The 55,341-nt window shown below is 69.5% G+C and carries 54 protein-coding genes and 3 pseudogenes (1 of these 57 only partly in view); 23 read left to right on the top strand and 34 right to left on the bottom strand.

Annotation, left to right across the window (positions count from 1 at the left end; genetic code table 11):
• On the bottom strand, positions 1-1,156 hold the 5' portion of the coding sequence (locus tag ACZ6CZ_RS33405) for a subtype B tannase (protein ID WP_469028858.1). Its footprint begins 524 nt before the window's first position; the window shows 1,156 of its 1,680 coding nt (coding positions 1-1,156); the start codon lies at positions 1,154-1,156; the stop codon falls past the left edge of the window.
• 414 nt (positions 1,157-1,570) lie between these two features.
• Here ACZ6CZ_RS33405 and ACZ6CZ_RS33400 point away from each other — a divergent pair, with 414 nt between their 5' ends.
• The 7 genes from ACZ6CZ_RS33400 to ACZ6CZ_RS33370 all read left to right on the top strand — a co-directional run bounded on the left by ACZ6CZ_RS33400 (position 1,571) and on the right by ACZ6CZ_RS33370 (position 8,452).
• Positions 1,571-2,224 (top strand): GntR family transcriptional regulator, encoded by a 654-nt coding sequence (locus ACZ6CZ_RS33400; RefSeq protein WP_469028856.1) that lies wholly within the window; start codon positions 1,571-1,573, stop codon positions 2,222-2,224.
• A 48-nt stretch (positions 2,225-2,272) separates the two neighbouring features.
• Positions 2,273-3,031, top strand: coding sequence for a PIG-L deacetylase family protein (locus ACZ6CZ_RS33395; RefSeq protein WP_469028854.1), 759 nt, complete (start codon positions 2,273-2,275; stop codon positions 3,029-3,031).
• Positions 3,031-3,726 carry a 4-carboxy-4-hydroxy-2-oxoadipate aldolase/oxaloacetate decarboxylase gene (locus tag ACZ6CZ_RS33390; protein WP_469028852.1) on the top strand — a complete coding sequence of 232 codons (696 nt, stop codon included), beginning with the start codon at positions 3,031-3,033 and terminating at the stop codon, positions 3,724-3,726. Before ACZ6CZ_RS33395 ends, ACZ6CZ_RS33390 begins: the two co-directional genes overlap by 1 nt.
• Positions 3,723-4,805, top strand: a complete 1,083-nt coding sequence (locus ACZ6CZ_RS33385) for a 4-oxalomesaconate tautomerase (RefSeq protein ID WP_469028850.1) — start codon at positions 3,723-3,725, stop codon at positions 4,803-4,805. Before ACZ6CZ_RS33390 ends, ACZ6CZ_RS33385 begins: the two co-directional genes overlap by 4 nt.
• On the top strand, positions 4,802-5,755 hold the full coding sequence (locus tag ACZ6CZ_RS33380; RefSeq protein WP_469028847.1) for a VOC family protein: 954 nt from the start codon (positions 4,802-4,804) through the stop codon (positions 5,753-5,755). The genes ACZ6CZ_RS33385 and ACZ6CZ_RS33380 overlap by 4 nt, the downstream gene beginning before the upstream one ends.
• Positions 5,756-6,028: 273 nt before the next feature.
• Positions 6,029-7,339, top strand: a complete 1,311-nt coding sequence (locus ACZ6CZ_RS33375; protein ID WP_469028844.1) for an MFS transporter — start codon at positions 6,029-6,031, stop codon at positions 7,337-7,339.
• Between the two features lie 222 nt (positions 7,340-7,561).
• Entirely contained in the window at positions 7,562-8,452 is an 891-nt protein-coding gene (locus ACZ6CZ_RS33370) for a hypothetical protein (protein ID WP_469028842.1), read from the top strand.
• Between the two features lie 530 nt (positions 8,453-8,982).
• Here the strand turns inward: ACZ6CZ_RS33370 and ACZ6CZ_RS33365 are convergent.
• The 5 genes from ACZ6CZ_RS33365 to ACZ6CZ_RS33345 are packed head-to-tail and all read right to left on the bottom strand — an operon-like array spanning position 8,983 to position 12,875.
• On the bottom strand, positions 8,983-9,822 hold the full coding sequence (locus tag ACZ6CZ_RS33365; RefSeq protein WP_469028840.1) for a siderophore-interacting protein: 840 nt from the start codon (positions 9,820-9,822) through the stop codon (positions 8,983-8,985).
• A complete protein-coding gene (locus tag ACZ6CZ_RS33360; protein ID WP_469028837.1) occupies positions 9,819-10,625 on the bottom strand; it encodes an HpcH/HpaI aldolase family protein in 807 nt (268 codons plus the stop codon). The genes ACZ6CZ_RS33365 and ACZ6CZ_RS33360 overlap by 4 nt, the downstream gene beginning before the upstream one ends.
• Positions 10,610-11,395, bottom strand: coding sequence for an FAA hydrolase family protein (locus ACZ6CZ_RS33355; RefSeq protein WP_469028835.1), 786 nt, complete (start codon positions 11,393-11,395; stop codon positions 10,610-10,612). The genes ACZ6CZ_RS33360 and ACZ6CZ_RS33355 overlap by 16 nt, the downstream gene beginning before the upstream one ends.
• Before the next feature lie 2 nt (positions 11,396-11,397).
• A complete protein-coding gene (locus ACZ6CZ_RS33350) occupies positions 11,398-12,126 on the bottom strand; it encodes a GntR family transcriptional regulator (protein WP_469028832.1) in 729 nt (242 codons plus the stop codon).
• Positions 12,123-12,875: an RraA family protein gene (locus tag ACZ6CZ_RS33345; RefSeq protein WP_469028830.1), complete on the bottom strand. Its 753-nt coding sequence runs from the start codon at positions 12,873-12,875 to the stop codon at positions 12,123-12,125. Before ACZ6CZ_RS33345 ends, ACZ6CZ_RS33350 begins: the two co-directional genes overlap by 4 nt.
• Positions 12,876-12,913: 38 nt before the next feature.
• Between ACZ6CZ_RS33345 and ACZ6CZ_RS33340 the strand changes: the two genes are divergently transcribed.
• Positions 12,914-13,573, top strand: a complete 660-nt coding sequence (locus ACZ6CZ_RS33340; protein WP_469028827.1) for a GntR family transcriptional regulator — start codon at positions 12,914-12,916, stop codon at positions 13,571-13,573.
• A 12-nt stretch (positions 13,574-13,585) separates the two neighbouring features.
• Here ACZ6CZ_RS33340 and ACZ6CZ_RS33335 read toward each other — a convergent pair whose 3' ends face one another.
• From ACZ6CZ_RS33335 to ACZ6CZ_RS33315, 5 genes are all read right to left on the bottom strand, one after another.
• On the bottom strand, positions 13,586-14,911 hold the full coding sequence (locus tag ACZ6CZ_RS33335; protein ID WP_469028825.1) for a DUF3500 domain-containing protein: 1,326 nt from the start codon (positions 14,909-14,911) through the stop codon (positions 13,586-13,588).
• Between the two features lie 20 nt (positions 14,912-14,931).
• Complete coding sequence (locus ACZ6CZ_RS33330) at positions 14,932-15,978, bottom strand: amidohydrolase family protein (protein ID WP_469028822.1); 1,047 nt, start codon at positions 15,976-15,978, stop codon at positions 14,932-14,934.
• Positions 15,975-17,510, bottom strand: coding sequence for a sugar ABC transporter ATP-binding protein (locus ACZ6CZ_RS33325; protein WP_469028820.1), 1,536 nt, complete (start codon positions 17,508-17,510; stop codon positions 15,975-15,977). Before ACZ6CZ_RS33325 ends, ACZ6CZ_RS33330 begins: the two co-directional genes overlap by 4 nt.
• 77 nt (positions 17,511-17,587) lie before the next feature.
• Positions 17,588-18,745 carry a sugar ABC transporter substrate-binding protein gene (locus tag ACZ6CZ_RS33320; protein ID WP_469028817.1) on the bottom strand — a complete coding sequence of 386 codons (1,158 nt, stop codon included), beginning with the start codon at positions 18,743-18,745 and terminating at the stop codon, positions 17,588-17,590.
• 74 nt (positions 18,746-18,819) lie between these two features.
• Positions 18,820-19,863: an ABC transporter permease gene (locus tag ACZ6CZ_RS33315; RefSeq protein ID WP_469028814.1), complete on the bottom strand. Its 1,044-nt coding sequence runs from the start codon at positions 19,861-19,863 to the stop codon at positions 18,820-18,822.
• 205 nt (positions 19,864-20,068) lie between these two features.
• Between ACZ6CZ_RS33315 and ACZ6CZ_RS33310 the strand changes: the two genes are divergently transcribed.
• The 7 genes from ACZ6CZ_RS33310 (at position 20,069) to ACZ6CZ_RS33280 (ending at position 25,681) form a co-directional block, all read left to right on the top strand.
• Positions 20,069-20,830: a dienelactone hydrolase family protein gene (locus tag ACZ6CZ_RS33310; protein ID WP_469028811.1), complete on the top strand. Its 762-nt coding sequence runs from the start codon at positions 20,069-20,071 to the stop codon at positions 20,828-20,830.
• A 51-nt stretch (positions 20,831-20,881) separates the two neighbouring features.
• Positions 20,882-22,180 carry an FAD-dependent monooxygenase gene (locus ACZ6CZ_RS33305; protein WP_469028808.1) on the top strand — a complete coding sequence of 433 codons (1,299 nt, stop codon included), beginning with the start codon at positions 20,882-20,884 and terminating at the stop codon, positions 22,178-22,180.
• A complete protein-coding gene (locus tag ACZ6CZ_RS33300) occupies positions 22,177-22,647 on the top strand; it encodes a YybH family protein (protein ID WP_469028806.1) in 471 nt (156 codons plus the stop codon). The genes ACZ6CZ_RS33305 and ACZ6CZ_RS33300 overlap by 4 nt, the downstream gene beginning before the upstream one ends.
• Entirely contained in the window at positions 22,644-23,495 is an 852-nt protein-coding gene (locus ACZ6CZ_RS33295) for a fumarylacetoacetate hydrolase family protein (protein ID WP_469028804.1), read from the top strand. The genes ACZ6CZ_RS33300 and ACZ6CZ_RS33295 overlap by 4 nt, the downstream gene beginning before the upstream one ends.
• Positions 23,496-23,501: 6 nt before the next feature.
• Positions 23,502-23,927: a RidA family protein gene (locus tag ACZ6CZ_RS33290; RefSeq protein ID WP_469028801.1), complete on the top strand. Its 426-nt coding sequence runs from the start codon at positions 23,502-23,504 to the stop codon at positions 23,925-23,927.
• Positions 23,924-25,117, top strand: a complete 1,194-nt coding sequence (locus tag ACZ6CZ_RS33285; RefSeq protein WP_469028799.1) for a DUF3500 domain-containing protein — start codon at positions 23,924-23,926, stop codon at positions 25,115-25,117. The genes ACZ6CZ_RS33290 and ACZ6CZ_RS33285 overlap by 4 nt, the downstream gene beginning before the upstream one ends.
• 402 nt (positions 25,118-25,519) lie before the next feature.
• Complete coding sequence (locus ACZ6CZ_RS33280) at positions 25,520-25,681, top strand: hypothetical protein (protein ID WP_469028796.1); 162 nt, start codon at positions 25,520-25,522, stop codon at positions 25,679-25,681.
• Between the two features lie 275 nt (positions 25,682-25,956).
• Here ACZ6CZ_RS33280 and ACZ6CZ_RS33275 read toward each other — a convergent pair whose 3' ends face one another.
• The 14 genes and pseudogenes from ACZ6CZ_RS33275 to ACZ6CZ_RS33210 all read right to left on the bottom strand — a co-directional run bounded on the left by ACZ6CZ_RS33275 (position 25,957) and on the right by ACZ6CZ_RS33210 (position 39,626).
• Positions 25,957-26,823, bottom strand: coding sequence for an ABC transporter permease (locus tag ACZ6CZ_RS33275; protein WP_469028791.1), 867 nt, complete (start codon positions 26,821-26,823; stop codon positions 25,957-25,959).
• Positions 26,824-26,867: 44 nt separating this feature from the next.
• The gene (locus tag ACZ6CZ_RS33270; protein ID WP_469028888.1) at positions 26,868-27,953 is read right to left on the bottom strand and encodes an ABC transporter substrate-binding protein; all 1,086 of its coding nucleotides are present in this window, start codon (positions 27,951-27,953) and stop codon (positions 26,868-26,870) included.
• A 153-nt stretch (positions 27,954-28,106) separates the two neighbouring features.
• Positions 28,107-28,376 (bottom strand): annotated as a pseudogene (locus ACZ6CZ_RS33265) (carboxylesterase family protein); the annotation flags it as partial.
• An 84-nt stretch (positions 28,377-28,460) separates the two neighbouring features.
• On the bottom strand, positions 28,461-29,174 hold the full coding sequence (locus ACZ6CZ_RS33260; protein ID WP_469028789.1) for a GntR family transcriptional regulator: 714 nt from the start codon (positions 29,172-29,174) through the stop codon (positions 28,461-28,463).
• 39 nt (positions 29,175-29,213) lie between these two features.
• Positions 29,214-30,068, bottom strand: coding sequence for an amidohydrolase family protein (locus tag ACZ6CZ_RS33255; RefSeq protein WP_469028786.1), 855 nt, complete (start codon positions 30,066-30,068; stop codon positions 29,214-29,216).
• A 47-nt stretch (positions 30,069-30,115) separates the two neighbouring features.
• Complete coding sequence (locus ACZ6CZ_RS33250; RefSeq protein ID WP_469028784.1) at positions 30,116-31,099, bottom strand: ABC transporter substrate-binding protein; 984 nt, start codon at positions 31,097-31,099, stop codon at positions 30,116-30,118.
• Positions 31,100-31,160: 61 nt separating this feature from the next.
• Positions 31,161-32,039 carry a hypothetical protein gene (locus ACZ6CZ_RS33245; RefSeq protein ID WP_469028781.1) on the bottom strand — a complete coding sequence of 293 codons (879 nt, stop codon included), beginning with the start codon at positions 32,037-32,039 and terminating at the stop codon, positions 31,161-31,163.
• Positions 32,036-33,256, bottom strand: a complete 1,221-nt coding sequence (locus ACZ6CZ_RS33240) for a DUF3500 domain-containing protein (RefSeq protein ID WP_469028779.1) — start codon at positions 33,254-33,256, stop codon at positions 32,036-32,038. Before ACZ6CZ_RS33240 ends, ACZ6CZ_RS33245 begins: the two co-directional genes overlap by 4 nt.
• A gap of 74 nt (positions 33,257-33,330) precedes the next feature.
• The gene (locus ACZ6CZ_RS33235) at positions 33,331-34,260 is read right to left on the bottom strand and encodes a substrate-binding domain-containing protein (protein WP_469028777.1); all 930 of its coding nucleotides are present in this window, start codon (positions 34,258-34,260) and stop codon (positions 33,331-33,333) included.
• Complete coding sequence (locus tag ACZ6CZ_RS33230; protein ID WP_469028774.1) at positions 34,257-35,909, bottom strand: thiamine pyrophosphate-binding protein; 1,653 nt, start codon at positions 35,907-35,909, stop codon at positions 34,257-34,259. The genes ACZ6CZ_RS33235 and ACZ6CZ_RS33230 overlap by 4 nt, the downstream gene beginning before the upstream one ends.
• Positions 35,906-36,976 (bottom strand): amidohydrolase family protein, encoded by a 1,071-nt coding sequence (locus ACZ6CZ_RS33225; protein WP_469028772.1) that lies wholly within the window; start codon positions 36,974-36,976, stop codon positions 35,906-35,908. The genes ACZ6CZ_RS33230 and ACZ6CZ_RS33225 overlap by 4 nt, the downstream gene beginning before the upstream one ends.
• A 64-nt stretch (positions 36,977-37,040) precedes the next feature.
• The gene (locus ACZ6CZ_RS33220) at positions 37,041-37,901 is read right to left on the bottom strand and encodes an HpcH/HpaI aldolase family protein (protein ID WP_469028770.1); all 861 of its coding nucleotides are present in this window, start codon (positions 37,899-37,901) and stop codon (positions 37,041-37,043) included.
• Positions 37,898-38,632 (bottom strand): SRPBCC domain-containing protein, encoded by a 735-nt coding sequence (locus ACZ6CZ_RS33215; RefSeq protein ID WP_469028767.1) that lies wholly within the window; start codon positions 38,630-38,632, stop codon positions 37,898-37,900. The genes ACZ6CZ_RS33220 and ACZ6CZ_RS33215 overlap by 4 nt, the downstream gene beginning before the upstream one ends.
• Positions 38,633-38,831: 199 nt before the next feature.
• Positions 38,832-39,626, bottom strand: a complete 795-nt coding sequence (locus ACZ6CZ_RS33210) for an ABC transporter ATP-binding protein (RefSeq protein WP_469028764.1) — start codon at positions 39,624-39,626, stop codon at positions 38,832-38,834.
• Between the two features lie 623 nt (positions 39,627-40,249).
• Between ACZ6CZ_RS33210 and ACZ6CZ_RS33205 the strand changes: the two genes are divergently transcribed.
• Together ACZ6CZ_RS33205 and ACZ6CZ_RS33200 are read left to right on the top strand one after the other, a co-directional pair.
• Entirely contained in the window at positions 40,250-41,461 is a 1,212-nt protein-coding gene (locus ACZ6CZ_RS33205; protein WP_469028762.1) for a lactonase family protein, read from the top strand.
• A gap of 243 nt (positions 41,462-41,704) precedes the next feature.
• Complete coding sequence (locus ACZ6CZ_RS33200; protein WP_469028760.1) at positions 41,705-42,985, top strand: MFS transporter; 1,281 nt, start codon at positions 41,705-41,707, stop codon at positions 42,983-42,985.
• A gap of 65 nt (positions 42,986-43,050) precedes the next feature.
• On the opposite strand, the gene ACZ6CZ_RS33195 is transcribed toward ACZ6CZ_RS33200, so the two are convergent.
• Entirely contained in the window at positions 43,051-44,934 is a 1,884-nt protein-coding gene (locus tag ACZ6CZ_RS33195) for a TolB family protein (protein WP_469028757.1), read from the bottom strand.
• Positions 44,935-45,277: 343 nt separating this feature from the next.
• Between ACZ6CZ_RS33195 and ACZ6CZ_RS33190 the strand changes: the two genes are divergently transcribed.
• The 4 genes from ACZ6CZ_RS33190 (at position 45,278) to ACZ6CZ_RS33175 (ending at position 48,118) form a co-directional block, all read left to right on the top strand.
• The gene (locus ACZ6CZ_RS33190; protein ID WP_469028754.1) at positions 45,278-45,970 is read left to right on the top strand and encodes a GntR family transcriptional regulator; all 693 of its coding nucleotides are present in this window, start codon (positions 45,278-45,280) and stop codon (positions 45,968-45,970) included.
• Positions 45,971-46,090: 120 nt separating this feature from the next.
• Positions 46,091-46,477, top strand: a complete 387-nt coding sequence (locus ACZ6CZ_RS33185) for a nuclear transport factor 2 family protein (RefSeq protein ID WP_469028752.1) — start codon at positions 46,091-46,093, stop codon at positions 46,475-46,477.
• Between the two features lie 498 nt (positions 46,478-46,975).
• Positions 46,976-47,473: a hypothetical protein gene (locus ACZ6CZ_RS33180; protein WP_469028749.1), complete on the top strand. Its 498-nt coding sequence runs from the start codon at positions 46,976-46,978 to the stop codon at positions 47,471-47,473.
• Between the two features lie 96 nt (positions 47,474-47,569).
• Positions 47,570-48,118, top strand: coding sequence for an RNaseH domain-containing protein (locus ACZ6CZ_RS33175; RefSeq protein ID WP_469028747.1), 549 nt, complete (start codon positions 47,570-47,572; stop codon positions 48,116-48,118).
• 173 nt (positions 48,119-48,291) lie between these two features.
• Here the strand turns inward: ACZ6CZ_RS33175 and ACZ6CZ_RS33170 are convergent.
• The 5 genes and pseudogenes from ACZ6CZ_RS33170 to ACZ6CZ_RS33150 all read right to left on the bottom strand — a co-directional run.
• Positions 48,292-48,839, bottom strand: a pseudogene (locus tag ACZ6CZ_RS33170) (MFS transporter); the annotation flags it as partial.
• 17 nt (positions 48,840-48,856) lie between these two features.
• Positions 48,857-49,270, bottom strand: coding sequence for a hypothetical protein (locus ACZ6CZ_RS33165; RefSeq protein WP_469028744.1), 414 nt, complete (start codon positions 49,268-49,270; stop codon positions 48,857-48,859).
• A pseudogene (locus tag ACZ6CZ_RS33160) lies at positions 49,254-49,662 on the bottom strand (DnaB-like helicase C-terminal domain-containing protein); the annotation flags it as partial. The pseudogene ACZ6CZ_RS33160 and the gene ACZ6CZ_RS33165, both read right to left, overlap by 17 nt.
• A gap of 582 nt (positions 49,663-50,244) precedes the next feature.
• A complete protein-coding gene (locus ACZ6CZ_RS33155) occupies positions 50,245-51,381 on the bottom strand; it encodes a methyltransferase domain-containing protein (RefSeq protein WP_469028742.1) in 1,137 nt (378 codons plus the stop codon).
• A 56-nt stretch (positions 51,382-51,437) separates the two neighbouring features.
• The gene (locus tag ACZ6CZ_RS33150; protein WP_469028739.1) at positions 51,438-52,355 is read right to left on the bottom strand and encodes a radical SAM protein; all 918 of its coding nucleotides are present in this window, start codon (positions 52,353-52,355) and stop codon (positions 51,438-51,440) included.
• A 692-nt stretch (positions 52,356-53,047) separates the two neighbouring features.
• Between ACZ6CZ_RS33150 and ACZ6CZ_RS33145 the strand changes: the two genes are divergently transcribed.
• Complete coding sequence (locus ACZ6CZ_RS33145; protein ID WP_469028737.1) at positions 53,048-53,674, top strand: DUF6000 family protein; 627 nt, start codon at positions 53,048-53,050, stop codon at positions 53,672-53,674.
• Between the two features lie 2 nt (positions 53,675-53,676).
• On the top strand, positions 53,677-54,078 hold the full coding sequence (locus ACZ6CZ_RS33140) for a DUF5958 family protein (RefSeq protein WP_469028735.1): 402 nt from the start codon (positions 53,677-53,679) through the stop codon (positions 54,076-54,078).
• A 69-nt stretch (positions 54,079-54,147) separates the two neighbouring features.
• Here ACZ6CZ_RS33140 and ACZ6CZ_RS33135 read toward each other — a convergent pair whose 3' ends face one another.
• Genes ACZ6CZ_RS33135 through ACZ6CZ_RS33125 form a run of 3 tightly spaced genes read right to left on the bottom strand, consistent with a single transcriptional unit; the run spans position 54,148 to position 55,298 of the window.
• Positions 54,148-54,609, bottom strand: coding sequence for a hypothetical protein (locus ACZ6CZ_RS33135; protein WP_469028733.1), 462 nt, complete (start codon positions 54,607-54,609; stop codon positions 54,148-54,150).
• Complete coding sequence (locus ACZ6CZ_RS33130) at positions 54,596-54,832, bottom strand: hypothetical protein (protein ID WP_469028730.1); 237 nt, start codon at positions 54,830-54,832, stop codon at positions 54,596-54,598. The genes ACZ6CZ_RS33135 and ACZ6CZ_RS33130 overlap by 14 nt, the downstream gene beginning before the upstream one ends.
• Positions 54,833-54,884: 52 nt before the next feature.
• Positions 54,885-55,298, bottom strand: coding sequence for a hypothetical protein (locus ACZ6CZ_RS33125; RefSeq protein ID WP_469028728.1), 414 nt, complete (start codon positions 55,296-55,298; stop codon positions 54,885-54,887).
• Positions 55,299-55,341 lie beyond the last annotated feature (43 nt).

The following is a 55,341-nucleotide window of genomic DNA, read 5'->3' as shown; positions in this document are numbered from 1 at the left end:
TCGCCATGTCGACGGAGCGCACCGTGCGGGTGGCGGTGTCGACATCGATCCAGTCGTTGGCGTACGACTTGGTTGTGCCCCCTGTCGTGACCTGGAACGTGCCGCCCAGCGGCGGGAGGGTGTGGGCGGGGTCGGCCTCCAGGTAGGTCTCGGCGGAGCGGACGACCTCCTGCTCAATGGTGTCGAGCATGGTCGCCGCGGTGAGCCGGGAGCCGTCGGGGCCGCGCAGGCCGAGGCTCTTCTCGTACTCCGCGAACCGGGCCGCCATCTCCGCGGCTCCCTCGGGTGAGGCGTTCTGCCCGGTGGTGTCGCGGGTGTCGAGGAGGTTGTAGAGCCACTCGTAGGCCGAGTCGGCATTGCCGAGGTCGGTGATCGGGCAGTAGGCGTTGACCGCGAAGACGTCGTCGCGCAGGGTGCTGCGCCCCTTGGCGTCGATGCCGGCGGCGCCGATCGCGGCGAGGTACGGGGTGTACTCCCCGCTGTTGCCGGAAGCGCCCAGGATCGACGCCAGCGCTCCACCGCCGCTGGTGCCGTTGACGACGATCCGCTCCGCGCTGCCGGGCATCGCGGTGTCGTTGAGACGCAGGTAGCGCACGGCGGCCTTGGCGTCGGTGACGGCCGCGGGTGCCTTGCCGGGGAACGAGCCGTCGGCACCGACCAGTCCACGGCTGCGGTTGGCCACGTCGACGAAGACGTAACCCGCCTTCAGGGCGGCGCCGACGTTGCTCGTCGCGCTCGCGTAGGAGGCGCCTGCGGTCACGCTCGCCCGTAGGTAACTGGCCATCCAGCCACCGTTGTTCACGGCGAAGTAGATGGGCGCCCGCTGGTCGCCAAAGGCGCTCTCGGGGACGAACACGTTCATGCTCTGGTAGCCGCAGGCGGTGTTGGGGATCGTGGTGCTGCCCCCGCCCGGACCACCGGGCTGCTGCGCCGCCGCGGCGACCGGGTTCGCAACGTAGCAGAGCTCCTTGTACCAGCGCACGTCCATCGGACGGCCGTCGACGGTGACGGTGATCGTCGTATAGCCGGAGGAGTCGAAGGCGAGCGCCGCGTCTTGGGGGTCCGCGGCATTGCTACGGCTTTGCGCGGAGGCGGCCACTGCGCTGGAGGCCGGTACTGCGAGGGACGTGAGGGCGAGGGAACCCGCGAGCGCCATGCCTCTCAGGAGGCGCCTGCGGGTCAGGGGGCGCTCTGCCCGCACGCTCGCTTGTTGGGCGAGTGCGTCTCGTCCGCAGGGCGCAGTCAACCTCTGCATGGGTCTCCCCTCGTCGAGCACCAAGTGCTTCGCGGATGCCTCAGGGCCAAGGCGTGACGCACGCTACAAGTTTGTTAACAATATGGCTAGCACTATCGCGAACAATTATCGGCCAGGCCGTGGGTGGCCCCGAGCGTGGCGTCGGCTGCACCGAGGGCGCCGACGGAGACGACGAGTACGTGCTTGATCGTCGTATGGCGGCAGTGGCCGCGGAGGCGGGCCTCGGGCAGCCGGGGCCACAAAATGAGAACAGAATCGTTGACAATTATGTTCGCCTAGATTTAGCGTCGACAGGCACTCACTCAGGGAGGGCAGATGCCGAAGGAAGCCCGTCCAGGCTCCGGAGAGCAGGCCAAGCAGTACGCGCTGGAGCGGCTCAGGAAGGCGATCCTGCAGGGCGAGATGGCGCCGGCTCAGCGGCTGGTGGAGAACGAGCTCGCCGAGAGCTACGGCGTCACGCGTGCCAGCATGCGCGCCGCACTGCTCGATCTGACCTCCGAGGGGCTGGTCGAGCGGATCCTCAACCGTGGATCGCGGGTGCGAGTCGTGACGGTAGAGGAGGCCGTGGAGATCACGGAGTGCCGGATGGTGCTCGAAGGGCTGTGCGCGACCAAGGCCGCGTCTGAGGCCACCGACGCGCAACTCGACGCGCTGACCGATCTGGGCAAGGCCATGTCCAAGGCGGTCGCAGACGGCGATCCGGTCACCTACTCCGAACTCAACCATGACCTCCACGCCCTGATCCGGGACGCCTCCGGCCAGCACACGGCCGTCGGCCTCCTGGAGCGGCTCAACGCTCAACTGGTGCGTCATCGATTTCAGTTGGCGCTGCGGCCGGGCCGTCCGCAGCAGTCCCTGAGTGAGCACCTGGCCGTGATCGAGGCGATCAAGGCCAGGGATCCGCAAGCGGCCGAGACGGCCGTTCGCGCCCACCTCAGCAGCGTGATCGACGCCCTGCGCGCCGACTGAAACACGCTTACGGGGCGGGAGCGGCACCTGTCACCAAGGAGATACAGCATGACCGACGGCAACGGCGCACCCGCCGCCACCCCGCCCCGTTCGACACTCGTCGTCACCGCACACGCCGGGGACTTCGTATGGCGGGCGGGCGGCGCCATCGCCCTGGCCGCGTCGCGCGGCGAGAAGGTCACCATCGCCTGTCTGACCTTCGGCGAGCGCGGCGAGTCGGCGAAGGCATGGCGGGAGGGGAAGAAGCTCGACGAGATCAAGGCGATCCGCCGTGAGGAGGCCGAGCGCGCTGCCGCGATGCTCGGCGCCGAGATCCGCTTCTTCGACGCCGGGGATTACCCGCTCGTCGCCACGGCCGAGCTGACCGACCAGCTCGTCGCCGTCTACCGTGAGACGCAGCCAGACGTCGTGCTCACGCACCCGGCCGAGGACCCGTACAACGGCGACCACCCGGCCGCCAACCGCATGGCCTTGGAGGCCCGCGTGCTCGCCCAGGCCATCGGCTACCCGGGCGAGGGCGAGATCATCGGCGCGCCGCCGGTGTTCTACTTCGAGCCGCACCAGCCCGAGATGAGCGGCTTCAAGCCCGAGGTCCTCCTCGACATCACCGAGGTGTGGGAGACCAAGCGCAAGGCCATGGAGTGCCTCAGCGCCCAGCAGCACCTGTGGGACTACTACACCGACCTCGCCGTCCGTCGCGGCGTGCAGCTCAAGCGCAACGCCGGCCCCAACCTGGGTCTCGCCCACAAGACCATGGCCGAGGCGTACATGCGGCCCTACCCGCAGATCGCGAAGGAACTCGCCTGATGCCCGGCATGATCGTCACCAACCCGCTCAAGGCCGAGGCGGAGCACGTCGAGGCGCTCGCCGGCTACGGAACGGCCACCGTCGGCGAGGCCATGGGCCGCACCGGCTTCCTCGGCACGCATCTGCGTCCGATCCAGCAAGGTGTACGGGTCGCGGGCACCGCTGTCACGGCGCTGTGCTGGCCCGGCGACAACCTCATGATCCACGCGGCGGTCGAACAGTGCGGCGAGGGCGACATCCTCGTGGTCACTACCAGCTCGCCGTCCGTGGACGGTCTGTTCGGCGAGCTGTTCGCCACCGCCCTCGCCCATCGCGGGGTGCGTGGCGTCGTCCTGAACACCGGTATCCGTGACACCGCCGAACTGCGCGCCATGGGCTTCCCCGCCTGGTCCGCCGCCGTCAGCCCGCAGGGCACGGTCAAGGCGACCGGCGGCAGTGTGAACGTACCGATCGTGATCGGCGGCCAGGTGATTCGCCCCGGTGATGTGATCGTCGCCGACGACGACGGCGTGGTGGTCGTCCCGCGCGAGCGCGCCCGCGACACCGCCGAGGCGTCCGAGGCCCGCGAGGAGAAGGAGGCCGGGGCCCGCGCCGCCTTCCGGGAGGGGCAACTGGGCCTGGACCGCTACGGGCTGCGGGAGACGCTCACCCGGCTCGGGGTGACCTACCGCGCGTACGAGGAGGTCGGGTCGTGAGCGACCCCGCGGAGGTCCGCTGCATGCTGATGCGCGGCGGCACCTCCAAGGGCGCCTACTTCCTGGCCGACGACCTGCCCACCGAGAAGACCGCTCGCGACGAGCTGTTGCTGCGGGTCATGGGCAGCCCGGACCCGCGTCAGATCGACGGCCTCGGCGGCGCCCACCCGCTCACGAGCAAGGTTGCCGTGGTGTCCCCGTCGGCCGACCCCGAGGCCGACGTCGACTACCTCTTCCTGCAGGTCGCCGTGGAGGAAACCGAGGTCTCCGACCGCCAGAACTGCGGCAACCTGCTCGCCGGGGTCGGCCCGTTCGCCGTCGAGCGCGGACTTGTACGAGCAGGGAGCAGCGAGACATCCGTGCGCATCCGCATGGTGAACTCCGGTGACTTCGCCATGGCGACGTTCCCGACCCCTGACGGCCGCGTCGACTACAGGGGCGACACGGAAATCTCCGGTGTTCCCGGGAGTGCCGCCGCCGTCGTCATCGAGTTCCCGCGGGGCAAGGGCGTGTTGCTTCCCACCGGGAAAGTCCGCGACACGGTCGTCGGCGTCGAGGTCACGTGGGTCGACAACGGCATGCCGACCGTTCTGATCCCAGCCGGGGCCCTCGATGCCACTGGTCAGGAGGATCCGAGGGACCTGGAGGCAAACCGGGAGCTGACCGCCCGGCTCCACCGGATACGGCTGTCAGCCGGACAGCTGATGGGGCTGGGTGACGTCACCGACACCACCGTCCCCAAACTCACCCTCCTCTCGCCGCCCCGCCACGGCGGCGCCGTCTCCACCCGCACCTTCATCCCGGCCCGCGTCCACACCTCCATCGGCGTCCTGGGTGCCGCTAGCGTGGCGGCGGGACTCCGGGTCAAGGGAAGCGTCGCGCACGGCATCGCGGCCCTCCCCGAAGAGGGCGACCGGCTCCGTATCGAGCATCCCAGCGGGTTCACAGACATCGAGAGCAGTATCGATCGCGCCCCGGAGGGGGGCCTGAGGGCCCGTCGCGCCGCCGTCGTCCGCACAGCCCGCAAGATCTTCGACGGCACTGTCTTCCCCGTACCACCCACAGGAGGTCGCTCATGACCCCGCCTCTCGGCGACATCGCCCACGTCGGCCACGCCCAGCTGTTCACTCCGGACCTGGACGCCTCCCTCGCCTTCTTCACCGACTTTCTGGGCCTGACCGTCAACGGACAGGACGGTGACACCGTCTACTTGCGGACTTTCGACGACTACGAGCACCACAGCCTCGTCCTCACCGCCCGTGACCAGCCCGGCCTCGGGCGCCTGGCCCTGCGCACCTCCAGCGAGGAAGCGCTCCTGCGCCGGGTGCGGGCCATCGAGGCGGCGGGCGGCACGGGAGAGTGGGCCGAGGACGAGCCCGGTCTCGGCCGGCTCTACACCACCACCGACCCCGACGGCCACGAACACGCCCTGTACTGGGAGAGCGAGTATTACCAGACTCCCCCAGCGCTCAGACCCTCTCTAAAGAACCAGCCGCAGGCCAAACCCAACCGCGGCGTCGGCGTCCGCCGCCTGGACCACATCAACTTTCTCGCCGCCGACGTGCTCGCCAACGCCGAGTGGCAGGAACAGCTCCTCGGCGCCCGCCCCACCGAGCAGATCCGGCTCGACTCCGGCAAGATCGCAGCACGCTGGCTGACGTACACCGACAAGTCCTACGACGTCGTCTATACGTCCGACTGGACCGGCAGCCAGGGCCGCCTGCACCACCTCGCCTTCGCCACCGACACCCGCGAGGACATCCTGCGAGCCGCAGATCTCGCCATGGATACCGGCGTCTTCATCGAGACAGGACCGCACAAGCACGCCATTCAGCAGACGTTCTTCCTTTACGTCTACGAACCTGGCGGCAACCGCATCGAGCTGTGCAACCCGCTCACCCGCCTCGTCCTCGCCCCCGACTGGCCGCTCATCACCTGGACGGAGGAAGAGCGCAAGAAGGGACAGGCATGGGGCCTGCAGACCATCGAGTCCTTCCACCTGCACGGCACCCCACCCGTGCAGCGCTGACCTGATCAATCATTCGGGCCCCGGGGGAACAGCCAGCCGTTCCCCCGGGGCCAAACTGTCGCTTAGATTGTTAACAAAAGTGTTGACGTAACGTCTGTGGCTTCTTAACGTCTACGCCACAGCGAGCTCGAGGCTCCTCCCCGCACGGAGCCCGCAGCTCAGAGGCAAGCTTCGTCCGTCCTCCCCACCGGCCGCGCGAGCCGCACCGGCCTCATTGCCCTTGCAGCCAGGGACCAGGGCCCGCCCTGACGTCCCGCACGAGAGGAAACAACGATGTCCTCCTCCGCGACCTCCCCGCTCGCCCCGGCGACCGGGACAGCGACCGCCCGTAGCCGCACCGCCGTCATCGCCCTGTGCTGGGGACTCGTCCTCCTCGACGGCATCGACACGTTCATCTACGGCTCCGTCCTTCCGAAGATGCTCGGCGGCCACGGCCTCGGCCTCACCCCCGACGTCGCCGGCACGATCGGCAGTTACACCAACTTCGGCATGCTGCTCGGCACGATCCTGTCCGGCATGGCCTCGAACTGGATCGGCCGCCGCGTCACCGTCTTCACCAGCGTCGTGATCTTCACTCTCGCCACGCTGGGCACCGGCTGGTCCCAGTCCTCGGGGCAGTTCGGCTTCTTCCGCTTCGTGTGCGGCTTCGGCCTCGGCGCGCTGCTGCCGATCGCGATCTCGTACGGCATGGAGTTCACCTCGCGCGGCCGCCGTGCCCTCGCCACCGGCGTCATCATGACCGCCCACCAGACCGGTGGCGCCCTGGCCCCGCTGATGGCTCTCTGGCTGGTCGACGACTACGGTTGGCGAGCAGCGTTCATCGCCTCCGCGCTGCCCGCCCTGATCCTGCTCCCGGTCGCCTTCAAGCTGCTGCCCGAGTCGCCCACCAACCTGCTTACCCGCGGCCGTCGCGCCCACGCCGAGCTGCTCGCCGCCGACTACGACATCGAACTGGCCGAGCCGAAGGCGAACCGCGGCGACAAACTGGACGCGCTGAAGAACTTGTTCCGGCACGGCCAGTGGTCCACCACTCTGTGCTTCTGGCTGACCTCCTTCGCTGGTCTGCTCCTGGTCTACGGAGTCGGCCAGTGGCTGCCGAAGATCATGATCGACCTCGGTTACGACACCGGCGACTCACTGCTCTTCTCGACGTTCCTGAATGTCGGCGGCATCTGCGGCATGCTCATCGCCGGCCGCACCGCCGACCGCATCGGCCCGCGCAAGGTCGTCATCGCCTGGTTCCTCCTGACCGCCGTCTTCGTCTACCTCATGGGCGTCAAGATGTCGGTCGGCGTCCTGTACGCGGTGGTCTTCTTCGCCGGGCTGCTGCTCTTCTCCGGCCAGACCATGGTCTACGCGACGGTCGGCACGCACCACAACGACGAGGACCGTCCCACCGCTCTCGGCTGGGTCTCCGGCATGGGCCGCTTCGGCGCCATCTTCGGCCCGTGGATCGGAGGCGCCCTCATCGAGGCGGGCAACGCCGACGTCGGCTTCACGATGTATGCCTGCGCCGCGCTCTTCGGCGCGCTCATGATGACCGCCGCCGCCCTCACCATCAAGACCCGCACGGCCGCGGTCTGATCAGGGGTCTCGCACCACGTGGTCGTGTTGATCAGGCCGCAGGCAGTTCATGCAGACGCTCGGCTGGGGCCTCCCAGCCGAGCGTCTGCGTGAGCGGCCATAGATGTGGTGGCCGAGCCTGTGCGGGTGTGCGACGGAACTGTCCCCGGGCACCGGATTCCGCCTGTGTACCAGCGTCCTCCACGGCTAAGGTGACTCCTCAGTGATCGACGGGGGGCGAGGGTGAACTGGGCCGCAGAGGCAGCGCTGACCGATTTCCAGCGGGACCTGATCATCGCCCTCGCGGGCGGGCTCGTCGGCGTGCTCGGCACGATGGTGATCGAGTACGTGAAGGCCCGCCGCGAGCCGACCAAGCGGCTCTCCTACGACGCCGAGACGCGGACGGCCATCGTCTCCGCCGACGACCAGGTGCGGCCCCGGCTTGGGCTCACCTACGACGGCAGATACGTCGAGGACCTCAGCTCCGTCGCGTTCACCGTGGAGAACACCGGGAACCGCGTTGTCCAGCAGCAGCAGCTGCGGTTCCGGTTCGCCGACGGCAGCGAGGTCCTCGACGCCGCAGCGACCTCCACCCACGAGGCCGAGTGGGGCGTGCAGCGGCGCCCGGACCTCGAACAGAGCCGCCGGGAAGCAGCCTTCGCCATAGGCCATCTGGAGCGCGGGCAGCGCGTGACCTTTCGGCTGCTCGCCTCCGGCCGGGACTCCAACAACTGGGAGGTCCTCCCGCACAACCCGCTGGGGGACGTCGACCTGCGCGAGCGGTCGGCCGCCCGTATGAAGGACGACCGGGAGCACATGCCCGCCTTCTTCTCGCTGTCCTTCCTACTATTCACCGTCCCGCGGGTGTTCTCCGCCTTGGGGTTCGTCGGGGAACTGGCCGCAGCGTTCGTGAGTGCGAGCTTCATCGCCGCGGTCATCCCGCACCTCGCACCCACAGCCCGGGCGCTGCGCGACGTACTGGTCCGCACCCATCAGCCCGGGCACGTGTACACATTCAATGGTGAGGTACGCGGCACCGCCCTCACCATCGGGGACAGCGGCACGATCCACTATGCCCCCGGTGAGACTGGCCCGACCGGGCAGCCCGATCCGTCCGATCCCACCCAGGTGTGAAACACACCGGTCCGAAACGGTCCATCGATACACGGTGACCTGGCTGTTCCCGGTTCCCGTGATGGACGCCCCTGCCTACCCAATCGCTCCGGCCTCCAACCCGGCTAACCCATTCGGTCACAGCACTGGATGCCGTAGGTACTCAAACAGGAACCCAGCGCTTTTGTGCTCTTGGTCGGCTGAGGCGGCCGGTCTCGGGGCCTGGACGGCTCCCCGGGTCTGGGTCAGCAATCGCAGCCCGGGGCGCGCCGCCGGCACCGAGGGGGCGGTCTCCCAGTACCGCAGGACGACGTCCGCGAGTGTTCGAGGGGCGCTGTCCTTGGGCAGCTGTTCGGCGCGGCGTCGGACCTCGGAAGCGACGGCGCTGAGGGCAGTGCCCGAACGGGGCTGCCCCAGGACGTGGCCGGTGAGCTGGAGGGCGATCTGCTCCGAAGTCTGGGGTGATGAGCGTGTGTTCGCCGGTGCATGTGAGGACGACGTAGCGGGCGAGGCCGGAGGGTTTCACTTGCCGGCATACGACGGGCACATCCTCAGTCCTCGCCGAAGTCGTGATCGGGGTGGTTGGCCTCGCCCACGCGCCAGTAGCCACGCGTGGTTACCTGCGGGCGCGGCAGCATCCGGTCCTCGAGGATGTACGACCGGGCCTTGCGGGCCGCCGATGCCTCGCAGGCGACCCAGACGTGCGTCTCGTCCCCGAGGCCGGCCTGGCGGAGTGCGTCGACGAGGGCGGCGCCTGGCTCGCCCGCCCGGTCGTGCCAGGTCACCTCGATACCGGCATGGGTCGGCATGCCGATGCGGGCATCGGCGTCCTCGACCTCCAGGTGCACCTGACCGGTGACGTCGTCCGGCAGCGCTTCGATGAGCGTGGCGATCGCGGGCAGGGCGCTTTCGTCGCCGCCGATCCACCACGAGGCCGCCGTAGGGTCGACGGAGAAGCGGCCGCCCGGGCCGCCGATGGCGGCGCGGCAGCCGGGCTTGGCCTGCGCGGCCCACCGCGCGGCAGGGCCGTCCCCGTGCAGGACGAACCAGACCTCGAGGGTGCCGGCCTCGGCGTCGAAGCGTCGGGGCGTGTACGTCCGCATCGTCGGTCGGCCGTCGGGCCATTCCAGGCGCCCGTTCAGGCCGGCCACCGGCCGCGCGACGTGGCCGTCGGTGTCGGGCAGGAAGAGCTTTATGTGCGCCGTTGGGGCGGGCTCGGCGAAGCCGGCGAGGGACTCGCCGGCGAACACCACCGCCACCATGCGAGGCGTCAGTGGCTTGACTTCAACGACCTCGACCTTGCGCGGCGGCTGGCGGCGTGGGCCCCCGGGACGGCCTTGGCCTCGGGGACGGTCGGGGTTCGGGGGGAGGGACAAGAAATACTCCTTCACTTCTCTGCGCGGCCCGGGACGGGCGGGCCGACGAACTGCTCGGCCAGGGTTTCGGAGCCTCGGGCGAGCGTGGCGACGTCGGCGCCAACGAGGACGAAAGAGGCGCCCTGCTGGATGTAGGCCGATGCGACAGCCGGGTCGAAGGCGTTGACACCGACGGGCTTGCCGGCGCCTCGGACGGCCTCGAAGGCGCGCCCGACCGCGGCCACCACGTCGGGGTGGGTCTGCCGGCCGATCAGGCCCATCGACGCGGCGAGGTCGGACGGGCCGACGAAGACACCGTCGACACCGTCGACCGCCGCGATCTCGGCAGCGTTCCCGACGCCGGTGATGGACTCGATCTGGACGAAGAGCGAGACGTGGTCGTCGGCGTTGACGAGGTAGTCGTCGACGCGGCTCCACCGGGCCGACCGCGCGAGAGCCGATCCGATCCCGCGGTTGCCGCGCGGCGGGTAGCGCACCGCCCGCACGGCCGCCTCGGCCTGTTCCGGAGTGTCGACCATCGGCAACAGGATGTTCTGGGCGCCGAGGTCGAGGATCTGTTTGATCATGACCGGCAGCAGGCCCGGCGCACGGACGAGCGGGCTGACTGGGTAGGCGGCGACCGCCTGGAGCTGTGCGAGCACCGACTCGAGCTGGTTGGGCCCGTGCTCCATGTCGATCAGCAGCCAGTCGAGGCCGCTGCCCGCGCAGATCTCGGCGATGAGCGGGCTGCCGCTGCACACCCACATACCGATCAGAGGGCGGTTGGAGTTGACGAGCGCCTCGCGGAAGGTCGCCGGGAGATTCACCGGAAGCTGCACGAGATCGTTCCCATCGTTCCGTAGTCGCAGAGCACCGAGTCGCCGCGCGACACCCACATGGGCCGGGTGAAGGATCCGGCCAGGATCAGCTCGCCGACGCCGAGGCCGGTGCCGTGCTGGTGGAGTTTGTTGGCGAGCCACGCGACTCCCGTGGCGGGGTGGTTGAGCACGCCGGCGGCGACGCCGGTCTCCTCGATCGTCTCGTTGCGGTAGAGCAGCGCGGAGATCCAACGCAGGTCGACCGCGTCGGGTGCGACGGGGGTTCCGCCGAGCACCAGGCCACCGTAGGCGGCGTTGTCGGCGATGGTGTCGACGATCGTGCGTCCTTCGAGTTCCAGGCGCGAGTCGAGGATCTCCAGCGCCGGGACGACGTATTCCGTCGCGCGGAGCACGTCGAAGATCGTGCAGTGGGGTCCCTCCAGCGGCGCCTTGAGCAGGAAGGCGAGCTCGACCTCGATACGGACGTTGGAGAACTCGTCGAACGGCACGACCGCGCCGCTCTCCCGGACGGTGTCGTCGAACATCACACCGTAGTCCGGCTCGGAGATGCCCGTCGCCGCCTGCATCGCCTTGGACGTCAGACCGATCTTGCGGCCGACGAGGCGGCGGCCGGCCGCGATCCGCCGGTCACGCCAGAGCCCCTGGATGGCGTACGAGTCCTCGACCGTCGCCTCGGGGTACCGGGCAGTGATGCGTGGCAGCACGGCGCGATCGGCGTGTGCGCGCTCGAGCTCGGCTGCGAGGTCGGCGAGGGTCTGGTCGGGAAGCATCGTCAGGCTCCTTGGTCGACGCGGTCGCTGCGGTGGGGGCCGTGGGCGCCGTGCGTCTTGTGGATGCGGAAGGCGTCGAGGGAGCGGGTGCGGTGCCGGCGCACGGCCTTCTCGATCTGGTCGAAGGTCCCGTCCCCCTCGATGAGGTCGATCAGGTCGTCGTGCTCGCACACGGACTCCTGGGGCCGGCGGGGGACAAGTCCGAAGATCGAGTCGCGCATGTGGCCCAGCCGGGACCACTCCACCTCGACGGCCTCGAGGAGCCGGGGGTTGGGGCACTTCTCGTAAAGGGCGTGGTGGAACTCCTGGTTGAGCGCGCTGAAGAGGCGGGAGTCGAAGTCGGTGAGCCCGCTGCGCATCACCGCGTTGAGCTCCCGGGCGCGCGCCAGGTCCTGCCGGGTGAGGTGCGGGGTCGCGAGCGCCGTCGCCGCGCTCTCGAGCACGGTGATGACCTCCATCGCGTGGATGTAGCGGTCCGGGTCGACCATGGCGACGCGCGCCCCCACATTGCGCTCCAAGGTCACCAGGCCCTCGGCCGTGAGGCGGTTGATCGCCTCTCGGACCGGCACCGCGCTCATGCCGAGCTGGGTGGCCAGCGTCGACAGGACGAGGCGGTAGCCGGGACTGAAGGACCCCGAGGTGATCCGCTCGCGGATCCACTCGTAGGCGGCCTGCGACTTGCTCGTGGCCTGCGACGTGCTCGTGGCCCCCGCGGACCTGGTCGGAGTCACGGGGCCGCCCGCACGGTGTCCGCCTGGGCGGCGCGGTCGGTCTCGTACCTCGCCCGCCACTCGGCGTTCATCGGGAAGAGTCCCTGGACGGGGTGCCCGGCGGCGATCTGCCGGGCGATCCAGCCGTCCTCCTCCTCCTGGGTGATCGCAGCGTCGGCGATCTCCTCCGCGATCCCCGGCGGGATCACGATGACGCCGTCGGCGTCGCCGACGAGGATGTCGCCGGGCTGCACGGTGGCGCCGCCGCACGCGATGGTCAGGTCGGCGTCCCAGGGCACGTGCTTACGGCCGAGCACGGCGGGGTGCGGGCCCGCCGTGAAGACGGGGATGCCGACGGCGGCGACGGCCTCGGCGTCGCGCACGCCGCCGTCGGTCACGACGGCCGCGGCTCCACGGGCGCGGGCACGGATCGCAAGGACGTCGCCGAGCGTGGCCGACCCCTTCTCGCCGCGCGCCTCGATGACGAGGACCTCGCCCTGCTGGACAGTGTCGAAGGTGCGCTTTTGCGCGTTGTAGCCGCTGCCGTGGCTCGCGAAGAGATCCTCGCGGAAGGGGACGAAGCGCAGCGTCCGGGCGGTGCCGACAAACTTATGCCCAGCTACCAGGGGGTGGACGCCGTCGATGAAGACGCCCTCCAGTCCCTTGCGTCGTAGCTGGGCCGAGAGCCCGGCGACCGGCGCCAGTGTGAGTTTTGCCCGCAACGTCGTGGTCAGAGGGGAGACGGATGCGTTGTTCAAGGGAGAGCTCACTCCAGCATCGTGTACGGAATTGTGGTTGGATTCGCGTCATGGTGACCAAGACCGAACAGGCCTTCCGGATCCTCAAGGAGCGGATCATGGACGGCACCTACGGACCCGGCCACCGCCTGGTCATCGACCAGCTGGTGCGCGAGCACGGCATCAGCTCGGTACCGTGGCGCGAGTCGCTGCGCCGGCTCCAGGCCGAGGGCTGGGTGGAGATCGTGCCCAACGTCGGCGCGCTGGTGGCGACCTTCGACACCGACGCGTGGCAGCGGGGTCTGCACATCGTGGCGCGCCTCGGCAGCTACGCGACGGCGCTGTCGGCGCCCCACCTGACCGAGGCCGACCTGACGGCGGCTCACACGCTCAACCGGCAGATGAAGGAGGCGCTCGCCGACTTCGACGCGGCCCGCTTCGGACGCCACAACCGTGAGTTCCACCAATTGCTCGCGTGCCGCTGCCCCGACCGCCGCCTCGTCGACATGGTCGACAATGAGTGGGCGCGGCTCGAGATAGTCCGCAAGTCGGCCTTCTGGTACGCGCCGGGCCGCGCCCAGGCCGCCATCGCCGAGCACGAGGGCATCCTTCAGCTGATCGAGACCGGCTCGTCGGCCGAGGCCGTCGAGGCGGCTGCGAAGCAGCACGAGATCAACACCATCGAGGCGGTCACGGCGTACGAGTCCACCCTGCCCAAGCGGCGGTTGTGAACGAGGCACGGGTCACTCCCCCCGCTCGCGCCACCGGGCGATGAGAGCCTTGGCGTAGTCGTTGCCGTTGGGGTGACGCAGCACCGTGTGCACGTGGAACCGCGCGGGCAGCTTGTTGTTCAGCCACACCCCCGCGTGGTCGTCGAACTCGGCGATCAGCACCGGGCTGTGTATCCGGAAGTAGAACGGCTGTGAGCCATCCGTCGCGCCGTACCAGCTGAACCACGTTTCCTCGACGTGCGCGTCGTACTCCGCGAGGGCGAGTTCGCGCTGCTCGTCGACGAGCAGGTGCAGGTAGTCGGCGACGACGCGGCGGAGCAGGCCGCGCTGGACGTCGTCGAGTCCGCCCGCCGCGATCCCCTCGTACGGGATCACCCTGTTGTCGCGGAACGCCCCCGCGACGTGCCGTTCGTCGGCGGGGTGCAGCCGTCCCTCCGGCATCGCCGGGTCCAGGACGGACCGGTAGACGACGGCCTGGGCGCGCTGGGCCGCCGTCAGGGAACCGGCGAGCTTCAGGGCGAGCCGCTCGCGCTCCGCGAACAGCGGTTCGCGAGCGCTTTCCTCGTCGTCCGTGAGCGCGGGCTCGGCTCCGAGAAAGACCGGCGCGATGACGTGCCGGCCCCCCACGGACACGAAGTTGAGGCCCACGTGGTGGCCGAAGAGCTGCCAGCCCCACGGCTCGCCCTGCACGCCCGCCACGGGGTCGCCGAAGACCGAGAACCAGTAGCTGTGCCTGTTCATGACCGTGGGCAGGCCGACCAGTTCGCCGAGATGGCCGTTGAGTTCCATCGCGCCCGAGACCTGGGAGTAGCCGTCGGCGCTCAGCGAGGCGCGCAGGACGTCGTGGATCGCCGACTTCTTGTCGTCGGTGAGCACCTCCAGCCTCAGTCCCACCCGGTAGACCATGAACTCGGGGTTGCTCCACGCCCGCCACTCGGGTGCGTCGATGTCGTGGCGCACCGCGTCGAGTTCACCGGGGGTGAGCATGGCGAGGAAGCGGCCGGCCGCCTCGCGGGGCTCCTTCACGGAGTCCGACGGCGCGGCGCCCGGCAGGGCGTAGAGCCCCTCGCGCACCGTGCCGTCGGAGGTGATCCCGACGAACGGCTCCCGGTAGAGACCGTCCCAGTGGGTGAGGAGGTCGCGCAGGAAGGGCGCCTGGTAGCGGTCCTGGGCGAACTCCTCGTAGGTCATCCCGCGGACCTCGGCGAGCTTGGGGTCGTCGAGGTCGGGCAGGAAGGTGCGGTAGCTCTCGTCGGTGAGCTCGACCACCTCGTCACGGCCCGCCGTGCGGGCGGTCGTGAAGAAGCCGTCGATGTCCTCGTCGGGTCGGGCGCTCATGGTCTCGCTCCGCTTGCCGGTCAGATCGGGAGGTTGAACATCTTCTTGGCGTTGCCGTACAGCACGGCCTCACGGTCGGCGTCGCTGATCTCGAGTTCGTTCTTGACGAAGTCCACGCCCTGGCTCATCCAGGAGCGGAAGACGGGGAACGAGGAGCCGAACATGTAGTGGTCGGCGCCGTTGATCTTGAGCGCCGCCTCGATCTGGATCTTGCCCCACGAGTGGGGGTGGGTCAGGTCGAAGAAGATGTTGTTCTCGAGGTACTGCTTGATCTTGTCGCCGCCGCTCGTCGACAGGCGCTGCATCGCCTCGCCGGCCTTGGGGGCGTGCGGGGTGAGCAGGGCCGAGGACGCGAACCAGTTGCCGCCGAGCATGGTGTGGATGAACTTCAGGTCGGGGAACTCCTCGAACATGCCGCTGAAGAGTTCGCGGCCGACCGCGATGCCCTGGTCGATGATGCGGCCGTACTCGCGGCGGAAGTTCTGGTAGTCGATGACCGACTTCCACTCCACCGGGAGCGGCGTGTGGTGCACGATGACCGGGACCTTCTTGTCGTTGAGCACCTTGAGGTAGGGCTTGAAGGCGTCGTCGTCGAGGTAGAGCTGGCCGTAGTGGCAGGCGAGCTGGACGCCCACGGCGCCGTTGTCGAGGCAGCGCTCGAGCTCGTAGACGTTCTCCTTGCCGCCCCACGGCGGGACGCAGGCGGTGGAGAACAGGCGGCCCTCGGACTCCGCGACGATCTTGGCGGCGTTGTCGTTGACCGCCCTGCAGGTCTCGAGGCCGAGCCACTCCTGCCAGACGGGGACGCGCATGACGCCGTAGTCGACGCCGGCCTCGTCCATCGCCTTCAGTTTGGCCTCGGTCGAGTAGTCGCCCTCGACGTAGTTGAGGTTGGGGTAGCCCTTCGGCTTCTCCAGGACGAGCTGCTTCTTGCCGTCCTCCATGGTGATGACGCTGGCGATCTCGCCGAAGCCGCGGGGGGCGCTGTCGAGGAAGCCGTTGAGGATCTTCTCGTTGGTGAAGAGATCTTCGGGCAGGTGGTGGATGTTGATGTCGATGACGGTCATGACGCTCCTTGCAGAGTCCGCTCGCGCAGCCTGGTGCGCGGGCTGTTGGTGTAGATGGACTGGACGATGGCTTGCGGGGTGAGCTCTCCGGTGAGTTCTCTGTCGACCACACTGTTGTCGAAGACGAGCACGCGGTCGCACAGCAGCGCGAGCTCGTTCTCGTCGGAGCCGGCGACGAGCACGGCGCGGCCCTCGCGGGCGGCCTCGCGGACCGCCTCGACGATGGTTTTGCGGGCGCCCACGTCGACGGCCTGGGTGGGCTCGTGGAGCACCAGCAGCGACGGGTCGGTCGCCAGCCACTTGGCCAGGAGGACCTTTTGCTGGTTGCCCCCGCTCATGTTGGCGAGCACCGCGTGCGGCCACGGGGGCCGCACGTCGAGACGTTCGATCCAGTCGGCCGCCTGCTGCTTCTCGGTGCCGCCGCTGAGCGGCCGTATCTTGCCGGAGGCCTTCGCGGTGCAGGTCTGCGGGAACGCGATGTTCTCCGTCACGGTCATCGTGCCGACGAGGCCCGCCGACTCGCGGCCCTCCGGGACGAGCGCGATGCCCTTGCCGATCGCCGTTGCCGGCGACAGGCCTTTGAGCACGACCTGTCCTGCGGGCAGGGTGACGGTGCCGCCCTGCGCCTTGCTGACACCGCTGATCAGGTAGGGGACGTCCTCGTGGCCGGACCCGCTGAGGCCGGTGACGCCGACGACCTCCCCGGGGCGGATGCTCAGGGACAGCTCGCGGACGCTGCCGCCCGAGAGCCTGTCGATCACGACGGGTGCGGCGTCGTTGGCCGCGACGGCGGCCGTGCGGCGTTCGAGGCCCTCGACCTCCCGCCCGAGCATGAGGTGCGCGAGCTCGGATTTCGTCATGCCCTCGACCTCCTTGCCGGCCACGACGACCTCGCCGTCGCGGAGCACGGTGACCCGGTCGGCGGCCTCGACGACCTCCTCGAGGCGGTGCGTGATGAGCAGGGCCGAGGTGCCGGTGGCGACGATACGGTCGAGCAGGTCGAAGAACCGCTCGAGCGACTCACGGCCGAGGGCGCGTGTCGACTCGTCGAAGATGACGATGCCGCCGCCTTCCTCGAGGTCCTGCACGGCACGGGCGATCGCGACGACCGCCTTCTCGTCCTCGTGGAGATCTGCGACCTTGGCGTCGAGGGGGATCCGGCGCGGGCCTAGCCGCTCGAAGACGGCCTGCGTCGCCTCGGCCTCGGCCTTCCAGTCGATCCTGCGCAGGAAGCGCGAGCCCTTGTAGCGGCCGAGCCGGGTGTTCTCCAGCACGGTGGCGTCCAGCACGAGTCCGAGGCTCTGGTGGACGACGGCGACGCCTGCAGCGCGGGACTCGTCGGGCCGGACCGGGAGTCTCAAATCGACGCCGTCGACTGTGACGCGGCTGCCGGGGTCGGGGCGGTAGAGGCCGGTGAGGATCTTGGCGAGGGTGGACTTGCCGCAACCGTTCTGCCCGATGAGGGCGTGGATTTCTCCCGGCTGCACGTCCATGGTGACGTCGCGCAGCACGGTGGCGCTGCCGAAGGTCATGGAGACCCCCTCGACGGCCAGCCGGGGGCCTGGCGGGAGGCCGGCGCCTGCCGCCGGGGCCGGCACGGTGTGCCCGCTCACGCGATGCCCCACAGCTTCTTGAAGTCCTCGGAGAAGCCGGCCGGGCCGAACCACTCACCGGAGAGCTCCGCCTGCTCGGTCAGCTGGACGTCGCCGATGTTGTCCTTGGTGAACAGACGGGTGGGGATGGTGTACTTCGGAACCGGCATGCCGAGGATCAGGCGCAGCGCCGCGTCGGTGTCGACCCAGCCCTGGAAGGCGGCGGCCTGCGCGGTGACGGCCGCCAGCGAGCCGGACTTGAGGGCCTTCATGCCGCCGAGGGAGGCGGAACCGGTGACGACCTTGATGTCCGTGCGCGACGCCTGCTGGACACCGCCCTGGGTCGGTTGCAGGTACTGCTCGAACTGCGCGTTGACGTAAGTGACGGCCGGGTCCTTGAGGAGCGCGGCGCTGGTCGAGGACGGGATGAGCGCGAAGTTGGAGGACGAGACCTTGTTCACCGTCAGCTTGCAGTGGGGACAGCTCTCCTTGAGCGAGGCCCGGCCGTCAGCGACGTAGGCGGCGGGCGACAAGCCGTCGGCGCTCTGGTTGATCAGGATGTCGGCCTTGCCCTTGGAGTCCGCGGTGATCCAGTCGAACAGGCGGACCTGCTGCTCACCGCCGGGGACCGGCACCCACGTGAGCGTCTTGGAGGCGGGGTGCGCCGGGTCGGGCACCTGGTTGCTGATGACGACCGGGATGTCCGCCTTCTGCGCGGCATCGAGGCTGTTGCCCGCCAGTTTGTACGGAATGGCGTCCGCGATGATGGCCGCGGCCTTGGCGTCCGTCGCCTGACCGATGCAGCCGCCGATGTCGGTCGGCGTGCCCTTGCCGTCGCAGACCTGGACGCGCAGGCCCGCGGCCTTGGCGGCGGCGGTGAGTGTCTTCTCCGTGGTGGTGAACTGCGGGGCCTGCTTGGTGATCGGTATGTAGAAGATCGTCTTGCCGGTCAGGGAGTCGACCTTGTTGAGCTTCTCCGTCGGGACGGGGTAGGCGTCCAGCGGCTTCATTGCGGTGGCCAGCTCATCGCCGACCGCGGCGGACGGGGCCGCGTCGGAGGATTGGGTGTTTCCGTCGTCGCCGCAGGCGGTCAGGGCACCGGCGAGGAGGGCGATACCGGCAGCCGCGGCCAAGGTGCGGGTGCGTCGGCGTGAGGTGGGACGTGCGGGTCTCATAGCAAAACTCCGTTGTCTGCTGAGGGCGAAGCGGGGCAGGCCGGTCGATGGGGGCCCTTGGGGCGAACGGCGGGTCAGCGCGAGCGGTTGCGCAGCACGGTCGAGATGGTGACGGCGACGACCAGGACGCCGCCGTAGAAGACACTCGTGATCCACGAGCTGGCTCCCAGCAGCTGGAGCCCGAGCACGCCGGTCGCCAGGAAGAAGACGGCGACGAGGGTGCCGATCGGGTTGAACCGGCCTGGCTGCAGGATCGCCGTGCCGAGGAAGGTCGCGGCGAAGATCGGCAGCAGGTAGCTCTGCGACACGTTGGGGTCGAAGCCGCCGGTGGCCGCGGCGGAGAGCACGCCGCCCACGCCGGCGATGAGGCCCGCGATGGTGAAGGCGCCCACGCGCAGCCGTGTGACGCGCACGCCGGCCAGTCGGCTGACCTCGCGGCTCTCGCCGACGAAGCGCATGTTGCGGCCCAGCGGCGTGAAGTGCAGGACGTAGGCGAAGCCCAGCATGAGCGCAAGCCCGTAGAAGAAGCTGACCGGGAGGCCGGCGACCGGCAGCAGCGCGACGTCCTTGAAGTCCGTGGGGAGACCGCCGACCGGCATCAGGTCGGAGACCCACAGCGCTATGCCGAGGAGGAAGGTGCCCATGCCGAGCGTAACGACGATGGTGTTGACGCCGACCTTGACCACCAGCCAGCCGTTCACGGCGCCGACCCCGGTGGACAGGAGGAGTGAGGCGAGCACCGCCGCTCCCACGCTCCACCCGTGGTTGACGTTGAGGATCGTCAGCATGATGGCCGAGAGCCCGAAGTTGGAGGCGACCGACATGTCGACGAACTCGCCGACGACGATCGTGCAGAGCAGCGCCGCCGTCAGGAAGACGAGCGCCGCCTGGTTCTGACTGCCGAAGATCACCTTCAGACTGCCCGATGTCAGGAATGTGTCGGGACGGAGAACGGCGAAGAGGACCGCGAGCACGATCCAGACGCCGATGACGGCGAAACGCGAGGCGAACCAGACCGCGCCTTTGCCGCTTTTCACGGACGCGGGGAGACCGGGGACAGCCGCCGATGACGGCGTCACGCCGGGGGCCGACTGGGCGGCCGAGGACATGTCTGACATGGGATCTGACGCTCCCTGACTACTGGCGCAATGCGGGGCCTGTGATGCCGATCACTCAGAATCGTGTACGAAACAATATATGGAATCGCCTGCGATGCAACCCCTCGCGCATGTCAAATCGCAGTTGAAATCGTACACGATCTCCTTTACGGTTTCCGGGCATCCTGTGGCCCGCACCACACGCTTGCTCGAGAGGCAGACAACGGTGACCCAACCATCCGGCCGCAACGTCGAGTACCGGGACGTCGAGTACCAGCACGAGGGAACGCACATGCTCGGCCTGACCGTGATCCCGCGGGATCGAGCGGCCGACGACCCCTCCACTACCGCGGTCCTTCTCCTCCACGACGCCTTCGGCATCAGTGAGGAGATGACCGCCAACGCGACCCGGCTCGCCGAAGCCGGACACCCCGTGTTCATGGCCGACCTGTGGGGCGGGCGCGCCGCGCCCGGCTCCCCGGCCGAGATAGGACCGCTGATCGGCTTCATGACCGGGAACCGCGACCGGTGGCTGGGACGCATCGACACCGCCCGCGCGGCGCTCGCCGGGCAGGCGGAGTTCGCCGGCCGTCCGCTCGCCCTACTGGGCTACTGCTTCGGCGGCTCCGGCGCACTCGAGTACCTCCGCACCGGGGCCGAGGTAGCCGGCGTTGCCGCCGTGCACCCCGGGCTCGACCTGCTCGGCCAGGACTGGAGCGCCCCGGGTTCGGGATCGGTGCTGCTGATGATCGGCGCCGACGACCCGATGGCGACGCCTGCGATGCGACGCGAACTCGTCGGTCACCTGAGCTCCGCCGGGATGGACCACCAGCTCCACCTCTACAGCGATACCACCCACGCCTTCACCAGCCCGAAGGCCGCCGATTCCCCCCAGCCCGAGCTGTTCGCCCACAACCCCCGCAGCACAGCGCGCGCCTGGGCGGCCACCACCGGCTTCCTCGCCGAGCTTTCCGCACCGGCCTGCTGACCACGCGCCACACCCGCCATGCCACACCCCGCCGCACACCACGAGGACGACATGACCACATCAGATCTCGACATCGCGATCATCGGCGCCGGGCCGGCCGGCCTGCTCACCGCGCTCCGCATGCACCAGCAGGGCTTCCGCCCGACCGTCTACGAGGTGGTGCCCGAGCTCAAGCCCCTCGGCGTCGGCGTCGACATCAAGACCGTCGGCACCGCCGAGATCAACGACCTCGGTCTGCTCGAGGAGTTCCGCGCGATCTCCGTGGACGCGGAGGACTCGATCTTCTACAACCACTTCGGCCAGGAGATCTACGCCGAGAAGTGCGGCGTGCACATGGGCTACCTGCACGAGCAGCGCTTCGTGCACCGCGGCACCCTGCAGATGCTGTTCTACACGGCCGCACTCGAGCGCCTTGGCGCGGACGCCTTCCACCTGGGCGTCGGCGTCACCGGCTACACACAGGACGACACCGGCGTGACCCTCCACCTCCGTAGCTCCGACGGCACCACCAGGCAGGCGCGTCACGCGGCGGTCATAGCCGCCGACGGCATCAAGTCCGCCATCCGCAAGCAGATGTTCCCCAACCTTTCCGAGCCGCACTTCTCCGGCATCACCATGTGGCGCGGCACCACCGTCATGGAGCCCTTCCGCAACGGCCACACCATCCTGCACATCGGCGACCCGAACATCGCTTCGATGATCGTCTACCCCATCGCCGACGACTTCGAGGGCACCGGCAAGACCCTGGTCAACTGGGTCGCCGAGACTAACGGCGAGGAGACCATCGAGGACTGGAACCAGATCGGCGACATCAGCGAGGTCATCCCGCTCTTCGACACCGTCGACCTGCCCTTCCTCGACGTCCGCCGCATGATGCGCGAGGCCCGCGAGGTCTACCTCTTCCCCCTGATCCGCCACGACCCGCTGGACAACTGGGTCGACGGCCGGGTCGTCCTGCTCGGCGACGCCGCGCACGCGATGTACCCCCGCGGCGGCAACGGCATCACCCAGGCGATGCTCGACGCCCGCGTCGTCGTGCAGAAGCTCACCGAGACCCCCGACGACCCGCACGCGGCCTTCGTCGCCTACGACGCCGCCCGCCGCGAGAACGTCAACCGGATCGTGCTGAACATGCGCGGCGAAGGCTACGAGGTGATCCGCCGCATCGTCGCCGAACGCGCCGGGGGCGAGCCCTTCGAGGACATCGAGGAGGTGCTCCCGCTCGCGGAGGCCGACGAGATCTTCAGCAAGTACCACGCGCTGGTCGGCTCCCCCCGCCCCGGCTTCGAGGCCGGCGAGGCGACGGGCTACCGCACCGACGACCTCGACGAGTACGGAGCCAAGGCATGAGCGTCGCCCCGGTCGTCCCGGCCGACGAGGCCACCCGCGCGGCGATCCTCGAGGTGGAGGAGCGCCGTCAGCGCGCGCTTCTGGAGATCGACCTCGACACGCTGCGCGACCTGTACGACGATTCGCTGATCCACACCCACGCGCCCGGGCTGACCCACACCAAGGCCCAACTCCTTGAGCATGTAGCCACCCGGGCGCCGTACAAGGGCGCCACCCGCGGCGAGCTCACCGTCCGGGTGATCGGTGACGTCGCCATCATGACAGGCCGTCTGATCAACCGCCTGAGCAGCCCGGACGGCTCCGAGCGCACGGTCGCCGGCCAGGTCATCCAGGTGCTGCGGCGCTGCGAGGACGGCGCCTGGCGCTTCGTGAGCTTCCAGATGACCCCGGACGGCGAGCACGTCTGGACCCCCACCGCCGAGGAGAAGGCCGGCCTCGACAGAATCGCCCAGGAGGAACAGCAGTGAAGATCGCACGCTTCCACACCGCCGACGGGCCGACGCGGCTGGGCCGCGTCGACGGCGACCGGGTCACCGACATCTCCGACGTCGTCGGGGGCACGTCGCTGCGGACGGTCCTGCCCCTGCTGCCCTCGCTGAAGCAGGCGATCCTCGCGGCCGACGGGCCTTCGTACCCACTGTCCGACGTGGTCCTCGAGGCCCCGATCGACAACCCGCAGAAGTACCTCGGCATCGGCATGAACTACAAGGAGCACGCCGAGGAGGCGCGCGCCGCGGGCATCCTGGTGCCGGAAAGCCAGATGTGGTTCAACAAGCAGGTCTCCTGCATCACCGGCCCCTACAACGCCATCGTGAAGCCCGACCTCTCCGACGCCCTCGACTACGAGATCGAGCTGGGCGTGGTCATCGGCCGGCGCTGCAAGCACGTGTCCGTGGAGGACGCCCGCTCGGTCATCGCCGGCTACCTCGTCGCCAACGACGTGTCGGTCCGCGACTGGCTGCAGAAGAAGTCGCCGACGTTCACGCTCGGCAAGTCCTTCGACACCCACGGCCCGATCGGCCCGTGGCTGACCACTGACGACGAGATCGCCGACCCGCTCAATCTGCGGATGACCCTCACCGTCAACGGCGAGGTCCGCCAGGACTGGCCGACGAACGACATGGTGTATGACATCTACGAGCAGATCGCCTATCTCTCACAGGTCTTCACCCTCATGCCCGGCGACATCCTCGCCACCGGCACCCCGGCCGGCATCGGCGCACCGCGGGGCAGGTTCTTGAAGGTCGGCGATGTCGTCCGGGCGGAGATCGAGGGCCTGGGTCACATCGAGAACCGCGTCGTCGCTGAGGGCTGAGCGCAGATGGGCACCCGCACCAGCGTCGATCTCCCGGGCTTCCGCCATGCCAACCCGATTCCGGCCGCCAGCAGGATCGGCCCGTTCGTCGCCACCGGCGCCATCACCGGCCGCGACCCGGTGACCGGTGAGATGGCGCCCGACGTCGACCGGCAGTTCGCGCACGTCTTCGCACACGTCCGCACCCTGATGGCCGAACTCGGCGGCACGACAAACGACATCCTGAAGATGACGTTCCACCTCACCGACCCCGACGACCGCGAGGCACTCAACCGCGAGTGGCTCGCGATGTTCCCCGACCCGGCCTCCCGTCCCGCCCGGCAGGCGATCGCGGCCCGCCTCGACCGCGGCGCCGTCGTCCACTGCGACCTGCTCGCCGTGGTTCCCGTGCCGGGCGACGACGGCCCTCGGCCCGAGGAGACGCGCCGATGACCACCCCCGCTCCGGCCGCCGCCGTGACCTACGAGGCGCCCGTCACCATCAAGCGGATGCTCTTCGCCACCTGGGCGCTGCTCGACTCGCTGCGCCCCGACCTCAAGGCCGCGGCGATCGTGCCCGACATGGACGCTCCGGGCCGCGTCGACTGGGACTTCATCCCCAAGCCCGACCGGGCCGGCATCCCACTCCACGCGCTGGACCGGCACCAGAAGGTGATCGCGCAGTCGCTGCTCAAGGCCGGTCTCAGCATGCGCGGCTACAGCCAGGCACTGACCGTGATGGCAACGGAGAACCTGCTGCGCGAACTCGAGGTCGTCGAACGCGGCTTCGGCGTTCTCGCCGGCAACTTTCGCGACCCGGAGGGCTACTGGTTCAGCTTCTGGGGACGGCCCGGCTTCGAGGACACGTGGGGCTGGCGGGTCATCGGTCACCACCTCTCCCTCAGCTACACGATCGTCGCGCAGCGCTACCTCACCGTGACGCCGCTCGCGATGGGCGCACAGCCCGTCGACGCCGGCGTGCTGGACGCGCTCGGTGAGAATGAGCGCCGAGCCCTGTCGATCCTGCACTCCCTCTCCCCCGACGCCCAGGAACAGGCCGTCATCCACGACGTCGCGCCGGCCGACTTCGTCACCCGTCAGGTGCCCCACGTCGGCGCCGAGGAGTGGCCCGACTGGGTCGACCTCGGCATCGGCGGCTACGAGACGACCGACGAGGACCGCGAGCGCCTGCGCTTCGTGAAGGCCGACCCCTCGGGCATCAGCGGGGCCGACCTGACCGGTGACCAGCTTGACGACGTACGCGATCTGCTCCTCTACTACGTGCAGACCGGTCCTGACGAGCTGTCGCGGCAGTACCGCGAGCAGGTCCTCGCCGGCGACCCGCGCGACCTGCGTTTCGCCTGGGCCGGCGGACGCGAGGCGAACACCGCCCACTACTACCGGATCTCCACGCGCGATCTGCTCGTCGAGGCTGACAACGCGGTGGCCGCCGGCCAGCACGTCCACGCCGTATGGCGCGACCTCAGCAACGACCTCGGCCACGACCTGCTGCTCGATCACTACGCCCAGCACGGCCCGGACGGCCGGCACCTGCGCCGCCGGCTCGAGTCGAACCGGCCGACCGAGGACGACCCACTGCGGACCGACGGATGGTACGTCCCGCAGGTCTACGTGAAGCCCTGAACCGGAGCACCGGCGAGGAAAGGCCCGACGAACGCGTGCGGCATCGCGACGGCCGGCGCCCTCACGGCATTGATCCGCCGGACAGGCCAGTGTCTGTCCGGCGGATCATTGTGTCTTGCCAGTGGGATTGGGCGGCGCCATGCGGGGGCGAACGCCCCGGGCTCAGGCCGGGGTCCCGATCTGCGCCTCGCACGGCTCGATGGCCCGAAGGCGTGGAGGGCTGCCAGTGCTTCCGCGTCCTGTTCGATCGCCGCCCGGTGATCGGCTCCGACCAGCTGTCCGCGATCCCCTCGATGGCGGAGAACGAGCGAGAGAACATCCGGGAGTCAACGTCGGAAGGGCTCGGCACCACGGCCCGCAAGGGCGAACAACGGCGGCCAGCCACCGGTCATCACCAACGACATGCTCCACACCTGCCTGTGGCGCCGCGCGTGCGGCGAGTCCGTCGCGCAGATCCAGCCCGACCTGATCATTCCCACCGGCAAGCGCAAGGGACGCTGCCTGTTGCTGATCCGCTGGGACGGCAGAGGGCTACGGATCAAGGTGCTGGACCCTCATCGATGATTGCAGCTTTCTACGTTCCGTGGCCTGTATGAGTCCAGTGCGCTCAACCTGTCGGAGACAGCAAAAGAGACCGGTCTGAACCGTCGGACGGTCCGGCAGTACCTGTCCTGTCAGCCCCGGCCCTCATTGCGCCGCCTCGGCGGGCTACCAGTGGACGGCCTCCCCAGCGGGTGGTTCTTGAGGTTGCCCCGCTGATCGAAGCCATGCTGGATCGGGCCATACCGGTGCCGGGAGTCCAGCAACTCCTGGCACCGGCAGAGGGACAGAACGTCGGTTCAGGGCTTCTTGCGCTGCGATCGCCGGTCGCCCAGGCCGAGGCGCTTGAGGGCGAGAGTGTCGAGTGCGGTGAGCACGCCGTTGAGGATGAGCGTCATCGCCACCAGGATGATCAGACCCGCGAACTCCGCCGGGGCATCGAGGTTCGTGGCCGCGGTGAACAGCTCATGCCCGATGCCCTCCGTGGAGGCGATGAACTCACCGCCGATGACACCGAGGATGGCCAGCGGACCACCCGTCTTGAGCGCCGCGAAGAATGGCGCTGCGAGGGTCGGAAGCGTCACGTAACTGAGGACGTGATGCCGGCGCCCGCCCATGACCTGGACGATCTCCACGAGTTCGCGTTCACGCAGCCGCAGGCCGAGGTACACGTTGTAGAAGACGACGAAGGAGACACCCGCCGCCGCGATCGTGATCTTCGACATGGGGCCGATGCCGAAGAACAGCAGGAAGAGCGGCGCGAGCGCGATCTTGGGGATGCCGTTGACGGCCGCGATCAGCGGTTCGAGCACCCGGCCGGCCAGTGGGACCGAACCGAGCACCAGACCCATCACGGTGCCGATCGCCACACCGATTGCGAAGCCGGCCACGATCTCGAACGCCGTCGTCTTGATGTCGGTCCACCCGGTGGACGAACCGAGCAGCCGCCACAGGGCGTGCGACACGTCGGTCGGCTTGCTGACGGCGTACTCCGGTAGGACGGGCCCGCTCATCACCTGCCAGAGGATCAGGACAAGGGCGATCACCGCGATGCGCAGCACCACCACCAGGGCGGTCCCCCGCCACACACTGCTCGTGACACCTCCGCGAGAAGGCGCCTTCCTCAACTCGGTCTTGCTCTCCGCACTGCTGGTCGCAGTCGCCATCGTCTGCTCCTTCTGGTCGGCCTGGTGCACCCGGCCCGGCCGTCTCACGGCAGGTACGTGTTCGTCCAGTTGTCGGTGGTGACCTTCGCATTGCCGGGGAGCGTCCCCAGGCTGTCGAGGAAGGCCATGGTCTTCTTCCAGCCGGCGGCGTCCATCGAGCCGTCCGCGGGCCACACGACCTGCTGGAGACTGGCCTCCACCACGCCGTCCGGCACGCCCTGCAGCGACTGCTTCGCCGCTGCCACCACCGTCTTGTCGTTGCTGTCCTTGAGATGTGTGTTCATGTAGTTCGTCGCCTGCTCGACCGCCGTGACGAACTTGCTCACGACGTCGGGGTACTGGGTGGCGTAGCTCTTCTGGGTCACCAGGAGCTGCCCGTAACCGGCCTGCTCGGCGGCCCATTCGGGCACCTTGAAGGGGTCGGCGACCACGACGCCGTCCCCCTCCTCCTCGATCTGCAGGGGGATGGGTTCGGAGGTGACGAACCAGTCGATCTGGCCGGTGTTGATGGCGGCCTTGTCCGCGGCCGGGCTCGGCAGCGACACCCACTTGATCTTCTTGTCGGGGTCGACGCCGTACTTCTTGAGGAAGATGCCGGCCTCGGCCCTGGTGTTGGCCGAGCTGGCGCCGCCGGTCGAGCCCGCCAGCGCCTTGGCCACCTTCTCTGCGGATGTCTTCGCGGTCAGGCCGTGGGCCGCCGCGAACTTCTTGCTGACGATGAGGCCGAGCGGGTTGCCCATGCCGTCGGCGGAGACGGCGATCTGCGGCAGGCCCTTGGCGAGGGCGGAGACGAACCCGGTGGGGCTGCTGTCAAAGAACTGCACAGAGCCCGACTGGAGCGCCGATGGTCCGGTCGCCGCGGTCAGGGTCACGAACTTGACCTTCAAGCCCTGCTTGCGGAAGTAGCCGTTGGCCTCGGCCACCTGAAGAGGCGTGTCGAAGATGCTGCCGCCACCGCCGACGGTTATCTGGGTCAGGCCGTCCGAGGTCGTGGTGGTGCCGGAATCACCGCCGCAGGCGGTGAGCAACGCGGGGGCGAGCGCCGCGGTACAGGCCAGGGCGAGCAGGCGCCGACTGGCGCCGGGCCGCAGCCGACGGGCTCTGCGGGCGGCCGGGTTGTCGTGCGTCATGGGAGATCTCCTGTCACCAAGCTTGCTGAGTACGGAAAACGCGTCCAGATCTCGAGTCGGGATGGTTCCGCCAGGGGGACCGGCCCGAAGTTCCCGCCGAGTTTCACGACCGCGGGGGTGTGCGGTGCCCAGGCGGGCCAGTGCGGCAGGCCGGGTCCATACGTTGAGGCGAAGACAGTCCTCGCTCATCGGCAGGTCGCTGCCGTCCGGCGCGGGCCCCGGCACCTGCGGGCACATCGGGCCGAACCGGTCGGCCCGATGCACTCCGCTCCAGGGCACCGGGGGCCGGGGACCGGGGGCCCGCCAGCGAAGATCCCCGACCGGCGGGGCGGCGTAAGGGACACCGCGGACGACGGTGACCGACCGGTCCCGTCCTGGTATCCCTTCCACCAGTCCCGCCTCGGTCTTCACTGGGTGCCGCATGGTCTCTCTTTCCGGTCGGTTCCGAACACTTCCGTCGGCCGGACCGGACCGTTCACCGGGTCTGTGCGGCCGGGGGCCGGTCCGCTAGGCGTCCGCCGCCGCCGATGCGGTTCTCTCTCGGCGCGCCTGCAGCAACAGGGCCTGCCGGGCGGAGGCGACGTGGTGGAGCATGGCCGCCACGGCCGCCGGGGGGTTGCGGGTGATGATGGCCCAGAGGATGGCCTGGTGCTCCTCCAGCGACCCGGCGCGCGGGTGCGGGGCGGCGAGGTTGCGGTACTGACGCATCACCAGGGGGTAGAGCAGGGTGTCGTAGGCGCGGGCCAGGGTGTGCTGGTGCGCGGCCTCCTTGACCTGTTGGTGGAAGCGCCGGTTGCCCCGGGAGTACCCGGTGGCGTCGTCCCGGGATTTGCAGTCCTCCATCGCCTCGAGGGTGCGGCGCAGCTCGCCGACCTCTTCCTCGGTGGCGCGCTCCGCCGCCTTGCCCGCCAGGGCGGACTCCAGCGTCTCGCGCGCCTCCAGGATGTCGGCGGCCTCCTCGACCGAGAAGCTCCGGGTGCGCACCCCCCGGTTGACCTCGCTGGTGACGTAGCCCTCCTGGGCCAGCCTGACCAGGACCGTCCGCATGGTGCTGCGCGAGACGTTGAACATCCGGGTCAGGTCCGCCTCGGTGAGCCGAGTGCCAGGCGCGACGCTTCCCGACAGCAGCAGGGTGCGCAGTCCGTCGTAGGCCTGGCTCTGGCGGGTCAGCGACGCTCGGCCCGCGTCGTCGTCGAAGCCGTTGGAATCCACCGTGATCACCCCTGGATGTCTGCTCGGAAGAGGACGGTTGGCGGGCGGTCAGAGGCGGGCGAGGCCCGGGTACAGACGCCGGGCCGTACCGGCGAAGATCTCCTGCCGGTCTCGCTCCGGCAGCCCGGCGAGGACGTCCTCGGCGAGGGCGCGCAGTTCGGGCAGGGACTGCTCCGCCGCCGGCAGGTTGGAACCCCAGGCGATGCGTCCCGCGCCGAACGCCTCCACTACCGGCGTGAGGAAGCCGCTCGCATCCTGACCTGCGTCACGCAGCCGTTCCAGGTTGCGGTGGGTGAGCTTGAGGTGCAGGCCCGGGTGTACGGCGAGTCGGGCGACCTCGTCCCCGGCGCGGGCTGGGGAGGCGGCTATGTCGGGGTAGCCGATGTGGTCGAGGAGCACCTTCACACCGGGGAAGCGCTCCAGGAGTTCCACCAACTGCCTGGTGGCCGGGCCCAGACGCATCTGGAGGCAGACCGGCAGGCCGAGCTCCTCGGCCCGCTCCCAGAAGGGGAAGGTCTCCGGGGCGACGAACCACTCGCCCTGGGTGGGCACGGTGGAGCCGCTGGTGAAAAGCCGCACCCCGGCCAGGCCGCCGTCGCCGACTGCGTCCTTGAGCGAGTCGGCGGCGTCCGGGCGCAGCGGGTCGACGGTGCCGACGGCGACGAAGCGCCCTGGCCGGCGTCGGCTGCTGTCGACGACGTAGGAGTTGTCGTAGCCGTAGTGGGTGGTGGCCTGGACCAGGACGGCCTGGTCGATGCCGGCCTCGTCCATCCGGGTGACCATGCCCTCGGCGGTCACGGGCCGGGTCGCGGCCCACTCCGACTGCTTGCCCCCGATCGGCGCCTTGGGGTACGCGGTCGAGTCCTCGGAGATGATGTGGCAGTGTGCGTCGACGACGTCCACGGGTGATGCTCCCTTGTTTCTCGGGTGTGCTGGGTGCGCGGGGCGGCTCAGGCGTCCGGGTAGTCGCCCGCGGCGAACAGCGAGCGCAGGTCGGCGGGGAAGCCGGGGTCGAGCAGTCCCTGGTCCTTGGCGAACCGCACCATCGCGTCCAGGCTGGGCGCGTTGCTGTCGATGCCGTAGGGGACGGGGTCGCCGCCGATCTGTCGGCTCTGGCGGGCGAGCCGGGGCACCGCCGACCAGTCGGGGTGGGCCGCGAGGTGCTCGCGCTTGCTTCGCCCGAACGCCGCGTACAGCCGGGTCGCCAGCTCGGGGTCGCGCCTTACGAGCTCGGAGCGCAGGGCGATCAGCGAGTGCAGCGGGTAGACACCGGTCCGCAGGTAGTGGTCGGCGGCGAGGGCGCCGGCCTCGGGAAACAGCGGGTAGGGGCCGTCTTCTGCCCCGGTCTCCTCTTCGGCCGCCGCCGTCCAGTCGGCCCGGGGTGCGCCCGCCCGGCCGGTGCCCGCGTTGCCGGTCAGTGCGGCGTCGATTTCCCCGGCGCGCAGCAGTTCACCGAGGGAGCGGCCGTCGGTGACCCGTTCGACGTTGGCGGGAACCCGGCCCTCGATGTGGTCGTCGTCGTCCACCACCCAGGTGATCGTGTCGATGTCCACGCCGTACTCCTCGCGCAGCACCCCGCGTACCCACACGCCGGTGCTCACCGAGTAGGCGCGGACACCGACCCGGCGCCCCTCCAGGTCGCGGGGCACCCGGATACCGGAGTGCGCGGCGCACTGCACGTCGCCGTGGTGGAAGCGCCGGTTGAGGAACACCGGCACCGCGGTCAGCGCGATGCCCTCCTGGCGTGCCATCAGGTAGGAGACGGGCGCCAGTTCGCAGACGTCGAACTCCAGGTCCCTGATCATCCGCCGGTAGGCACCGATGACTGGCTTGACCTCCACCGGCTCGACCAGGTACTCACCGATTGCGGCGTCGCCGTCGAGCAGCGGCCGCGCGTGCGGGTAGTCCCCGAGGACCACCGTGAGCTTGTCCATTCCCTGTACCCTGTCCTTCGCTTTTCTCTGATCTGTGGGCTGGTCGTCTCTGTGGCGCCGGTCAGCCGCCGAGACGGGCAGGTGTCACGCCGAGTGCGGCACAGGTCCGGTCGACGAGTTCGTCGTAGTCCACGGCTCGCGGGATCACGTCCTGCTCGAGCGCGTAGGCCGCGGCCTTGGTGAAGGCGGCACGCAGCCCCTCGAATCCCACCGGGTGCAGGGCGACCGGTCCGCCCTCCTCCTTGGCCGTGAGCACCGCCCGCATCGAGTCATACGCGGCGAGGACGGCGGCGGAGTGCTCGGCGGCGGCTGCCTCGGACACCCCGACCACGTGGTTGACCGGGATGAACCCCTGGTCCTTCGCCCACTGTTCGGCGACGCCTCGGGCGCCGTCGATGGCGGTGCGGATGCGGTCGTCGGAGGGCAGTTCGTTGCCCATGATCCCGAAGTCGACCCGGCCGTCGAGGAAGTCCGCCGGCAGCTTGCTCCCCTGCGGCGCCCGCGTCACCCAGGACGGGTCTTCGGCGCCTTCGACGTGATGGCCCTCGTACGTCGTCCAGTCGGCCTTGCGCAGATCCACACCGTAGCTCTCGGTGAGGAACCCGCGCATCCACACACCGGTGGTCTGGCTCCAGGCGCGTACGCCCACCCGGTGTCCCTCGACGTCGGCCACCGACAGCTTGCCGAGGGTCACCAGGGTCTGGTGCTGGTGGCGTCCGAGGGTGGTGACCGGCAGCAGCAGCACCGGCTTGCCGTAGGCGGAAGCCTGCAGAACGGTCACGATCGCCAGTTCGCACAGGTCCACGTCCGACCGGTTCACGAAGCCGCGGGAGGCCTTGTGCACCGGCTTGACGTCGACCCGCTCCGGTTCGGCGCCCGCTTCACGGGCCGCGGACGCCGCGGCTGCCGCGAGGTCGTCACGGCCGAGCACCAGCTTCATTTGTCTCTCCTCGCAGACGTGCGGGTGGGGGTCGGGCGGGGTGCCTGTCGTGCTGGCTGGTCAGGGTGGGCGGGCTGCGGCCGGTGGTGCCGTTCGTGGTGCTGACGCAGCAGGTCGATGCCGTAGTCACCGCCGTTGGGGGTGCGCACGATGGTGTGGATGTGCCGGCGCGAGGGGTAGTCGTTGCCGAAGTACACGCCGGGCATGTGCTCGAACTCGATGAGGATCACCGGGCTGTGGAAGCGGTAGTAGAAGGTGCCGTCGGGGTCGCCGACCCAGGCGAAGTGGGTGTCGCCCTCGTGGGCCAGGACCTCCTCCATGCGCACCCGGGCGTGGTGGTCGCCGGCCCGGTTGACATAGCGGCCGAGGAGCTGGACGGCGGTCTGCCGCTGGCCGGCCGACATCTGGCTGATCGGCAGGCCGCGGTAGTCGAGCTGGAAGTTGTCCCGGAAGGCTCCGACGAACAGCTCCGACGGCATCGTCTCCGCGATGACGGCCCGCTCCCGCTGCCCGGGATCGAGGTCGGTGAACAGCTCGTGGCCAAGCGCCTCCTCGTGTCGGAAGGCCACCGTCCCGGCGAATTTCCCGCCGCCGGCCATCACTGGCTCGGCGCCGAGGAACGTGGGGGTGAGGACCATCTGGTCGCCGACGAAGACGCAGTTGATGTTGACGTGGTGCCCGTCGAGCTGCCAGCCCCACGGGCCGCCGTTCTCCGGCTCTCCGTAGAGGGAGAACCAGTACAGCAGTTCGTTGAGTCCCTGGACGTCGCCGGTCAGCTCGCCGATGGTGCGGTTAAGCCGCATCAGGTCGATCATCTGGTCGTAGCCGTCGGCGCTGAGGCTCTCGCGGACGACGGCCAGGGCACGGCCGCGCCCGGCGTCGTCGAGGTCCTCCAGGCAGATGCCGTGGCGCAGGAAGTAGCGGGCGCCGTTGTTCCAGTGGCGCCAGCTCACGTCGTCGAGTGGGAACCGGCCCTCGGCGAGCTGCTTCTGCGTCAGGCCCGCCAGGTAGTCCTCGGCGGCCCGGTACACCGTGCTGACATCCGCGCCCGTGGAGCGCAGCGGGAACAGTCCCGCCGCGATGCCGCTCGACGTACTCACGCCACGGAACGGCTCCTGCGCCGCCTTCACCCGCCAGGCGACCTTCTCGAGCAGGTCGGGTGTCCAGACGTCCGGCTTGCGCGTGGGCGCGTTGCCCCGCTTCCGCAGCGCCACCATCGCTGCTCCTCCTTTCCGTGTGTCCGTGTGTTCTTACGAGTGCGCCGCCGGTCGGCGGCCCCGGCCCGGCCGCCTCACGCGTCGAGGAAGGCCGTCCTCGCCTCGATTGCGGCGACGTCCACCGGTGCGCCGATGAGTTCCTGCTCCTGGGCGTACCGTGCGCCGACCTCCAGGCAGGCAGTGAGCGAGGCGCTCCAGCCGGCCGCGACCGCCCGCCCGGCGGGCGAGTCGTCCCGCTCGCCCGCGGTGTCGGCGATCGTCTGCTTCAGGGCCCGGTAGAAGGTGAGCACGGCGTCCGGGGAGTCCCGCAGGACGTCGTCGCGCACCACGAGGAGGTGGTTTGCTGGGATGGTCCCGTGCCGTTCGATCCAGGCGAGGCCGGCCTCCTCAGCGTCCGGCACGAGTGGGACGAGGCCCGCGCCCTGGCCGCCGATCGCCTTGGGGCCGAGCACCGCCGCCGAGACGTCCTGGGAGCGCAGCAGGTCGGCGACCCGCTCGGCCTTGGACCGCTCCACGTACGGCGGGTTGACGTACTGGGCGACGTGGACGTCCTCGGTGGTCACCCAGGTGACATCACAGGACCTGACGCCGTACTCCTCCTGGAGCCAGCCGCGTACCCACAGGCCGGTGGTCTGGCCGTAGGCGCGGACGCCCACCCGCCGCCCGGTGAGTTCGTCCGGGCCGAACGCCGGGGTCTGTGGCAGCCGGGTCAGCGCCCGGTGGTGGGTGCTTCCCACCAGCACCACCGGCAGCAGGGTGACCGGCACGCCGGCCTCCCGGGCCTGGAGGTAGGTGGCCAGCGGCATCTCGCAGATGTCGTAGGCCAGGTCCCGGACCATCCGGGCGAAGGCCGGGGGCAGCGGGGAGGACTCCGGGTACCGGCAGTCCACCCCCGCCACGGGGGCGGCCCCCTCCTTCAGCGGCCGCGTGTGCGGGTAGTCGCCCAGCAGCACGGTCAGCGGGGTCCCCGCCGCCGGCACGGGGGTCCCGTCCTGCCCGCTCATACGTCCTCGCCGTACTGGATACGGCGGTACGGGGTGCTCAGCACCTCGCGGGTGATGCGGACGTCGATCACGGTCGGCCGGGGGGCGCGTACGTACTCCGCGAGGGCGTCGCGCAGCTCCTGCGCGGTGCGGACCGTGGCGCCGCCGCCGCCGAGGGCCTCGGCGACCGCGCCCAGCTCGGGGGTGGAGATGGTCGCCAGTTCCGGGTCGAGTCCCTTGGCCTTCGCCTTGTGGTACTCGGCGCCGAGGCCCTGGTCGTTCATCACGACGACGAGGAGCGGGATGTCGTACCGGCACGCCGTCTCGAACTCGGGCAGGTGCATGATGAAGCTGGCGTCGCCCTCCACCACGAAACCGGGCTTGTTGCCCTTCGCGACCATCTGGCCCAGGGCGATCAGCGGGGCCTGGCCGATGGCGCCGAACATGCCGTAGTTGGAGAGCACCTCGCGGGAGCGCTGGAAGAGCATGGTGCCGAAGTCGGTCTGGTGACCGCTGCCGAGCACCAGGCCCATCTCGCCCGGGAGTTCGTGGTCGAGGATCCAGATCGCCTCGCGCGGGTCGAGCCGGCCCAGTTCGTTGACGTACTCAGGCTGGGTGAGGCGGGCGGTGAGGTGGTCGCGGACCCGGTCGGTGTGGAAGCCCTCCAGGCGTACGGACCGCTCCTTCAGCACCTTCGTCAGCTCGGTGAGGGCGGTGACCGCGTCGGCCTGGAGATAGCAGTCCGCGGTGCGGCCGTTGCCCATCACCAGGTGGGGGGCGGTGTCGATCTGGATGTACTTGGCCTCGGGGTAGAGGTAGCCGCTTTCGATGGTGTAGTGGTTCAGGCTGGCGCCCACCGCGATGACGCAGTCGGCCTCCTGGAGCAGCTCCATCGACAGCTTGTCGCCGAACAGTCCCGACAGACCGACGTGGAAGTCGGTGCGGTCGCACAGCCAGTTCTTCGCCTGGAGCGTGGTGGCCAGCAGAGCGCCGGTCCGTTCGTGGAGGGCGAGGATCTCCTCACCGGCGTCGGCGCCGCGTGCGCCCCGGCCTGCGATGATCACGATGCGCTTGGCGTCCTGGATCAGGTCGCAGGCAGCCTGGACGCGGGCCGGGTCGGGCAGCGGCCGGGAGCGGTCGATGAGGTCGGTCGAGGGGATGTAGTCCTCCTCGTAGTCGTCGAGTTCGGCGACCTGCACGTCGAAGGGCGCGCTGATCATGACCGGGCGCGACTCGGTGCGGGCCAGGTAGAAGGCCTTCTGCACGGTCTCCTGCGCCTGCTCGGGCCGGGTCACCTGGAGGAATTCGCACTCGATGGCGGCGGCGAAACGCCGCTGGTCGAGGTACTGGGTCGCGCCCTCGTCGCCCAGCGGGGTCTCGCCGCAGTAGGCGACCAGGGGGGTGCGCGCCCGGCTGGCGCAGAGCATCGAGGTAGCGAGCTGCGAGACACCGGGGCCGCTGGTCGTGGTGACCACGCCTGGCTGGCCGGAGCCTCGGGCCCAGCCGTCGGCCATGCCGAGGCCGGAGCCCTCGTGCCGCACCTCGTACAGCCGCACGCCGCGGTCGGCGAGGGCGGCCATCCAGTGCATGTTGGCGTCGCCCATCATGCCGAAGACGTCGCTGGTGCCTTCCTTGACGAACGCCTCGGCCAGCGCCTCGTAGACCTTCACTTGTGGGACTCCTTCACGTTCGCCGCGGCCGTCGCCCGCGCTTTCAGGACGTCGTCGAGCCGGGAGAAGACCCGCAGCGCGTTGCCCCCGTAGACCGCCTTGCGGTCCTCCTCGCTCAGGCTGTCGATCGAGTCGAGGGTGTACTTCGTGTCGTCGAAGCGCCGCCCGGTCTGCGGGTCCACGCTGCGGACGGCGCCGATCATCTCCGAGGCGAACAGGACGTTCCGCGCGGGAATGATGTCGAGCAGCAGCTCCATGCCGCGCTTGTGGTACACGCAGGTGTCGAAGTGGACGTTGCGCAGGACCGACTCCTCCAGCGGCGGCCGGCCGCGGTCCTGCATCATGCCCCGGTAGCGGCCCCAGTGGTACGGGACGGCGCCGCCGCCGTGCGGCAGGATCAGCTTCAGCGTCGGGAAGTCCTTGAACAGGTCCGACTCGCACAGCTGCATGAACGCCGCGGTGTCGCCGGCGAGGTAGTGGGCGCAGGTGCCCTGCATGGCGGGGTTGCGTGACATCGCGACGTGGATCATCGCGGGAACGTCCAGCTCAACCATCTTCTCGTAGAGCGGGTAGTAGAGCCGGTCCGTCAGCGGCGGCGCCTGGTAGTACCCGTCCGACGGGTCGGGGTTGAGCAGAGCGCCGACGAAGCCCAGCTCCTCGACGCAGCGTTCCAGTTCGATGACCGAGTTGGCCACGGATGCGGGCAGCGCGTCCCCCGGGGACTGCGGGAGCTGGCACACGCCTGCGAACCGCTGAGGGAAGAGTCCGCACACGCGGGCGATCAGGTCGTTGCTGACCCGCGACCAGTCCAGGCTGGTGCGCTCGTCGCCGTAGTGGTGGGCCATTTTGCCCGCGCCCGGCGAGAAGATCGTCAGGTCGGTGCCGCGCTCGATCTGCAGCTTGAGCTGTCCGTTTTCGATGGCGGTACGGATCTCGTCGTCGCTGATGCGCAGTTCGTCGGGCGAGACCCGCGCGCCGGACTCCTCGAACGCCTTGATCTGCTTCTCCCGCCACTTGCCCAGCGCGGCGGGCGCGGTGGTGAAGTGGCCGTGGCAGTCGATGATCATGTATCACTCCGGAACTCGCGTCTGCGGTGGTCGCGTGGTGGGGGGCGGGGCAAGGAGGCGGCCGTCAGCCGCGGCCGGTCAGCTCCCGGGCCCGCGCAAGACCCGGGTAGGTGCGTACCGGCGCCGACATCAGGAACCGGTAGCCGTCGTCGAGCGCCTGCTCGACGTTGCCGGCCGTCACATGGGGGTGGCCGACCGCGACCCCGCGCTCGTTGCAGATGTCGAGGATCCGCCGCTTGCACTCCTGGACCCGCGGGTGCTCGTACTGGCGGGGCAGGCCCAGTTCCTGGCTCATGTCGCCCTCGCCAATGAGGACGAGGCCGATGCCGGGTACCTGGTCGAGGATGTCCGGCAGGTTCTTGATGCCGAGCTGGTCCTCGATCATCAGGCCGACCAGGATCTCGCCGTCCGGGTCGAGCGGCCACACGTCCGCCTTGGCGTAGTACTCGATGTTGGAGATGCCCCAGTATCGGGTGGCCGCGTGCGGGCCGTCGCCGCGCAGCCCCGCCGGTTCGTGGCGAGGTGTGCCGGGCAGGCTCGGGTAGCGGCAGGCGGCGACAGCGTTGCGGGCCTCCTCCACTGTGGAAATGTGCGGCCAGACGATGCCGAACGCCCCCAGGTCGAGCGCCTGTTTGGCGTGCCACTGCGCCTTCTCCGCGCCGTTGGCGGGGATGCGCACCAGCGGGGTGACGGCGGGCGCGAGGCTGTCCGCTTCGAAGACCTGCCGCCGGCTCAGGAGGTACTGGAAGCTGTCCTTGAGGGCGTTGATGTCCCAGGGTTTGTGTTCCATCTCGAACACCACGGCGTCGTAGTCCGCGTTGCTCAGCTCGATCGCGGAGGTCGGGTCGGCCGCCGCGAAGGTCGCGAAGACGTGCTCGCCGGCGGCGAGAGCGCCGATCACCTTGTTGAACCTGGACGTTGTCATCGCCGGCCTCCCTGGCCGAGTGCCTCACCGGACGTGTTCTCGGGGCGGTGCGCCTCCTGCGGCGCCGTGCCCTGCCGCCTCGGCCGCCGCCCGGTCCACCAGGCGCGCAGACGGGCGAGCAGGCCGGTGGGCCGGGGCGCTGCCGTGGTTGTGGCGGGTCCGGCGGGTGTCGTGGATGTGACGTAGGTGGTGGCTGCCGTCCGCGGCGCGGCGAAGTCGGCGGCCGGTGCGGCGGTGAGCGGCCCGGCGGGGGTCGGCTCGGTGGAGGCCGGGTCGGTGGGCTCGGCGCACCGCAGGACCAGCTGGTCGGTGAACTCCTTCGTCATGCGGGAGACGACCATGCCCGCACCCGACTCGATCAGCTTGGCCAGCTTGCCGTTGAGCTTGATCTCGCCGTCGCAGAGAACCCGTGCGGTGCCTGAAATCTCCCCCTCGGCGACCCGGAAGGTGGCGCCCGCGCTGAAGCGGGTGGCGCCCTGTCCGTCCGCGCCCCGGGCCGTCAGACGGCCCTCGTGCGCGGGTTCGTCCAGGTCGAGGGCGACCCGGGCGGCGAATTTGACCCGGATGCCGCCGAATCTGATGGCCAGGGTCCCGTCGAAGGAGCCGTCGTCGTGCGACGGCCCGAGTTCGGCGCCGCCGATGCAGGACACGACGGCCGAGGGGTCGGAGATGACCTCCCAGACACGTTCGGGCGGACTCGGTACGGCGATCTCTTCTGTGATCGATATCAAAGCGGTGAACCTCACTCGGCGGCGGGCACGGGTTCATGGGCAGGCAGAGGCATGACGCCGCGCCGGCAGGGCGGCTCCGGGGGGAGCGTCCCGGGCGTCGGATCCGGCAGCCCGTTCGTCGGAGGGCGGGCTGCGGGCGGGCTTGTGGTGTGCGGGTGGGCTGGTGCGTGGCCGGCTGTGGTGTGCGGCCGGCCCGGTGCTACGCGGCGGCCTCGCGCTCGGCGGCGAAGAGACCCCAGAGGTCGTTGTAGAGCTCGGCGAACTCGGGTGACTTCACGAGCGAGCCGATGCGGCGCGGGCGTTCGAACGGGACCGGGAGGATCCGGCGGATCGTGCCGGGTCCCTTCGACATCACGACGACCTCGTCGGCGAGGTAGATGGCCTCGTTCAGGTCGTGCGTGACGAAGATGAGGGTTCCGTTCTGCTCACGCCAGATGTTGAGCAGTTCCTGCTGGAGTTCGAGCCGGGTGATGGCGTCGAGCGGTCCGAACGGCTCGTCCATCAGCACGATGGACGGGTTGTAGATCAGCGCCCGCGCGATCGCACAGCGCTTCTGCATGCCGCCGGACAGCTCCCGGGGGAAGTGGCTCTCGAAGCCGGTCAGGCCGACGAGCCCGACCCAGTGGGCGACGCGTTCCTCACGCTCCTCCTTGGGGACCTTGCGGAACTTCAGCGCCAGGCCGATGTTGGCCTTCACGCTCAGCCAGGGCAGCAGGTGGGAGTGCTGGGTCACGTACGCCGCGTCGGAGTTGACGCCGCTGACTTGTTCACCGGCGTAGTGGACCTGGCCCTCGGTGGGGGTGAGCAGTCCCGCGGCCAGGTTGAGGATCGTGCTCTTCCCGCATCCGCTGGGTCCGATCACGGCGACGACCTTGCCGCGATCGACCGTGAACGACACGTCTTCGATCGCCGGGCGGTGCGTGCCGGGGAATTGCAGGGTGACCTGGTCGAGGCGGAGTGCCTCCGGGTGGGAGTTGCGCTGTTTCGTCGACATAGCTGTCTCCTCGACCTCCTCCTCGCGGAGAGACGAAGCGGGGCCGTGCGCTCGCGCCTGGTGGGGCGTTGTTGTGTGACGGTGCGGTGGAAGGGGGTTGCATGAACTGCTGGTGGCGATGCGGCTGATGGCCCGGTACGGAAGGCACGGGAGCGGCTGGATTACGCCGCCCGAGCGGTGGTGGTGAGGCCGCCGACGGCAGGATTGTCTGACAAGCGATGACGGGAACGTAACACCGCCGACACGCGGCCACAAGAAGTCCGTGGAAGAAACATTCGATCTGTCACGCCCTGCGCTCCCCCTGTCCAATATTGTTAGACAAGATGGGAAGCGGCGCTTCACGGAGGTGCGGCTACGGGTGGGCTGGAACTTAACGTCCGGCCTCGGGTGGGTCACCGACTCCGCAGGGCGCCCGATTTTGCGGCGAGCACCTCTCGACACGGTGGAGATTGTCGAACAAGCTGTACACGCCAAGCGGCGACCGACCCCGAGAGTTGCCGATCGCTGCACGTGTCTTGCCAGGGCGGCGCGTCCGTCGATACCTTCCCTGCATCTCTTGTCAGACAATCTTGACGGCCGGGGCTGTCGTTCCGCCGTGCGAACGGAATAGGACCCTCCTCCTGATGAACGCGTCCGCCCATCTCCCCGCGGGACGGCCCTCCCGCCGCACCGTCCTCGCCACCGTCGCCGCCTCGGCCGCGGCCGCCGGACCGCTGCTCACCGCCGGACCGGCCGCCGCGGCGCCGCAGCGGGCCGGGGACCTGCTCTACATCGGCACCTGGGGGCAGGGGCAGGTGCACGCGGTGCGGTTCGACGCCGGCCGCGGGACCATGACGCCCCTGGGCGTTGTCGCGGAGGTCAGCGCTAACTGGGTCGCGGCACATCCCACCCGCCCCGTCCTCTACGTCGCCGGCAGCGAGCAGGGCGGCCACATCCGCGCCTTCCGCATCGACGACGCCTCGGGATCCCTGCGGAAGATCGGCGAGGTCACCACGGAGGTGGCTGCGGCCGGCAGCGGCGGACTGTCGTACATCGGGCCGACCGCGGACGCGCAGGCGCTGCTCGTCGCCGACTTCGCGGCCGGCTCCGCGGTGACCGTCGCGGTGGACCGGGACGGCGGCCTCGGCACGGTGACTTCACGCGTGCAGGAGATCGGCTCCGGGCCCAGCCCCCGGCAGGCGGCCCCGCACCCGCACCACGTGGTGCTCGACCCGCACCGCAGGTTCGCCCTCGTCGCCGACTTCGGCGCCGACCGGGTGTTCGTCCACGACTACGACCGGGCCCGCAACCGACTGATCGGCGACACGTCCGACAGTGCCCGCAGCACCTTTGCGACGGCCCCCGGGTCGGGCCCGCGGCGTCTGGCCTTCCACCCGGACGGGCGGACGGTCTATCTGCTCAACGAGCTCACCGCCGACCTCCAGACCCTGCGCTGGGACGCGGCGCTCGGCATCCTGACGCCCCGTCAGGTCATGTCGACGAACTCGCCCGAGCACACCGGGAGCACCAGCGCCGCCGAGCTGGCCGTCAGCCGCGACGGCCGCCACGTCTACGCCTCCAACCGGGGCGAGAACGCCCTGCTCGTCCTCGCGGCGGCGCCGGGGACCGGCCTGCTCACCGAGATCCAGCGCATCCCGTGCGGGGGCGTCACCCCATGGAGCTTCGCCCTGCACCCCGGCGGCCGCTGGCTGTTCGTCGCCAATGAGGCGAGCGGTACGGTGAACCTCTTCAGCGTCGACCGGGCGTCCGGACGCCTCACGGACACCGGCGCAGAGGTGGCCGTGCCCTTCCCCGACTCCTTCGCCTTCCGCATCCCCGCCGCCGCACGGCCGTGACCGGCAGGCCCCCCCCGGGGGCCTGCACCAACGGCCCAGGAACATCGGCGAACCGTGCACGGTGCCGGCGACAACCCAGCGGCCGGCGCCGCCGGCAGACGGCGCGCGGCGGCGCCGGCCTCCCGAACGGAGCGTCATGACGTCTTCGCGGCCGCACCCGGCCGTCTTCCCCGCCCGCGCGGTGGCCGCCGCCGCGCCCGTACGGCAGCCGCGGCGCGGGAGCGGGCCCGCCCCGGTACGCCGGTGAGCGGCGTGCACCACGAGCCGCCGCCCGCCGGGGCCGCCGCGGCCACGGGCGCCGCGTCCGCCGGCGGCCCCGGCGGATTCGCCTCGCTGCGGATCAGGAACTACCGCGTCTACACGTTCGGCCAGTCCACGTCCGTCGTCGGCAACTGGATGCAGAACATCGCCGCGGGCTGGCTGACCCTCGAACTGACGCACAGCGGCACCATGCTGGGCCTCGTCACCGGCGCCCGGTACCTGCCGGTCCTGCTGCTCGGCGCCTGGGGCGGACTCGTGGTGGACCGCCACGACACCCGCCGGCTGCTCGCCCTCACCCAGGTCTCTTTCGCTGTGCAGGCCGCGCTGCTGACGGTGCTGTCCGCGGCCCAAGCGGTGACGCTGCCGCTGCTCGTCGTGATCATGCTGACGCTCGGCCTTACCAACCTCTTCGACAACCCCGCCCGGCAGAAGCTGATCAGCGAGCTGGTCGACGCCGAGCACCTGACCAACGCCATCGCGATCAACTCCACCTTCGTCAACACGGCGAAACTCGTCGGCCCCGGCATCGCCGGATTCGTCATCGCCGCCCTGGGGGTGGTGCCGTGCTTCGCCCTGGACACCGTGTCCTTCCTGGCCGTGCTCGTCAGCCTGGCCATGCTGCGGACGTCGGAAATGAACGCCGCCGAGCGGGAAGTGCGCGCGAAGGGGCAGATCCGCGCCGGGCTCGCCCACGTCCGGCGCACCCCGGAACTGCTGTACCCGATGGTCATGGTGTACGTGACCGGCATCTTCACCTGGGAGTTCCCGGTGAGCCTGCCCCTGCTCACCACCTCGGCGTTCGGGGCGGGACCGGCCGGTTACGGCGCGGCCACGGCCCTGATGAGCGCGGGCGGCGTAGTGGGCGGGTTCGTGGCGGTGCGGCGGCGCCGGCTCAGCACGCGCTCCCTGTCGGTGTCGGCGGTGATCTGGGGCGTGCTGATCTGTGCCGCGGCCCTGGCGCCCAGCCTGCCGGTGGCCCTGGTCCTGCTCATCCCCGTCGGCGTCGGCTCCCTCACGTTCAACTCGTCGGCCAAGACGCTGATACAGATGGGGGCCACGCCGCAGATGCGGGGCAGGGTCATGGCGATCTGGTCCATCGGCTGGATGGGCGGCACGGTCATCGGCGCGCCGCTCGTCGGGGCGGCCGGCGCGTTCCTCGGCCCCCGCAGCGCCCTGCTCGTCGGCGGGGTGACCGCGGTGGGCGCCGGGGCGGTCGTGCTGTTCCTGTCGCGGCCCGGTCGGGGCGCGGTCGGGAGACCCTGAGACGGCGGGGCGGGGTCCCGAGCGGCCGCGTGGTCGTGGCGCGCCGCCGCTCCCCCGCCCTCTCGTCACTGGGTGAAGACGCTCTGCGGGAGGTAGAGCGGCATCGAGTCCTCCCACTGGCTGTCGGTCAGCATCTTCTTGTCGGAGCCGTCGGCGTTCATGCTGAAGATCTGCCCGTACGGCTGGAACGTGTTGTCGTACAGCGCCGCCTCCTCCCGGAATCCGTACATGCCGCTGTTGTAGAGGATGCGGCCGTCGTAGTTCCACACGGCGTGGCCGTCGTTGGCCCCGCTGCTGGTGAGCACGCGCAGGCCGGTTCCGTCGGGCTTGATGGTGCACACGTCGAAGTTGGTCGTGCTCGTCCTGCGGGTGAAGAGGATGAGCTTGCCGTCTGGCGACCAGTCGGGCAGGTTGTCGGCCTCGGTGGTGAGCACGGTCGTCTTCCTGGTCACCAGGTCGAGGATGCGAAGCCCCTTCGCGTCGTTGCCCCACACCCGGTAGACGATGCGGTTGCCGTCCTGCGAGTAGCTCGGGAAGCCGGCGTTGACGGTGCCGTCCGTGAGTGCCTCGCACGACGATCCGTCGCTGCGCACCCGCATGAGGGTGGCGGTGGTCGTGGCGCGGGTCTGGAACCAGCCGCCCAGGCCGAAGGCGATCCACTTGCCGTCGCCTGACCACGCAGGCCGGAAGGCGCCGGAAAGGCCCTTGGCGACCATCGCCGGGTCGAGGCCGGAGGCGGCGGAGTCGAAGACGACCTTCTGGTCCGAACCGTCCGGGCGCATGGTGACGATGGAGGAGTTGCCGAGCTGCTTGTCCGTCATCGCGAGACGGCCCTGCCGCGACAGGACGGGGAACACGTCGCAGAAGCGGTACTCCCAGTCCTGGTCCCAGCTGTAGAGCGGGGCGTCTAGCTTGCGGGTCGTGTAGTCGACCTTCTCGTAGATCACTGACTTGCCGTCGGGCGACCAGACCGGCGAGCGCATGGGCCGCTTGACGCCCGGCCGGGTGCCCGACACATAGGCGAGGCCCTCCTCAGCGCCGCCCTTGACGAGGTAGCCGATCTCGTCCGCGCCGACGTACTGGGGCGCGACCTTGAGGTTCGGGCCGGAGGTGTGCTCGAGGCGCGCGCCGGTGGCGACGTCGACGGAGACGATCTGCGAGGCGACCTGGCCGATGGCCTCCGGCCGGTGGGCCCCCCAGGTCCCCTCCACGGTGATCTCGTAGAAGACGATGCGGGAGCCGTCGGTCGACCACTTCGGCGAGCCGAGGCAGTAGCCCTCGCGCGTGGCGACCTGACGGAAACCCGTGCCGTCCGCCCGGATGACGTAGATGCTCAGCTCCTGCGTGTGCTCCCAGCCCGCGCCGTTGTCGTGCCCGCGCCAGGTGGTGTTGCGGTCACTGGAGAAGGCGATCCACCGGCCGTCAGGCGACCAGGCGGGACGGAAGTGGCCGTCGGGACTCTCGGGGTCGCCGGCGAGGCCCGTGGCGCCGGTCAGGTTGGTGCGCTTCTTCGTGGCAAGGTCCAGCAGCCAGATGTGCGTCCTGTGGTCCCCGCTCGTGGACACGTAGGCCACCTTGGTCCCGTCGGGCGACGGCACCGCCCAGTCGTCCATCGCCGGGCCGACCACCAGGGGCTCGACGCCCGATCCGTCGATGTCGGCACGGTAGAGGCAGGAGTTGCCGTCGCCGGTACGTTCCGAGGTGAAGAACACCGACGAGCCGTCGGCGGAGAAGCCGGCGTGGTAGTCGAACGCTGCGTTCCGCAACAGCGGCCGCTCGTTCGTCCCGTCGGCGTCGGCGATGCAGAGGGTCGAGGACGACGGCCCGATCCGGTTCATCAGCAGCACGCCCTTCTTGCCGCCGGCGGCGGCCGCGACGGCGAAGGACTTGGGAAGGAGCGCGGCGCCGGCGACGGTGGCGCCGGCTATGAGGAACGCTCGACGTTTCATGTCAGGTGACATCGCTGGAGTCCCTTCGTCGGCGGACGGACGCCCCCCGAGGGCCGACTGGAGAGGTGTGAGGGAGACGCCCGCCGCGCAGATTGTCGAACAAGATGCGAGCGAACGTAACACCATCGAAATGCCACCACAAGGCTCGACGCAGAAAACCGCAGCATAGGACCAACCAACCCGGCCCTAACCATCAATTCTGTCCGACAATCTGGCGGCGCACGTCGGTCAATGCGCAGTCAATACCCGCTTTCACCCTCGGTTGCAGCCGGAACACCGCGCCACGCCGTCGGCTATGGTTCCCGCCTCGGCTCTCCTCTTTTCGGAACGCAAAGGCGGTCACGTGGACAGCGGCAGCAACGATGTCGAGCCCGGGACGAAGGCGTCGGGCACCCGCTACAGCCAGGCCTACGAGGGCCTTCGCGCGCTGCTGCTGTCGGGAGACATGGCGCCCGGCACCCGGCTGACCGAGGCGGACCTGACCCGCATGTTCAACGTATCGCGCAGCACCATGCGCACCGCCCTGGCACGCCTGACACAGGAGGGGTACGTCACCAGCGAGGTCAATCGCGGGGTGCGCACCAGAAGTTTCAGCGTGGAGGAGGCCGCGGACATCCTGGAGGCCCGCGAGACGCTGGAGGCGGCCCTCGCCGGAAAGGCCGCGGAGCGGGCCACCGAGGAGGACATCGCCGCGCTGCGGCACACCCTGGAGGAGATGGAGCAGGCGCAGACCCGTGGCGACCAGGCCGCCTACTCGCAAGGCAATCGGCGCTTCCACCAACAGGTCAAGGAGGCCGCGCACCAGCACACCCTGGCCCGCGCCTACGACACCCTGCTCTACCCGCTGGTGATGCGCCAGTACCGCAACCTCGCCGCTCCGCACCCCAGAACCGGGTCACTTCAGGAGCACCAGGTCATCTTCCTCACCATTGCGACCCGCAATCCGGAGGCCGCCGTCGCGGCGATGCGCCATCACATCGGTTCGGCCCGCCGGGCACTGCTACTGGACAAGCCTGCGGGGCGGCCCGACCTCTAACGAGTTGGCGCGCGATAGCGGATGAAGCGTCGTGCCGGGCAGGTGACATGATCCGAGTACGGCGATCATGGGCAATCGGGCGGTGCTGGCGCATCGGCTGTGTCCGGTGGAGATACATCCATGGACGGTGCAACAGACGATGTGAACCAGGCGATCGCGGGCGAGTTGCAGCTCATGGATCCGCGTGTCCGAGCCTCGCGGGAACGCGCCGCGCAGCTTCTCGACCCGGAGTTCGTGGAGGTCGGCGGGTCGGGGCGGCGATGGACATGCGAGGAGATGCTCGCCGAACTGGCTGACCACGCGGGCAGTTCGCCGGATGGTCCTCGCTACGAGCCCTCGGAGATCTCGGGAATGCTGCTCGCTCCGGGTCTGGTGCACCTGACCTTCGAGACCATGCTCGGCGAACGCAGGACCAGGCACAGTTCGATCTGGCGCAAGAGGGATCAGACCGCAGACTGGCGGATGTATTACCACCACGCCACACGCGTGCCGCCCGCAGTGGACTGAAACCACCGGCACCTCGCCGACGAACACGACACCCTGCCTACGACCGCCCCGCCGGAACACCAACCGGCCGGGCGTCGTCGTCCCCCTTCGTGTGACGCTGCCGCCGCGCCACTGAGCACCCTGCCGATCTCTTCCTCGCTCGCACCCCAGTCGGGGAGCGGGCCACATAACCCACCTACGGGGCGCGCCGGTTGGCAGCGGGCCAGTTGGAGGGTAGGACGTGTCGCCCTGCCCGACCCGCGGCTGCTGGTCTCTGCCGGGGCGACGGCGGCACTCGCGCGGTACCTTCGGCCCCTTCGGCAAGGGCGGACCGGCGGGCTGGCCGTGCTGGAGTGTTCGCCAAGGCCGACATGCCAGTGCGCCCGGGGGGGGAAGGGGGGCAGCCCAGGGCCCTCCGTCACGGGGGGGGCCGGATCGTGTCTCTCGTCCGTCAGCGCGGTCGGTGCCAGCATCGAAAGGCGGTCGACGGGATCATCTCCTGAAGGGGATCATGTGTAGGTGTCGCCGATCGAAGCCGCAACCGATGACCTGCAAGACCTCGCTGTTCTCTGGAGTATCGGCGAGGCCCATGCTCACGATGTCGTCGAGGCTGCCTGCGCGGCACTCGTTGCCGGACTAGACAGCCCGGCACTGCGCATTCTGGCCGGATACACATGGGCCGAGGCGGAGTACGACGTTCCCGACTTGCTTCCCGTCGTGCTCGACGAGCTGGACCTCGTGTCCTACCCGCGCGACAGCGAGGCCGGGCAGGACGCTGCCGTGCGGGCGCTCGCGCACCAGATGCTGGCGGGCCGGCTGACGCCGCGAGAGCTTGCTATACGCATCCACCAGCGGTTCGGCCACCAGCTACCCCTGGCCGAGCGCCTTGCTGAGCTTGATGACGAGTACGACACCGTCGAGTACGGGAACAGGACGTTGGCTCAGCTTGATGCCGAGGTCACGGCCGAAGCTCGGCGTCTGGCGCATGATCGGCCCGACCAGAACCTACATTCGTAGCGATCGAGCCCTAATAAGCGGTCGTCAGCAGAAGCAGGTAGCTGAACTGTCCGGTTCTTGCTCGCCACAGTCCGGCAGCCTTCTACGATCCGGTGCATGATGGAGCCCGAGCTGCTGGAATGGATCATCGCGCGGCACGCGGAACGACGAGGTCCGCGCTCGGGTGACGGCCGCGATCGCCTCCCAGTGGGGCCCCCGCGAAGACTGGAAGGCCGTCGAAGGCGTCGCCGAACCCACCGCCGGCGGGCGTATCAACTCGCCACCGACGACGGCACCGTCACCTACCCCGACCTCCTGCTCGTCAACGTCCCCCGCACCTGGGCCGCCGGCCGCTTCGGCAAGGACGAGACACGCTTCGACAGCAGCAGCCAGAGCAAGAACGGCTACGCCCACACCGCCACCCGGTTCACCGTCATCCCCCAGAGACCCGACGCCGACTGCGACCTCATCGGAGCCGCCGCCGCCGTCCTGACCAACCAGGGCATCACCTCCGACGTCCGCCAAAGCACCCCCACCCCCCTCCATCTCGCCCGCAGGATGGACTCCACCCACCCCTACTACCGCCGCACCGCGGAGAGCACCGAGGACGCCCCCAATGCCGCCGATGCCGGCAACACCGCGCAGGAGGAGACAACCAGCCTGTAACCAAGGCGCGCTCACCCCGACGAGGAGGCGCTCGAGGCGCCTTCCGTCCTAGCGGATCGACGGCGAGGAGACGTCGGTCGAGGTCGAGGCGGACAGCGCCACCAGAACGGCCCCCTACCGTCCACCATCACTTGCTCCCAGACACGCTCATCCGCCAGCGGCTCCTCAAGCCAAGCTTCGGTGGTGGAGTAGCCACGTTCGAGGAGGAGCGGTACGAGCGCGACGACGACGGCGGGACGGCGAACGCGGAGAGGGGCAGGGCGGCGGCCAGCATCTAGAACAGGCGGCTGCGTGCCACCGTGTCCGCGCCGCCGGTGGCGCGGGCGGGGGCCGGTGGTGCCTTCGGCCAGGGTGCGTTGAGCGCAAGAGCGTGGGCGGGGATGGTGACGACAGCGAGGACCAGGGCGAGGACGGCGTAGGTCGCGCGCCAGGACAAGTGGTTGGCGAGCGCCGCGGTCACCGGGGCGAAAATCGTGGAGGCCAGGGTGACGATGGTGAGGGCGCGGATCTGGTCGGGGGCCCACCAGCAGGTGAGGGCGGCGAAGGCGGGCTGGTAGAAGGTCGCGGCCATCGAAAGTCCGGCAAGCAGCCAGCCGGCCACGAAGACCGGCAGGTTGGGGGCTGCGGCCACTGAGAGGATGCTCAGCACGCCGAGAACCGAGCCGACGGTCATCACGGTGCGCGGGCCGCGGTGGTCGATGATGCGACCCAATGAGGTCAGGCCAAGAGAAGCCGCCGCTACCGGCCTTGGGGGCCGGCGTCCCCTGCTCGCGCGGCGGCCGCCGCTACCAGCAGGAGCCAGCCGTCGACCTCGACCGCCCGCCGCTCCCCCGGCTGCCACCCACGGGCCAGCGCCACGTCGAGCAAGGCGCGGACGGCGCCCGGCTCGTGCAGGTTCAGGTCTGCGCCCCGGGTGAAGCCGACGTCCCCGGAGCCGAAGGGGGCCCCGCCCGGGACGTACCGGCCGGGCCCGTCGGCAAAAACAATGCGCAGTGGGCCGCCGGTGCCGGCTGGCTGCGGGGACAGCGTAAGTATTTGGCGGCAGTCCACGGACCGGCCATCGTGGTCCCTTCGATGGCCGTGGCGCATCGTCCACATGTACACGAGCCCGTCGGCGACCAGTCGGCGGGGCTTTTTAGAAGAGCGGGGCATGCGAGACCCTACAACGTGGTGGCCAGGTCTGCGCCATGTCCACGAACCGGCTGTAGTGCAACTGGCCGGCGACGGTGATGGTGGCGGTCGGCCCGTTGCGGTGCTTGTCAATGATCAGTTCGACCTCGCCGGCGTGCGCGGACTCGGGGGTGTAGGCGGCAGCTGGAGTTCCCTGGCGAGGCGCTTGAGGGAGGTGCTGATCTCCGCGACCTCCCGCTCGCGTGACTCGGGGCGCCGGCCGCCGAGGGTGATCAGCTGCATGTAGTCGATGACCACCAGGCCGAGCCTGGGCTCGCGGGCCTTGAGGCGGCGCAGCTTGACTCGTTGATGTACAGCGGCGCGGCTTGAATGGCGGGCAGGTGGCGGGCGATGCGGTGCCAGTCCTCTTCGGTGGGCAGGCGGCTGATGGCGACGATCGCGCGGTCCAGGCCCTGTGTCTCGGACACGGTGAGCTTGGCGAGTTGAGTGAGCGCGGGGTCCATCATGATGACGCGCGAACGGCGCGCGCCGCGCTCAGGCGACACGCGGCTGCTCGTCCGAGAGGCGGGCGTCGCGGGCGGTCTCCCATGGCACGCCGGACTCGGGCGAGGGGTAGCCGTTGGCGGCGATGTCCTCCAGGACCGAGGCGAGGACGTCCGTCTTGGCGCGCTCCGCGGCCGCGTAGACGCGAGCTGATTCGGCGGCCTGCTCATCGAGGGGCTGGCGAGCGGGCGCGGGGCCGGCTGCGGCTTATCCGGGGCTCCTGGGCTTCTGTCTGGCGTGTGTCACCACGGTATCGCCGGGGCGGACCGCCGGCTTCCGGTCGGGATGAACTGGAACTCATGTCGCAGGAGGCTGGCAGCAGTACACACGGCCGCGTCCGGATGCCATCCACCGTTCGTCGAGCAGGGGCAGATCATCAAGGGTGGACGTTGGACAGCACAGGCCTGATCTGGGTCCGGGGTAACGCAGTGTGGTGGACGTGGTGCCCCCGATCATTGTGCGCCGATGGTGGCCGACCAGCCGCTGCGGTTGAGATGGCAGGTGCCGTCCGGGTCGATGCGCACGGCCGCACGCGAAACGGGCAGATCGCCGTCGATGACGAGCCAGGTGCGGATGCGGTCCAGTTCGTCCCACAGCCGGCGTGGGCCGCTTTGGTGGACGGTGGGCAGTTCCCGGGCTCCTGCTGCCGTGGCACGGGCCCAGGAGCCGTCCGGGTGCAGCATGTAGGCGGTGCGGGCGCCGTCCTCGGCCGTCTCCATGCGGTGTTCGATACCGGGAACGGTGAGTTCGAGGGTGGAGCGCAGGTCCCAGGTGCTGCTCACCCGCATCACCGGATAGCACCCCGTGGTGATGCTCTCGCCCTCGGCCTTCCGCGCGGTCTCCCACAGGCTGGCGTTGTGGGGAGGGCGGGGATAGTCGTCCCCGTGGCGGGTGGTCATGAACCCGGCGGGCTCGGGGGCGACTTTGCCGGTGGCGCCGCCGTCAGCTGTTTTGTCCGCGACGATGATCAGCCCTGTTCCGGACAGGGTGGTCACCATGCGGCCGCCAGGGTTGAGCGCCTTGAGCCAGGAGGGGGGGATGGCCGGCACGGAGACGGTGGAGATGATGCGGTCGTACCTGCCGGGTAGCTCGCCGGTCACGTCGCAGACCTCCAGGCGCGGCCGGTGGCCCGCTGCGTCCAGGCGGTCGCGCGCCGCTTGGACCAGATACGGGTCTACGTCCACGCTCGTGACCCGCCGGGCGCCGAGGCGCTGGCACGCCAGGGCCGTTCCGTATCCGCTGCCGCAGGTCAGCAGGATGCTGGAGTCGTCGGTGATGAAGGCGTGCTGGTACATCTTCACGACCAGCGCGGGCAGCGTGGCCGACGAGGTGGGCCACGTCTCCGCCACCACGGTGCCGCAGGCAGCATGGTCGGCGTGGTGGGGGCCGACGCGGGTGATCACACTGAGGCTGTTGTCGTAGGCACTGTTCATCCACGCGTCGGGGTCACTGGCCCCGTCGCGCAGCTCGTAGGTCCACGTCCCGTCCTGCTCGCTGCTCGTCCACCACCGGGGCACGAACAGGTGCCGGGGTGTGACGGCCAGGGGCCGGTGCCAGCGGGACTCGGGTCGTACGGTCTTGTCTGCCATCCTGGCGGCGTGGTCGACCCACCTCGTTGGTGCCCGGTCCATGAGCAGGGCCTCCTTCACAGACGCGTGGGCACGCCGGCCATGGGCGGACCCGTCACCGCGGGTGCGTAATCCATCGGGTTGCAGGGTTCGTTCTTGCCGGGGTCGCAGGAGTCGGAGTCAGCCGGCTGGCAGTCGGGGTTGCAGGCCGTCGGGTCGATTTTCCGGGGAATGCTTGCGCGTGCGTCGGCCCACTGGGCGCTGGACAGGACCGACTCCAGGTCCGCATCCAGGACGTTGCCCGCGCTCAGGAACCGCCCGATCTCGCATACCGCCACATCGCCGCTCGGCAGGACGGTGGCTCTCTGGTCTCCGCATCGCCCGCACAGTTCGGAGGTGGACGGCAGCGCGGTGCCCGCGGCGTTGCCGACGGCCCGCACCTTCCCGACGTGCACGGCGTGTACGCCGAGGGCCTGCAATTCCGCGCGGGCCCGCTCGGCGCGCTCGTGGTCACCTCCGTCGAGGACGGCGACGTGCAACGGTATGCCGCGCTCGACAGCTTCGATGATGTTCGCGCGCGTGGCCTTGTGCGAGCCTTTCCGGCCGGTGACCTCATCGTGCTCAGCCGGCTCGCTGCTGTGGTACGTCGTCGCCAGCCGGACGTTGGGATGCTCGAACAGCCACCAGTGCTCGTCGCGGATCCGGAGGAAGTTGCTGTAGATCCGCACCCGGAGGCCGACAGCCACCCCGCGCTGGACGATCAGGACAAAGCTGGGATGAAGAGTCGGTTCGCCGCCAATGAGCTGGACCTCTTCGGCGCCGAGTGCGACGGCCTGGTCGATGGTCCGCAACCAGTCGTCCTCGCTCATGCTGCCGTGGCCCCGCGCCGGTCCGGACCCGGCGTAGCACAGCGACGGGCAGGTGAACTGGCAGCGGCCGGTGATCTCCAACGACAGGAACCGCAGTCTCGTGGGCGCCTCCAGAGCGACGGTCATGACGTGATGGTAGGTGGCAGGCCAGCAACTCGTCCTGCGATATGGCCTTCTACATCGCGAGCGGACCCTGGCGGCGAAGACGCCGGCGGGGCCCCGGTGAAATTCGGCGGTACCGGCCAGCAAGTGTCCGGGCGGGGGCCGTCACGCTTCCCAGGGCGGTCGGCCAGCTGCTGGAAAGCGGGCAGGAGCGAAGCAGAGCGCGCCGCGCCTCCCCGACGGTGCCGCATCCCGGGCGGTCCTCATCGGGTGCAGCAACTTCGACGACATCGATCTGCCCGCGATTCCCGCCGTGAAATCCAACCTCGCGGACCTCCGCTCCGCGCTCACGGATCAGACGCACGGCATCCTGCCGCCGGAACACTGCCGGGTGCTGGCCGATCCGACCGATCACCTCACGTGTCGTACAAGCCGTCCCACGGCGCGCTGAACCCCAGCCGGTTCGGGTAGAACTCGGCCCAGTCGTCCTGTTCCTCTCCCTCGGGATATTCCCCGACCGAGCCACTGCATCCGCTGGGCCCCTTTGAGGCGCTGGTGGGTGTTGGTCTCGATCTCCAGCAGCCGGAGTTCCTGGGCCAGGTCGAGGCGGAGCATGGGGCACCTGACACAGGCTTCTCTGAACCAGTAACTACGGTCCGTTGAGGCAGTCGGCAAACCTGTGGCACATGAGTACCGTCCCGGGCCAGGATGCGGCTATGCGTGATGTCCAGAGCGATCCCGGGTTGCAGGATCTGGTTCGGCGGTTCGTCACGCCTGATCGGCGATACCTTCGGTTGGGCGGGAGCGTTTTCCGGTTGAGCCCGGTCGAGCGCTCCGCGTTTGTGCGGGATCCGGCTCAGGCTGCGTACGAAATCACTCCGGCGGAGCTCGGCGTCCTCTTCGAGGGTGGATGGCGCGAGCGCAAGACTGCCGCCTGGCTGGTTGCTGTGGCCCACAGGCCTGAGTTTCGCGAGCTCATAGGCCGGCTCCTGCTGGCCAGCGAGGGGCCGTATGCGGGCGCGGCATACAGCGTCGCCCTTGCGAAGTTCGGTACTGCAGCGGATGCCGAACTGCTCAGCGCATACCTTGATCACTACTTGTCGCGTCCCGACCTCGACTGCGACCAGGCAGTCGTTCTTGCAATGCTTCTGTACCTCGATGAGATTCTCGGCTCCGAGTACACGACACGGTTCCTTGCCCCGGCCGGTCCCTGGGACCGATGGCTCGAAGTCCGGGCCGTGGCGGCTCTCGACCTGCATGACTGTCGGCAGGCCGTGCAGCAACTGTGCGCTTTCGTCGACGAGACCGCTGAGGTCTTCGCCTCGCTGGCCTGCGGGAGCTGACCATGACCGAGCGGGACATCATCCTCAACGAACTCGCCCAAGGACTGCGCCCGATGTCACAGGGCATCGAGTGGTTCGACACCCACAGCCCGGAGGAGCAGGCCGAGATACTCCTGTTCCTGTGCCACCACTGCGTGCAGGCGCGCGCCGTCACCGAAGACGGACCGGAGAGCATCCGACGTGCCGGGCTGCGCCCGACACACACCCCGGCGGTCTTGATCACCTGCGGCCCGATCGACCAGCAACTGGGGAAGATCGCCGGCCTCACCCCTGTCGACGAACGACGCAAGGCGTTCCGGCTTCTGGTCGAGGTCCTCGCGGTCGCAGACGAACGGCGCCGCGAACGCTTCTGCTCCGGCGGATGCGGTCACTGGTGGCACAACTTGCCCGTCGCCGACGGGTGAGGACGAGTCCCCCGCCGCTGGCCTCCGCCCCTGGACTCCCTGTGCGGCAAGACGGACTGACGGCAGTGTTCATGCGCTCGTGTCGTCGGCGGCGGAGCCGATCACCGCGCTCAGGGCCTGCAAGGCGTCATCGTATTGGTGGCGGTCGAACTGGAACGGACCGAATGCCACGTAGTCGCGGGTCTTGCGGTGGGGTTGCTCGAAGGCGTCCCAGGTTACGAGATCCGCTGTCGCGGTGATGCGGGCCATGAGCGGCCAGCACCCCCACTCACCGCATTCACAACCGAGGACTGGGGTCTTCGGCCCCATCGCGCTAGTGGGCAGCCCGAGGAAGTGGTCCTGCATCGGGCCGAACCGGAAGAACTCCGGAATCAGACCACCGTAGGCATCACCTGCAGGCTGCATCCCGGCCGCGATCTCGTACTCATCGATCAGCTCGGTGAGTGGTGCTCCGTCGATGTGAGGGACGACCACGAGCAGACCCCTGTCGCCACGGTGCTGGCAATCGAACCGGATCTCATTGCTGATCATCCCGCGATTGTCTCAGCGACCCTGCTTCCTCCTTCTGGGCGGGGTGAGCCGGGGCCTTGCGCCACATGCCGAGGTTGATCGCCACGCTGCCGGGCGCAGAGCCGGTCTGGTCGATTCTGGATTCGGCGCCGGCGAGGTTGACGCGCAGGCCCTCGATTTCGCCGAGCCAGCCCTCTTTCTCGGCTTCGGCGATCCGGTCGAGGAGGTTGTCGCGGATCTTCACCAGGCGGCCGCGCTGGGCGGGGTAGGGACGCAGGAGGAAGCAGCGGACAGAGTCAGGAGCGCCCGTGCTCGCGGTTGAGCTCGTGGTAGCCGCGGAAGTCGAAGAACCGCAGGCCGTCGATCACCGCTCCAGACAGGATTTCCGGCAAGGTCCAAGGGTGGGGGGTGTAGTCGTCCGTTGCCACGCCTCCCTGCTCAAGCAGCAGAGCGATCATTCGGTGAACCTCTGCGGTGCCGTCGATTCGCCCGGAGATGTCGATCTGCACCGCCCAAGTGGGGTGATGTCCGATGGCTGCTTCGAGGATCGCAACATCCTCAGGATCCCAGTCGGAGAAGAGGTAGCCGGTCTGCTCATCGTCGAGGTCGATGTAGAGGTTGCCGTCCAGAGTCCACGGATTGCACTGCTCGGGCAGATTGAACCGTTCCGGGTTCGGTAGAGACTCGATTCCGTGAAAGGATCGAGTCATGGCACGCCCTTCCTCCTACCCCGCTGAGCTGCGTAAACGAGCG

Source organism: Streptomyces sp. NPDC041135 (assembly GCF_055592085.1).
This window is presented reverse-complemented; position numbering and strand designations above follow the sequence as displayed.

Coding starts and splice junctions, on each gene's coding strand:
- ACZ6CZ_RS33400 (WP_469028856.1), top strand. CDS start 1,571: ATGCCGAAGGAAGCCCGTCCAGGCTCCGGAGAGCAGGCCAAGCAGTAC.
- ACZ6CZ_RS33395 (WP_469028854.1), top strand. CDS start 2,273: ATGACCGACGGCAACGGCGCACCCGCCGCCACCCCGCCCCGTTCGACA.
- ACZ6CZ_RS33390 (WP_469028852.1), top strand. CDS start 3,031: ATGCCCGGCATGATCGTCACCAACCCGCTCAAGGCCGAGGCGGAGCAC.
- ACZ6CZ_RS33380 (WP_469028847.1), top strand. CDS start 4,802: ATGACCCCGCCTCTCGGCGACATCGCCCACGTCGGCCACGCCCAGCTG.
- ACZ6CZ_RS33375 (WP_469028844.1), top strand. CDS start 6,029: ATGTCCTCCTCCGCGACCTCCCCGCTCGCCCCGGCGACCGGGACAGCG.
- ACZ6CZ_RS33355 (WP_469028835.1), bottom strand. CDS start 11,395: ATGCTTCCCGACCAGACCCTCGCCGACCTCGCAGCCGAGCTCGAGCGC.
- ACZ6CZ_RS33340 (WP_469028827.1), top strand. CDS start 12,914: ATGGTGACCAAGACCGAACAGGCCTTCCGGATCCTCAAGGAGCGGATC.
- ACZ6CZ_RS33335 (WP_469028825.1), bottom strand. CDS start 14,911: ATGAGCGCCCGACCCGACGAGGACATCGACGGCTTCTTCACGACCGCC.
- ACZ6CZ_RS33330 (WP_469028822.1), bottom strand. CDS start 15,978: ATGACCGTCATCGACATCAACATCCACCACCTGCCCGAAGATCTCTTC.
- ACZ6CZ_RS33325 (WP_469028820.1), bottom strand. CDS start 17,510: ATGACCTTCGGCAGCGCCACCGTGCTGCGCGACGTCACCATGGACGTG.
- ACZ6CZ_RS33320 (WP_469028817.1), bottom strand. CDS start 18,745: ATGAGACCCGCACGTCCCACCTCACGCCGACGCACCCGCACCTTGGCC.
- ACZ6CZ_RS33315 (WP_469028814.1), bottom strand. CDS start 19,863: ATGTCAGACATGTCCTCGGCCGCCCAGTCGGCCCCCGGCGTGACGCCG.
- ACZ6CZ_RS33305 (WP_469028808.1), top strand. CDS start 20,882: ATGACCACATCAGATCTCGACATCGCGATCATCGGCGCCGGGCCGGCC.
- ACZ6CZ_RS33300 (WP_469028806.1), top strand. CDS start 22,177: ATGAGCGTCGCCCCGGTCGTCCCGGCCGACGAGGCCACCCGCGCGGCG.
- ACZ6CZ_RS33290 (WP_469028801.1), top strand. CDS start 23,502: ATGGGCACCCGCACCAGCGTCGATCTCCCGGGCTTCCGCCATGCCAAC.
- ACZ6CZ_RS33285 (WP_469028799.1), top strand. CDS start 23,924: ATGACCACCCCCGCTCCGGCCGCCGCCGTGACCTACGAGGCGCCCGTC.
- ACZ6CZ_RS33280 (WP_469028796.1), top strand. CDS start 25,520: ATGCTCCACACCTGCCTGTGGCGCCGCGCGTGCGGCGAGTCCGTCGCG.
- ACZ6CZ_RS33275 (WP_469028791.1), bottom strand. CDS start 26,823: ATGGCGACTGCGACCAGCAGTGCGGAGAGCAAGACCGAGTTGAGGAAG.
- ACZ6CZ_RS33270 (WP_469028888.1), bottom strand. CDS start 27,953: ATGACGCACGACAACCCGGCCGCCCGCAGAGCCCGTCGGCTGCGGCCC.
- ACZ6CZ_RS33250 (WP_469028784.1), bottom strand. CDS start 31,099: ATGGACAAGCTCACGGTGGTCCTCGGGGACTACCCGCACGCGCGGCCG.
- ACZ6CZ_RS33245 (WP_469028781.1), bottom strand. CDS start 32,039: ATGAAGCTGGTGCTCGGCCGTGACGACCTCGCGGCAGCCGCGGCGTCC.
- ACZ6CZ_RS33240 (WP_469028779.1), bottom strand. CDS start 33,256: ATGGTGGCGCTGCGGAAGCGGGGCAACGCGCCCACGCGCAAGCCGGAC.
- ACZ6CZ_RS33235 (WP_469028777.1), bottom strand. CDS start 34,260: ATGAGCGGGCAGGACGGGACCCCCGTGCCGGCGGCGGGGACCCCGCTG.
- ACZ6CZ_RS33225 (WP_469028772.1), bottom strand. CDS start 36,976: ATGATCATCGACTGCCACGGCCACTTCACCACCGCGCCCGCCGCGCTG.
- ACZ6CZ_RS33220 (WP_469028770.1), bottom strand. CDS start 37,901: ATGACAACGTCCAGGTTCAACAAGGTGATCGGCGCTCTCGCCGCCGGC.
- ACZ6CZ_RS33210 (WP_469028764.1), bottom strand. CDS start 39,626: ATGTCGACGAAACAGCGCAACTCCCACCCGGAGGCACTCCGCCTCGAC.
- ACZ6CZ_RS33205 (WP_469028762.1), top strand. CDS start 40,250: ATGAACGCGTCCGCCCATCTCCCCGCGGGACGGCCCTCCCGCCGCACC.
- ACZ6CZ_RS33195 (WP_469028757.1), bottom strand. CDS start 44,934: ATGAAACGTCGAGCGTTCCTCATAGCCGGCGCCACCGTCGCCGGCGCC.
- ACZ6CZ_RS33185 (WP_469028752.1), top strand. CDS start 46,091: ATGGACGGTGCAACAGACGATGTGAACCAGGCGATCGCGGGCGAGTTG.
- ACZ6CZ_RS33175 (WP_469028747.1), top strand. CDS start 47,570: ATGATGGAGCCCGAGCTGCTGGAATGGATCATCGCGCGGCACGCGGAA.
- ACZ6CZ_RS33165 (WP_469028744.1), bottom strand. CDS start 49,270: ATGCCCCGCTCTTCTAAAAAGCCCCGCCGACTGGTCGCCGACGGGCTC.
- ACZ6CZ_RS33155 (WP_469028742.1), bottom strand. CDS start 51,381: ATGGCAGACAAGACCGTACGACCCGAGTCCCGCTGGCACCGGCCCCTG.
- ACZ6CZ_RS33150 (WP_469028739.1), bottom strand. CDS start 52,355: ATGACCGTCGCTCTGGAGGCGCCCACGAGACTGCGGTTCCTGTCGTTG.
- ACZ6CZ_RS33145 (WP_469028737.1), top strand. CDS start 53,048: ATGCGTGATGTCCAGAGCGATCCCGGGTTGCAGGATCTGGTTCGGCGG.
- ACZ6CZ_RS33140 (WP_469028735.1), top strand. CDS start 53,677: ATGACCGAGCGGGACATCATCCTCAACGAACTCGCCCAAGGACTGCGC.
- ACZ6CZ_RS33135 (WP_469028733.1), bottom strand. CDS start 54,609: ATGATCAGCAATGAGATCCGGTTCGATTGCCAGCACCGTGGCGACAGG.
- ACZ6CZ_RS33125 (WP_469028728.1), bottom strand. CDS start 55,298: ATGACTCGATCCTTTCACGGAATCGAGTCTCTACCGAACCCGGAACGG.